This is a genomic window from Candidatus Pelagibacter sp., from assembly GCF_052049975.1.
Lineage (GTDB): Bacteria > Pseudomonadota > Alphaproteobacteria > Pelagibacterales > Pelagibacteraceae > Pelagibacter.
Map to the genome: position 1 here is coordinate 1 of NZ_JBNGYZ010000001.1, position 57671 is coordinate 57671.

Annotated in this window: 35 protein-coding genes (1 of these 35 running past the window's edge); 19 read left to right on the forward strand and 16 right to left on the reverse strand. The window is 29.9% G+C overall.

The genetic code is table 11. The annotated features are described in order from the left end of the window. The first annotated feature begins 42 nt into the window (after window positions 1-42). Complete coding sequence (locus tag ACTT9U_RS00005) at window positions 43-1569, forward strand: sulfatase-like hydrolase/transferase (RefSeq protein ID WP_440931146.1); 1527 nt, start codon at window positions 43-45, stop codon at window positions 1567-1569. Between the two features lie 11 nt (window positions 1570-1580). On the opposite strand, the gene ACTT9U_RS00010 is transcribed toward ACTT9U_RS00005, so the two are convergent. Next, window positions 1581-2273, reverse strand: coding sequence for a class I SAM-dependent methyltransferase (locus tag ACTT9U_RS00010; protein ID WP_440931147.1), 693 nt, complete (start codon window positions 2271-2273; stop codon window positions 1581-1583). 105 nt (window positions 2274-2378) lie between these two features. Between ACTT9U_RS00010 and ACTT9U_RS00015 the strand changes: the two genes are divergently transcribed. From ACTT9U_RS00015 to ACTT9U_RS00030, 4 genes are read left to right on the forward strand one after another with little or no spacing between them, the layout of a single operon-like run. Continuing rightward, window positions 2379-3263, forward strand: a complete 885-nt coding sequence (locus ACTT9U_RS00015; protein ID WP_440931148.1) for an AAA family ATPase — start codon at window positions 2379-2381, stop codon at window positions 3261-3263. Beyond that, window positions 3253-4164, forward strand: a complete 912-nt coding sequence (locus tag ACTT9U_RS00020; RefSeq protein WP_440931149.1) for a hypothetical protein — start codon at window positions 3253-3255, stop codon at window positions 4162-4164. Before ACTT9U_RS00015 ends, ACTT9U_RS00020 begins: the two co-directional genes overlap by 11 nt. Next, window positions 4157-6091: a transglutaminase-like domain-containing protein gene (locus ACTT9U_RS00025; RefSeq protein ID WP_440931150.1), complete on the forward strand. Its 1935-nt coding sequence runs from the start codon at window positions 4157-4159 to the stop codon at window positions 6089-6091. Before ACTT9U_RS00020 ends, ACTT9U_RS00025 begins: the two co-directional genes overlap by 8 nt. Beyond that, window positions 6072-7949 carry a hypothetical protein gene (locus ACTT9U_RS00030; RefSeq protein WP_440931151.1) on the forward strand — a complete coding sequence of 626 codons (1878 nt, stop codon included), beginning with the start codon at window positions 6072-6074 and terminating at the stop codon, window positions 7947-7949. The genes ACTT9U_RS00025 and ACTT9U_RS00030 overlap by 20 nt, the downstream gene beginning before the upstream one ends. A 37-nt stretch (window positions 7950-7986) precedes the next feature. Here the strand turns inward: ACTT9U_RS00030 and ACTT9U_RS00035 are convergent, their stop codons facing one another. Continuing rightward, complete coding sequence (locus ACTT9U_RS00035; RefSeq protein ID WP_440931152.1) at window positions 7987-8592, reverse strand: pilin; 606 nt, start codon at window positions 8590-8592, stop codon at window positions 7987-7989. A 175-nt stretch (window positions 8593-8767) separates the two neighbouring features. Between ACTT9U_RS00035 and ACTT9U_RS00040 the strand changes: the two genes are divergently transcribed. Together ACTT9U_RS00040 and ACTT9U_RS00045 are read left to right on the forward strand one after the other, a co-directional pair. Then, window positions 8768-10672: a tetratricopeptide repeat protein gene (locus ACTT9U_RS00040; RefSeq protein WP_440931153.1), complete on the forward strand. Its 1905-nt coding sequence runs from the start codon at window positions 8768-8770 to the stop codon at window positions 10670-10672. Beyond that, on the forward strand, window positions 10656-11360 hold the full coding sequence (locus ACTT9U_RS00045; protein WP_440931154.1) for a glycosyltransferase: 705 nt from the start codon (window positions 10656-10658) through the stop codon (window positions 11358-11360). Before ACTT9U_RS00040 ends, ACTT9U_RS00045 begins: the two co-directional genes overlap by 17 nt. On the opposite strand, the gene ACTT9U_RS00050 is transcribed toward ACTT9U_RS00045, so the two are convergent. Continuing rightward, complete coding sequence (locus tag ACTT9U_RS00050) at window positions 11349-12968, reverse strand: hypothetical protein (protein ID WP_440931155.1); 1620 nt, start codon at window positions 12966-12968, stop codon at window positions 11349-11351. The two genes, ACTT9U_RS00045 and ACTT9U_RS00050, sit on opposite strands and share 12 nt — an antisense overlap. Window positions 12969-13034: 66 nt before the next feature. Here ACTT9U_RS00050 and ACTT9U_RS00055 point away from each other — a divergent pair, with 66 nt between their 5' ends. Beyond that, on the forward strand, window positions 13035-13721 hold the full coding sequence (locus ACTT9U_RS00055) for a hypothetical protein (RefSeq protein ID WP_440931156.1): 687 nt from the start codon (window positions 13035-13037) through the stop codon (window positions 13719-13721). Here the strand turns inward: ACTT9U_RS00055 and ACTT9U_RS00060 are convergent. Beyond that, window positions 13718-14443: a zinc-ribbon domain-containing protein gene (locus ACTT9U_RS00060; RefSeq protein ID WP_440931157.1), complete on the reverse strand. Its 726-nt coding sequence runs from the start codon at window positions 14441-14443 to the stop codon at window positions 13718-13720. The two genes, ACTT9U_RS00055 and ACTT9U_RS00060, sit on opposite strands and share 4 nt — an antisense overlap. A 38-nt stretch (window positions 14444-14481) precedes the next feature. On the opposite strand from ACTT9U_RS00060, the gene ACTT9U_RS00065 reads away from it, so the two are divergent. Genes ACTT9U_RS00065 through ACTT9U_RS00075 form a run of 3 tightly spaced genes read left to right on the forward strand, consistent with a single transcriptional unit; the run spans window position 14482 to window position 17473 of the window. Further along, window positions 14482-14985: an STAS domain-containing protein gene (locus ACTT9U_RS00065; RefSeq protein WP_440931158.1), complete on the forward strand. Its 504-nt coding sequence runs from the start codon at window positions 14482-14484 to the stop codon at window positions 14983-14985. Further along, window positions 14986-15741 carry a prepilin peptidase gene (locus tag ACTT9U_RS00070; RefSeq protein ID WP_440931159.1) on the forward strand — a complete coding sequence of 252 codons (756 nt, stop codon included), beginning with the start codon at window positions 14986-14988 and terminating at the stop codon, window positions 15739-15741. 34 nt (window positions 15742-15775) lie between these two features. Next, a complete protein-coding gene (locus ACTT9U_RS00075) occupies window positions 15776-17473 on the forward strand; it encodes a tetratricopeptide repeat protein (RefSeq protein WP_440931160.1) in 1698 nt (565 codons plus the stop codon). Here ACTT9U_RS00075 and ACTT9U_RS00080 read toward each other — a convergent pair. Beyond that, the gene (locus ACTT9U_RS00080) at window positions 17470-18528 is read right to left on the reverse strand and encodes a putative zinc-binding metallopeptidase (RefSeq protein ID WP_440931161.1); all 1059 of its coding nucleotides are present in this window, start codon (window positions 18526-18528) and stop codon (window positions 17470-17472) included. The genes ACTT9U_RS00075 and ACTT9U_RS00080 overlap by 4 nt on opposite strands. Beyond that, window positions 18528-19166 carry a hypothetical protein gene (locus tag ACTT9U_RS00085; RefSeq protein ID WP_440931162.1) on the reverse strand — a complete coding sequence of 213 codons (639 nt, stop codon included), beginning with the start codon at window positions 19164-19166 and terminating at the stop codon, window positions 18528-18530. Before ACTT9U_RS00085 ends, ACTT9U_RS00080 begins: the two co-directional genes overlap by 1 nt. A gap of 51 nt (window positions 19167-19217) precedes the next feature. On the opposite strand from ACTT9U_RS00085, the gene ACTT9U_RS00090 reads away from it, so the two are divergent. Further along, window positions 19218-20054 (forward strand): AAA family ATPase, encoded by an 837-nt coding sequence (locus ACTT9U_RS00090; protein WP_440931163.1) that lies wholly within the window; start codon window positions 19218-19220, stop codon window positions 20052-20054. Here the strand turns inward: ACTT9U_RS00090 and ACTT9U_RS00095 are convergent. Continuing rightward, on the reverse strand, window positions 20051-29584 hold the full coding sequence (locus ACTT9U_RS00095; protein ID WP_440931164.1) for an autotransporter-associated beta strand repeat-containing protein: 9534 nt from the start codon (window positions 29582-29584) through the stop codon (window positions 20051-20053). The two genes, ACTT9U_RS00090 and ACTT9U_RS00095, sit on opposite strands and share 4 nt — an antisense overlap. 63 nt (window positions 29585-29647) lie before the next feature. On the opposite strand from ACTT9U_RS00095, the gene ACTT9U_RS00100 reads away from it, so the two are divergent. The 6 genes from ACTT9U_RS00100 to ACTT9U_RS00125 all read left to right on the forward strand — a co-directional run bounded on the left by ACTT9U_RS00100 (window position 29648) and on the right by ACTT9U_RS00125 (window position 38016). Next, on the forward strand, window positions 29648-30595 hold the full coding sequence (locus tag ACTT9U_RS00100) for a LysR family transcriptional regulator (RefSeq protein WP_440931165.1): 948 nt from the start codon (window positions 29648-29650) through the stop codon (window positions 30593-30595). A gap of 62 nt (window positions 30596-30657) precedes the next feature. After that, the gene (locus ACTT9U_RS00105) at window positions 30658-31221 is read left to right on the forward strand and encodes an invasion associated locus B family protein (RefSeq protein WP_440931166.1); all 564 of its coding nucleotides are present in this window, start codon (window positions 30658-30660) and stop codon (window positions 31219-31221) included. Between the two features lie 7 nt (window positions 31222-31228). Continuing rightward, entirely contained in the window at window positions 31229-33229 is a 2001-nt protein-coding gene (locus ACTT9U_RS00110) for a CHASE2 domain-containing protein (RefSeq protein WP_440931167.1), read from the forward strand. Beyond that, the gene (locus ACTT9U_RS00115; protein WP_440931168.1) at window positions 33229-34623 is read left to right on the forward strand and encodes a hypothetical protein; all 1395 of its coding nucleotides are present in this window, start codon (window positions 33229-33231) and stop codon (window positions 34621-34623) included. The genes ACTT9U_RS00110 and ACTT9U_RS00115 overlap by 1 nt, the downstream gene beginning before the upstream one ends. Before the next feature lie 26 nt (window positions 34624-34649). After that, on the forward strand, window positions 34650-37334 hold the full coding sequence (locus ACTT9U_RS00120) for a FecR domain-containing protein (RefSeq protein ID WP_440931169.1): 2685 nt from the start codon (window positions 34650-34652) through the stop codon (window positions 37332-37334). Then, window positions 37321-38016, forward strand: coding sequence for a hypothetical protein (locus tag ACTT9U_RS00125; protein WP_440931170.1), 696 nt, complete (start codon window positions 37321-37323; stop codon window positions 38014-38016). The genes ACTT9U_RS00120 and ACTT9U_RS00125 overlap by 14 nt, the downstream gene beginning before the upstream one ends. A gap of 16 nt (window positions 38017-38032) precedes the next feature. On the opposite strand, the gene ACTT9U_RS00130 is transcribed toward ACTT9U_RS00125, so the two are convergent. The 9 genes from ACTT9U_RS00130 to ACTT9U_RS00170 form a co-directional block, all read right to left on the reverse strand. Next, on the reverse strand, window positions 38033-43696 hold the full coding sequence (locus ACTT9U_RS00130) for a LamG-like jellyroll fold domain-containing protein (RefSeq protein WP_440931171.1): 5664 nt from the start codon (window positions 43694-43696) through the stop codon (window positions 38033-38035). Window positions 43697-43700: 4 nt separating this feature from the next. Beyond that, window positions 43701-47378, reverse strand: a complete 3678-nt coding sequence (locus ACTT9U_RS00135; RefSeq protein WP_440931172.1) for a PilW family protein — start codon at window positions 47376-47378, stop codon at window positions 43701-43703. A gap of 5 nt (window positions 47379-47383) precedes the next feature. Next, window positions 47384-48175 (reverse strand): type IV pilus modification PilV family protein, encoded by a 792-nt coding sequence (locus ACTT9U_RS00140; RefSeq protein ID WP_440931173.1) that lies wholly within the window; start codon window positions 48173-48175, stop codon window positions 47384-47386. After that, the gene (locus ACTT9U_RS00145; protein WP_440931174.1) at window positions 48175-48765 is read right to left on the reverse strand and encodes a pilus assembly FimT family protein; all 591 of its coding nucleotides are present in this window, start codon (window positions 48763-48765) and stop codon (window positions 48175-48177) included. The genes ACTT9U_RS00140 and ACTT9U_RS00145 overlap by 1 nt, the downstream gene beginning before the upstream one ends. An 81-nt stretch (window positions 48766-48846) precedes the next feature. Further along, window positions 48847-50136 (reverse strand): type II secretion system F family protein, encoded by a 1290-nt coding sequence (locus ACTT9U_RS00150; RefSeq protein ID WP_440931175.1) that lies wholly within the window; start codon window positions 50134-50136, stop codon window positions 48847-48849. 1 nt (window position 50137) lies between these two features. Continuing rightward, window positions 50138-51886: a GspE/PulE family protein gene (locus ACTT9U_RS00155; RefSeq protein WP_440931176.1), complete on the reverse strand. Its 1749-nt coding sequence runs from the start codon at window positions 51884-51886 to the stop codon at window positions 50138-50140. Between the two features lie 28 nt (window positions 51887-51914). After that, the gene (locus ACTT9U_RS00160) at window positions 51915-53561 is read right to left on the reverse strand and encodes a secretin N-terminal domain-containing protein (RefSeq protein ID WP_440931177.1); all 1647 of its coding nucleotides are present in this window, start codon (window positions 53559-53561) and stop codon (window positions 51915-51917) included. Further along, window positions 53561-54802: a LysM peptidoglycan-binding domain-containing protein gene (locus ACTT9U_RS00165; RefSeq protein WP_440931178.1), complete on the reverse strand. Its 1242-nt coding sequence runs from the start codon at window positions 54800-54802 to the stop codon at window positions 53561-53563. Before ACTT9U_RS00165 ends, ACTT9U_RS00160 begins: the two co-directional genes overlap by 1 nt. After that, window positions 54799-56571, reverse strand: a complete 1773-nt coding sequence (locus ACTT9U_RS00170; RefSeq protein WP_440931179.1) for a PilN domain-containing protein — start codon at window positions 56569-56571, stop codon at window positions 54799-54801. The genes ACTT9U_RS00165 and ACTT9U_RS00170 overlap by 4 nt, the downstream gene beginning before the upstream one ends. A gap of 137 nt (window positions 56572-56708) precedes the next feature. On the opposite strand from ACTT9U_RS00170, the gene ACTT9U_RS00175 reads away from it, so the two are divergent. Beyond that, window positions 56709-57671, forward strand: the 5' portion of a protein-coding gene (locus ACTT9U_RS00175) for a type IV pilus twitching motility protein PilT (RefSeq protein WP_440931180.1). Its footprint extends 30 nt past the window's final position; 963 of the gene's 993 nt are visible here — the first part of the coding sequence; the start codon lies at window positions 56709-56711; the stop codon falls past the right edge of the window.

Sequence of the window (57671 nt, forward strand, 5' to 3'; positions counted from 1 at the left end):
GTATATATCCTATAAGCCAAAACTTAAAAAAATATAAAATATATGATAAATAAAATTTATCAAATCTTATCTAACAAAAAAAAAAATTTAATTATCTCTTTCTTATTTTTTTTTATTTTTTTTTTTACTTTATGGATCAAAAAAACATTTGGAGATCAAACTTCTTATAGTGAATTAATTTACAACGTATATTCAATATTTATCGACTATCAAACACTACCTTTAAGCTATAAAATAAATTTTTTATTATACACACTTAACACATCTTTCTTTTTTGCATCTTTGCTCATTATTTTGATAGAGAAATATAAAATAATTTTTTTCTCTAAAAATAAATTTTTTCTTATAGTTCAATCTATACCTATGATTAAATTTTTATTGTTAAATTACAAAATATACATATTTTACAGTATATTATTTCTTATAATACAATTTAAATTTCATCATTATTTTTATTCAATTTTACAATATCAAGTTAATTCAAAGTTATATTTTGATGCAAAAAATATAAAATTTATCGAACCAACAGAAAAAAAAAATTTAATATTAATTTATTTTGAATCATTAGAATACGATGTTAATAATATTTTACCTAAAAATAAAAAAAATCCACTACAAGAATTAGAAAAATTATCCGGTAAAAATATTTTTAACTTTAAGCAATCTCCCGCAACATCAATTAGTATTGCTGGTATATTTGCTAGTCAATGCTCAACACCTTTGTATCCTTATATATCAAAAAGAATTAAGGAATTTAATCAAAAAAAATTAAGATGTTTAAGTGATGTTTTAAATGATTTTAATTATAAGCAATTTCATTTTATGACAGTAGACAAAACTTTTCACAGATCAAACTTGTTTTTAGAAAACCATCATTACAAAATATATGATAATCATAAAATAAGGCAGAGATTTCCAAATGCAAAAAATTCCTGGGGGGACGGTGTTTTTGACGATTTAATGTTTAATTTAGCAAAAGAAAAAATATTACAACTAAAAAAAAACAATGATCATTTCAATGTTGTAATTAAAACGACTGATACTCATCCACCATTTATTACATCTCCAACATGTAAAAATTCACTAAATAAAAAATTTGATAATGATAAAACTTATGAAATTTTAGAACAATTAAATGACTCATATATGAAAACAAGAGCATATAACGCTTATAAATGTACAAGTATTTTAATAAAAAATTTTCTTGATGATTTAAAAAAAGAGAGTGTTTTAAGTGATACAATTGTTTTAATCATGGGTGATCATTTAGCTCACAATAAATATGATATTATAAGCAACAACAATGAGGAAAGAAATTTATATTTTAAAATTAATACAAAAAATATTTTTACTAGAAACTTAATGAATCATTTTGATATTGCGCCTACTATTTTACATGAAATGGGATTTTTACCAGAAGATATAAATCAATACGGTTTTGGAATTTCGTTATTTAATTCAAATGAAAACTTTAATTATGATAAACATTTTAAATCAGTTATGAATATAAAAGTTATAACCGATTTTTATATAAAAAAATTATTTGAAAAGAAAAGCACTATACAATAATGTAAATTTTTTTATTTCTTAGTGATTATTAATATTAGTGACTTACCAAATAAATGAAAAATCAACTTATCAAGTTTTTTTGATATAGGTATCAAATAATTCCATATTTTTACTTTTAGATTAAAATTATTTTTATAATTTTTAGTAAAAAGTTTTGACATTAAAGATAACAAATATCCAATACAGTCGTAATATTTAAATTCATAGGATGAATAATTTAAATTTGTAAAAAGATTAAGTAATGTTTTTTTATTGTATCTTCTAAAATGACCCACATCTTTATCAAAATCAGAATACAAATGCTGAAATGCTGGAACATTTATTATTAATTTGCCACCTGATTTTAATGAATTGAAGATTTTAACTATCTCCTGATGATCATTTTGAATATGCTCTAAAACATCAAGATAAACTATCGTATCATACAAATTTTCTCTTAACGAAAAAAACTCATTTTTGATAATAAATTTTTTTTCATTAACATATTTTGATTTAAGTTTTTCAAATAATGGTTTTGATGGTTCAAATAATTCTATTTCATCTGCTTTATCTTTATAAATCCTTAAATTCTCACCATTTCCAGGTCCAACTTCAGCTACACGACCTTTTAGGTGGTGTATTAATAATTCATTTTGATAATTTCTAAAATTATAAGAATTATCAAAATGCTCTAATTCCCACCCTTCATACTCAATATTACTCATATTTAGGTGTTTTCTATATCATAACAAAACAATTCACAATTTTTATAATTTTGATATATCAGGCATTACTAAATGCATCACTCATTAATCAATTCAAATAAATAAATGTATAAAAATTTAATTCAAGCTATTCAAAAAAAGGTTATTGGAAATGATTTCAAAATAAAAATTTCTTTAGCAACTATATTAAGTGGTGGGCATATATTAATTGAGGATCTTCCAGGTACTGGCAAAACGACATTTGCAAAATCATTAACTTCTGCGATGAATTTAAAATTTAAGAGAATACAATTCACATCTGATTTACTTCCAAGTGATATAGTTGGTTACACTTATTTAAAAAATGATGAATTCATAATAAATAAAGGTCCAATATTCACTAATATTGTTCTTGCTGACGAGCTAAATAGAGCCAGTCCAAAAACACAAAGTGCTTTTTTAGAGTCTATGGAAGAAAAAACAGTTACAATAGATAAAGAAACTTTTGAATTGCCAAACCCATTTTCAGTCATTGCCACTCAAAACCCTTCTGATTTATCTGGAACTTCTTTATTACCAGAATCTCAGTTAGATAGATTCACTATTTCATTTTCTTTAGAAGAATTAGATAAAAATCAAAGAATTGAAATGTTAAAATCCAAAAATGAAAATATTCTCATTAAATCTGAATTTAAATTTGAAAATAGTATAGAACAAATAAGTAAGATTAATATTAATGATAACGTACTTGAATATCTAGATAATATTTCTGAATATATAAAGGACAATTATAATAATACTCATATTTCACCAAGATGCCTTAAACAAACAATTAATCTTGCTAAATCATTATGCTTAATTAATTCAAGTGAATATGTTACCTATCAAGAGATCAAAGATGTAGTGCCATATGTTTTAAGACACAGATTAAATATAGTTGAAAAAAATGAATTCTTTAATTTCATAAACAATGAAATATTAAATAAAGTTCCTCTTCCTGATGATAAATAATTTTTGGAAAAAAATTATTTTAAAAAAATCACTATCAAATAAAAATGTAATTAATAGAAAAAATTTATACATCTTTCCAAGTTTTAGGGGGTTTCAAATTGCAGCTCTTATTTTCTTTTGTTTTGCAGTTGCAATTTTTTATCAAAATAATTTTGCTTTACTCTTATCAATTATATTATTTTTTATATATTTTATTTCTATTTTGATTTCTTATCAAAACTTATTGAATTTAAAAATTTCAATAAATAACAAACTCTATCCTGCAAAAAAAATAATTGATCTTGATTATCAAATTGAGGAAAAGCAAAATAGAGAAAGGTTAAATATCAATATTGGAATTGATAAAAAAAGTATAAACAAAGATATACAAGATAAGACTTCTGTAAATTTAAAACATAAGTTTGAAAAAAGAGGAATTACTCAAACACCTATCTTAAATATAAATTCTAAATTTCCATTTGGTATAATAAATACTTTTACAAGTGTATCTTTTCATGAAAGTCTTACAATTTTTCCTGAACCAATTAAACCTTCTAATGAAGTTTTTGATGAATTATACCAACTTAACACTGATGAGGGTTTTGATTATGAATTTGATAAAATAGAAGAAATACGAGAAAATACAAACTTATCAAAAATTTCATGGAAACATTCATCTATTAGAAAAAAACTTTACGAAAAAAAATTTAAATTTTCTAATAATTTACAACATGTAACTATTGATCTACAAAAATTAAAATCAGATAACTTGGAAAAGAAGCTTTCATACGCAAGTTATTTAATTGAGTACTTTTATAAGTTAAAAAAGCCGTTTTTATTAAAAAATAAAGAATTTTTATCTCCTATTGCCTGTTCATTAGAGCACAGAAATAAACTCCTAACTTATTTAGCAAATGTCTAGAATTAATTTATTAAATTACAATTTTAATTCATTATTAATATTATTACTTAGCTATTTACTAATATTTACGGAAGTTGATTTGGTAAGTAATGTATTTTTTTTTCTTTTATTTTTATTTTCCGTTTTTCAAAAAAACTTTAAATATAGATATAAAAAAATCCCAAGTTCGATATTAGCAATAACATCTATTTACATTCTCTTTGTTTTAAGTGATCAAACACTATCAAAGGAATATTTTATAAATTTGATACTTGCCTTAATATTTCTTAAATATTCGGAAATAGAAAATAAAGATCATCATTATTTTTTTAGTTACAGTTGTGTGTTCTTAGCAATAAGTTCATTAGTTTATGGACAAGATTTGATAAGTTCTTTGTTATCATTTGCAATTGTAATTCTTTCAATAATTCATCTCTACTCTTTAAATCAAGTTAAAATTCTTAAATTGAATATCAAAAATCTTGCTAAATATTTTATTTTTGCATTGAGTATTTTTCCAATAATTGCTGTGGTTTATTTTATTTTTCCAAGAGCAGAACTGAATATAAAACTTTTTGAAACTAAAAAAAATCAATTAGGAATTCCTGAAAAAATAAGCTTAGGATCATTTCAAGATATTTCAGATAGTGATGAAAATGTTTTTATATTCACTGATGCAAATAAAAATATAAATCAAAAATATTATTTTAGAGTGAAAATATTTGATAATCTTAGTTCAAGCAAAGATTGGCTTAATACAGATTATAAAATATTACTTTCTATGTTCAAAGATAATTTTAAGATAAAACAAAATAATGATGAAAAAGAGGTTACTGCTAATCTTCTAATGTTTCCTCATGAAAAAAATTGGATACCAAAACTATCAGGATACTCTTTTGAAAACCAAGATCTTAATTTCAATTATATAAATGATACAATTAAGCTAAATAAAATTTTAAATAATAAAAAATCTTTTAAACTTTCTTCAGAAAAAAGAAAAATTTTATATGAAAACAAAATAATTAATTACTATACACTTTTGCCTAAAAACATATCTCCTAAATTAAAGTCTTGGGCAAATGAAAAATATTTAAATTCAACAAATGATAAAGATTATTTAGATAAAATTCTTAATGAATTTAAAGAAAATGATTTTTATTATAGCTTAACACCAGCTTCACTGGGAAATAATTATGAAAAGTTTTTCTTTGAAACTAAAACTGGTTATTGTGAATATTATGCTGGTACGTTTGCTATACTAGCGAGAATTGTTGGCATTCCATCAAGGATAGTAACTGGATACTATGGCGGGTCTTATAATGATCTTGGAGATTTTTATACCTTTAAACAACAAGATGCACATTCATGGGTAGAAGTATTTATTGAAGGTAAATGGATACATTATGATCCAACATTATCTGTTCCAATTAAGAACATATTAAATTCAAACAATGCAAATTTTGATAGCACTACATCTAGTTCTCAAACATCAACTAACACAAATGAAATAAAAATAAATAAATTTGGTTTATACTTTGATTACATAAATTACTTATGGACAAATAGCTTTTTACAATATGATGAAAAATCAAGACAAAATTTCATTAAAGAAAAATTATCTAAAATTGATATCTATAAAAAAATTTTACTAATTGTTTTGTTTATTATGATAATGTTCTATTTGTTTAAAGTAGCTAAATTTATTTATTCTAAAGATATTTTATATAAATTATTTTTTAATACTTTAAAAAATAGAAACAAAATTTCACTAAATTTGATGACTCATCAAGAAATTTATAAAAATTTAAATGAAGATGAAAAGCAGAAGTTCAGTCAACTATTTGATCTTTATGAAAAATTTAAATTTAGTAAAAGTTTTAAAGTCTCATATATGTATTTTTTCAAAACAAATCTGCAAATTTTAAAATATGCAATTTTTAACAGATAATAAAAAAATAATTACGAAAATTTCTTTTGTTTTACTGGCGTTGCTTATTTTCTTTTTACATCAGATTATTTTTTTATCTTATCTAAACATTGGATCGTTTCACTACGATTGGCAAAGCATTCTATCAAGATTAACTGTTGGTAAGATATGGTTTTTAAAAAATGGATTATCAATTCCTTGGTTTTCACCACATATTTGTTGTGGTGCACCCTATTATTCTAATCCACAATCAGAATTTTACTCTCCGATACAATTTATATTCTTATTCTTAAAACCACTCACAACTATAAAAATTACTTTTACTCTGTATTCATTGTGCGCCTTTGTAGGAACTTTACTATTATTGAGGAAAATATTTAAGCTTTCTTATTATTCATCACTAATTGGTGGTACTATTTTTTTGTTCAATAATTATTTTGTTTTTCACTATCTATCTGGTCATCATTCTTGGGGTTTATTTGCTTTGGTACCAATGTTTTTTTATGTATCGGCTTTATCATTGGATAAAATACAGAGGAAATATGAATTTCTTTTTTATGTTCTTGTTTCCTCTTTAATTTTTGCTCTGATGATGCATAGCGGTGGAACAAGAATTATATTGGAAATATTAATTTCTGTTTCTTTTATAACTTTAATTCATCTAATTTATAAGAAAAATTTAAAGATAATATATATTATCAGTACCAGTGTATTAATTGGTTTAATAGTATCTTCCTCTAAAATTTATGCTGCTTATTCGTTTGTTGAAAATATATCAAGAGACGTTGAACCAATTTTTTTTAATTCGATAATTAGTTTTTTTAATTTTTTTATTAAATCTTTTTTTTTATTTCCTGATAAAAATTTACCTGTTGATGTAGCAGATGTTATTGGGCGTCTTAATGTGATGGAATTAACTTTTAATGTTTCAATAATACCCATAATTATATTTATTATTTACCTTGTCAAAATCAGTAACACCAAAAAGAAAATTAAATTTGTAACAAATAAATTAAATTTTTCATTTTGGTTTATTTTAATTCTCAGCATTATAATCTTAATTCTTATTAATTTTCAAAATACCTTTTTAGGTTCATTAATTAGCAAAATTCCATTTTTAACAACAGATTGGATTACAATCAGGTTATTAGCTCCATTAATATTAATTTTTACTATAGGTTCAGCTATTCTTTTTGAAAGAATTTCTTTTAAAAGAATAAAACTTGTAACAATAGTTTTTACAGCAATTGTAATAAGTCAGAATCTCTTGTTTGATAGAAATGAATTATACAGAGTATTTTCTCAAAATTATTTTGGCGGACTACTAAATGCAAAAATCACAAAAGATAATATTGAAAAATTTAAGATTGATAAAGTTTTTTCGATTTTAGACAAAAACTCTAAATATATTGGACCTAATCCACATTTCTTTTTTTTAGATAATAAATCTATGCAATTTTGTTATTTCTCAATATTTGGTTACGATTTAGAAGCTTTAAAACCGATTGTAAAAAATCTAGTTTTTTCATACCGAAAAGATGAATATGTTCTAGATAATAACGCAAAATTATCTGAAACATGGAAAGGTAGAAAGGTTTATTTTTTTGAAGGTGATCCGTTACTAGAAGTAGGTAAAAATTTAAATTTTATTAATCCATCATGTTATTTAAACCCAGAAGATAACAATTGTGAGAAAGATTTTTTTTTCAAAATAAATGATAAACAAAAATTAGAAAATTTTCTAAACTATAAACCTTTTGCATTTAAGCAATTAAAAATTCAAATTTTATTTAACTATTTGAGTTTAATTTTTTTTATGATTTGTGTGGTTTATGTAATTATATACCTAGGTCTTAAAATAAAAAAAAACCCCTCTTAAAAATTTAAAAGGGGTTTTTTTAAAAAATTAAATTAAATTATTTTAATTGGAATACTTTACCTTTGTATTCATTTGTAGAACCAGCTGTTCCATCTGCAGTGAAATATTCTACTACAAACCAACCAGAAGTATCACCAGCAGCAATATTAGCTCCTGTTTGAGACGCATCTGGAATAGACGCTCCACCAGCTGAACTATCAGTTCCTGCTAAGAATTTAACGTTAATTTGACCTTTCTTAACATCAGCAGCTGCTGAGTTATATACAACTTGGTTTTTACCTGCTGCATCATATGGATTTTTAAATGCATTTCCATAACCGTTTGTAGCAAAATAACATGTTAGACCTTCTACAAAGTCACCCATTGTTTTACTGTAAACAGTGTATGGCGCTAAGTCAGCTGTTGCACATGATGTTCCAGCGCTAAGTGCACCAGATACAGTTTGAATATTGTTATTTAACAATGTTAATTCTGTTTCAATAAATCTCTTTACTGAACCAAAATTAGCTATTGCAACTCTGCTTTTTGCAGAATCTGTATAACTTTGATACCCCACGATTCCAACACCCGCTAGTACACCAATGATTGCTACAACAACCAAAAGCTCTACAAGTGAGAAACCTTTTTGAAGTGCTTTTTTCATAATTATGATCCTTTATTATTAAAATTATATATATATATAAGAGCTTATCTATCAATAATTTGGTTGATGTAAATGATTAATTTTAATCAATTTTAAAGAATTCCAGTATGTTTTGTGAACACTTTTATTGTGTTTTTTGTACCATTTTCTTAAATTAAGGCTATTTGATTTGATGATGAAATTAAACAAGACTCAATTAAAAATATTTGAATATTTGGCCTATATAATTTCGTTTGGCCTCTTTATTTTTCTATTTGGTAAAACTTTAGAATATGGAAGAACTTTTGATGACTTCATGTTGGTTGATAAATTTACTAAATCTCCTGGAGATGCAAAATTAATTTCAAGTTTCTTTTATGCAAAATTTCATTTTTATCCAATATATTTTCTCACACACGAATTAGATAATTTTTTAACATTCTTATTCAACTTTAATGGTATTGAAATTACAAATGCTAAAATTGCAAAATTCACAAACATCTTTTTGCATGTAACAAATTCTTTTTTTGTTTATTTGCTTTTAAAAAAAATTTTTAAAATAGAGAATGATTTTAAATTAAACATTTTAATCTATTTAAACTCATTAATTTTTTTATTTCATCCAATAGCTTCACAAGTAATATTTAATATCACGACCCGTAATGAAAGTTTGGCTTTATTTTTTGGATTATTAACTTTTATTTATAGTTTGAGCTATTTTGAAAATGAAAAAAAAATAAATTTTTTATTTATTTCTCTCTTATTTTTCTTTTCTTTGTGTTCAAAATTAATGGCAGTATTTTTTGTAGGCCTTATACCACTTTCTATTTTTTTAGTAAATTATTATAAATCAGAATTAAGAAAGAATTTAAATAAAAACATTAAAATATTTTTATTATTAATTTTAATTTTTTTAATCTATTATTATTTAAGAAATATATTTACTGTATCAAATAAAATCTATTTTATAAATGATCTAAGTGATTTTATATTTCATTTCTTTACATCATTTAAATTTTATTTAATTGGCTTGTTTTTTCCCTATGAGCATATCTATGTATATGCTGACAATTATGATTTAAAGTTATCAATATTTTTATCAATTATTTTTCTGATATTTACAATTTATTCTTTTTTTATTTTTTTAAAAAAAAAAGATCCATATTTACTAATTGGTATTCTTTGGGTTTATGCTAGTTTAGCATTACCAGTTTTGTTTGGTTTAATAGAAAAAGGATTTCCTTTAATTTCTAATTTAGCAGAGAGATATCAATATTCTTCAATTGTGGGATTTGTAATTATTTCAGCTTGGTTTATAAAAAAATTTAATGATAACTTTCAAAAAATACTTTTTGTAAGAGGGTCTCTGATAATAATTTTATTGTTATTTATATTTATTCTGAATGATAGAAGTAAAGTTTATGTTAGCAATACTGTATTCATGAACCAAATTGATGAAAATAGTCCTAGAAATGTTCATCGATATGCTTTTTCGACAGAAATGACTAATGCAATATTCGTTGATGACCCAAAAAAATATAAGTTCAACCTTTATCAATTTTATCAGGTTGATCCATCATTTGAGTTAGCGATTATGGAATTTCTGAAATATTATACTTTTGAAGAAAATGATAAAGGAATTGATTTTTTTGAAAAAGAACTTGATAAATACTATAAAGACAATCCACCAACAAGATTTAGACTGGCAATTTTTTATAATTTAAACAAAAAATATACTAAAGCAGAAACTGAAATTTTAAATATTTTTGAAAAATATGATGAAATTAAAAAAGAAATGAAAAGTGAAAATAAAACGGTAACATTTCTTGATCCAAGTATAGATGATTTGCATTTTGAATTAGGGAAAATATATTTTAATTTAGAAAGATATGAAGAAGCATTAGATAATTTTAAGGCTGCAAATATTGTAAACCCTTTACACGCAACAGCCTTATTTAATGCAGCATTAACCTTAAAAAAGTTAAGTTTACCTGATGATGCAGCAAAACTATTTGAAGAAGCAATAAATATTAACCCATTTTTAAGAGAAACTGCTAAAAACATTCTCGCTGAAGCGGAATATAATGAAAAACAAAATTAGCATAGTTATTCCAGCCTTAAATGAGGAAAAAAACATTAAACCACTTACTAAAAGAATAATTGAAAATCTAAGAAATATAAAATTTGAAATAATTTTTGTTGATGATAACTCAGTTGATCAAAGTAAAACTGTTTTATTAGCTCTTTCAAAAAAATATAAGTTTTTTAATCCCCTGTTAAGAAAAAAAGATAGAGATCTCACACAATCTTGTTTTGATGGAATTGAAAAATCGAAGTACCCAAATATATTAATCATGGATGCAGATTTGCAACATAATCCAAAGTACATACCATTAATGCTAAAGGTATTTAGCAATGATAGTGATGTTGTTGTTGGTGCAAGAAAGCTTACATCGGGAAAAAATAAGGGTTTATCAGAATTCAGACGTTTTGCGTCTGTAATTCTAATTTTCTTTTTTAAAATTTTTAATATCAAAACAACTGATCCGATGAGTGGTTTTTTTTTATTTAAAAAACAACTTTATAAAAAAAATAAGAAACATTATTTTGGAAAAGGATTTAAAATTTTAGCCGATATTTTAATTAACTCAAAAGATAAGTTAAAAACTAAAGATGTTTATATCGATTTTAATAGACGTTATGAAAGCGAAAGTAAAATGAGTTTTAAAATTTTAGTTATTCTAATTCAATTTTACTTAACAAGTTTGTTGAAAAAATTATTTATCTAACAATTTTTTGGCTATTTCATCTATTGCTAAATCATTATTCTTTATCCAATCTCTTGATTTTTTTGAAATTGAATTTTTAACATATTTTTTAGCATCAAATAAATTTGTAAATTTTTTTGTTGGCCTTTTAAATTCTCTATTTAAATCAGTCGAACCGATTTTATCTAGAACGCTTTTAATTTCATATTCAGATAATTGTTCTTTTAATAAATCAAACTGTTTATCCATTTCTTTTTGAATTTTAGGAAATACTTCTTTTTTTAGTTCCTCAGAAATTAATTCTGGGCTCATGTTATTTTGATTTGATTGAGCTGCTTTTGTCTCCATATTTTTTTGAAGTATAGAGTGGCTATTTTGAAGTTCCGAAGAATGATACATTTGTAACATTCTCATATTTTGCATATCCATAATTTTTGACATCTGATCAAATTTATCTTGCAGCTTTTCGGACTCTGTTTTATTTTTTTGTCTTTCTTCAATTTTGTTTATTAACTCTGGTTCTAAATTTTGAACTTTTTGATTTAAATCATTAATTTTTTCAGAAGCTTCGTTTTTATAAATGGTAATTTTATCTAATGTTTCATCTATTTTATTGTTTAGATTGTTTAATGAGTTTTCAATTTTTAAATTATAATCTTTTAAGTCACTAATTTTTTCCTCAAACTGTTTCTCTAAATTTAAGTTTTCCTCTAGTTTTTGAGGGCTATTAAATTGTGTTAAATTTTCATCTATTTTTGAGGAAATTGAATTTATATTAGTTTGTATATTGTCAAATTGATTATTAAGTTGACCAATTTGATCTTCTAAATTTGCAAAGTTTTTATTGGCCTCATCTTCGTATTTAGAAAATTCTTGATGATAAGTATCGTTAATATTATTTAGTTTGCTCTCTAAGTTTTCTTCAGATCTATTTAATGCCTCAGTTAATTTAATATCAAGCTCATCATTAAACTTTTCTGAAAAAAGATTTTTTTGATTTAATATCTCATCTAATTTTTCAGTTAATTCAGAGCTATTAAGATCTAAATCATTGATCTTATTATTTAAGAGTTCAAGTTGTTCATTTGAAAAAGATGGAACTTGAGAAATTTTGTCTTGTACATATTCTTCATTGAGAACTATTTCGTTCTCATCTTTCTTAGCTAAAGTCACCTTTTCGGCAACTTCATCAGTTAAATTGATAATATTTTCTACCTCTTCAATTAATTCTATAATTTTTTGATTTTTATTATTTGAAACCTCGTCTTTTAATTCAATGATATTTTCACTTATATTTAATAGATCATTGTTGGCTTCATCAATAGCGTTAATATTTTGATCTAATACCTCGTTATTTAAAAAAATAACTTTTTGTGCTTTGTTGTTAATACTTTTCTTAGGTGATGGCTTTGACGATATTTCTTCGTTGCTTATGGCTACAGTTTTGTCTGTGCCAGTCGAAGACATTCTTGTTTGTAAACTATCATTAAGATCAATTACTTGATCAGTGAATATTTCTTTTAACTTTTGAATATATATCTGTCTTGATAATTGAAGTTTTTTGTCTTTTAGTAATTCAAGCTTAATTTCATCTAGAGTTTTTTTGATGTAATTTGGGCTTTTTTTCATATAATAAATTTAAAGTACGAATCATTAACAGTTTATCAAACCTGCTAATGATAGTAAAAAATTATAATGTTTGGATCTAACAAAAATAAATCAAAAACCGTAGAAGACGAATCGATCAAAGATAAATCTAAATTTGTTGTTGTTGGATTTACAGTAATGGTATTTTCTTTTTTAGTTTTTGTAATCAGTGAAATTTACACATCTTTACAACTTTCCAACCAAAGTAATTTAATTAGTGGATCAACTAGTGTTCAGGAGGAGTCTGATACAATTGTACTGGAGATGGCCAAAGTTGGAAAAGAAGTTAATAGAGCAGAATACAATTATGCTAAAGAGATAATGAATTTTATGTCACCAACTGAATTTCAAAATTTTAAAAATTCAATATCAGGAATGGCTAATGAGTTTAATGTTCAAATTAATAGTTTAAATGAAGTTGATGGAGATCGTCTTGGTAAAGTATATGCGATAAATTATATAGAATATCAATTTTTAAGTACATTTGAAAACTTAACTTTTTTAAAGAACAAAATTGCTGAAACTAACTTTAAACTAAACATTATTGAAGAAACAATTATGAGAGAAAATCCAAACTCTAATAAAGTAATTGCAGAAGGAAAAATTGGTGTTTATGTTTTTCCTGGTAAAGAAAAATTACTCAAAGATAAAGCTAAAATCATTGAAAAGTTTCAAAAAGAAGAAGAAAAATTAGCTGAAAAAGCTAAAGCTAAAGCTGAAAAAGAAAATAATTAGTTAAAACCTAAAGGCACTCTTATATATTCATAAACTGGTACTAAAAAATCTAAGTAACTTTTCATGAATGGAAAGGCCATACCAATATCCTCCCTCATAGGTACAATAAACACTGAAAAAACTAAAGTTAAAAGAATTAGCAAATAAAATAATAGTCTAGTTCTTCTTGCAACATCTACTTTTTGATTTTCTTCTGAATATGCAACTTCCTTTTTTTTCTCAATTGCTTTGGCTGCATCACGCATGTGATCTTTTTTAAAAAGTTTTTGGAAAAAATTTAAATTTTTATCTCTTTCAATTTTCAAATTATCTAAATTTTTATCCATCTCCTCCTTAGACGGAAGGTCATCATCTTCGTCAGTAAAAATTTTAAAACCAGATGTTTTTTCGTTTATGTCTTTATCTGCTTCTTTAGCAATTTCATCTTCATCTATGGTTGATAATAATTCTTCATCGTCTTCTATTGGCGGTTCCTCTTTGGTATTAGAAACAGGATCCTCGTAATCAGTTTCATTTGGAAAATTGTCATTATTTGATTGCTCGATCTGTGTTTCTTGATTTTGGTAATCTAAGGTTTCGTCAGTAGCGGGTGAATTTCCTTGATCGGGATGATAATACCACACTTCTGAACACGAACCGCATCTTACTTTAGAGCCCTCTGCCGGCATGGCGTCATCTGCTAGCCTGAACTTCTTTTTTCCACAAATACAGTCGATAATCATATGTTGTAATTTAAAATTAATAATATAAAAAAGACCATATGTCTATCGAACAAAAAATCGACGGTACCGTAGGTAAATTATTCCTTTCTGATGAAATTGATTTAGATAAGTCACCTATGGTGAGAGAAAATATAAAGCAGCTTATTGATCAAGTAAAAACTATAGAAATACAGCTTTCAAAAGTGAAATATATTGACTCATCAGGGATAGCGGCACTGGTAGAAGGTATGCAACTATCTAAAAGTAATTCAAAAGAATTTTTCTTAACAGATGTTAGTAATGAGGTAATGAAAGTTATACAATTAGCTCACTTAGATAAATTTTTTAAAATCAAAAGTACAACTGGCCAGAACGCTCTTGAAGATAGCCCTGAACCAGAAACTGCACCTGAGCCTGAACCTCAAGCAAGTGAAAACGTAGACCTTGCACCTAGTGAAGAGCCTCAGCCTGAGCAAACTAACCAAGAAACTGAAGAAACACAGCCAAGCATTAGAAGAGATGATGATGGTGGTGAGGACGATAAAATAAAATTTAAAAGATAAGTGTTTTCCATACTCCTGTTTATTATTGGTGGGATTTTTGGAAGCTTTTATAATGTTTGTATTTACAGACTACCAAATGATCTAGATATTGTTTCAAAGAATTCTTTTTGCATAAATTGTAAATATAAAATTCCCTTTTATCTAAATATACCAATTGTTTCTTATATTTTGAATTTAGGTAAATGTAGAAATTGTAAAAATAAAATTAGTATTAGTTATTTGATTGTAGAGTTGTTTACTGCAGTTCTTTTCGTTTACTCTTATAAGTTATATGGATTAAGTTTTGAGTTTCTTGGTTATATAATTTTTTATTCTTCATTGATCATTATTTTTTTTACGGACTTTAAGTATTATGTAATATTAATTAATATTACAATTCCAATATCTGTAATTGGGTTATTATTATCTTTTTTTAATCTTAATCCTTTTGAGGCGAGTATTTACGAGTCTGTTATTGGTGGTGTGGTTGGATATCTAGTTATTTTTATAATTCGTTATTTATTTTTTAAAATTAGAAAAATTGAAGGAATGGGTCTTGGTGATGCAATGTTATTTTTAATGGTTGGTGCATGGCTTGGTATAAAATCAATTTATTTAATTTTAGCAAGCTCGGCACTTGTTGGTGCATTAGTTGGGATTTTAATTATTTACATCTATAAAAAAGATAAAAATTTTCAAATACCATACGGATGTTTTATTGTTATTGCTGCTGGCTTATATCCTAAGCTAGGTTCACTCTTTTATAATATGATCTAAAGATATATTATCTATTAAAGTGATTCGTTAAAAAATGAATAAATCTTTAGTAGCACAAAATATTAGAAAAAATTATCAATTATTAGATAACAGGCAGTATGGTCTTGCCGAACAAAATGCATTTAATCTTTTAAAACAAGATCCAAATAACCACGAGATTTATAATTTAATTGGTGACATTCACTATAAGCAAAATAATTTTGATAAATCTCTTTGGTATTATTTTTCATCACTGGATAGAAATTTTGACCCAAAAGCACTGAATAGATTAGGTACAAATATTTTTTTATTAAATAACATTCCAGTAGCGGAGAAGATTTTAACAAATTTATTGGCACATGATCCTGAATATATACCTGGATATTTAAGCTTAGGTTTAGTTTATGAGCAAAGTAAAAATTTAGAAAAAGCTATTGATTGTTATAAGGCAGCTATAAAAATAGATCCTAAAGAGATAAAAGCTTATTTAAGTCTTGCAACTTTGTATAAGCAAGAACAAAAATATGAAGAAGCTATCAAGGTTTACCAGCAAGGTTTGATAAATAACCCAAGTAACCATTTCATTTTAAGTAACTTGGGAAATTTGTTTTATCTTCAGCATAAATATGAAGATGCAATTATAAGCCATCAAAGAGCGGTTAAAGCTGAACCTCAATCACATATAGTTCATTTTAATTTTGCAAACACTCTATTAAATGCTGGGAAATATTCTGAAGCTATTGAAATGTTTAGAAAGACAATTCAAATAAATCCAAATTTTTACAGATCTAGGGTTAATCTTGGTACTACTCTATTATCTATGTCAAACTTTGATGAAGGATTTAAAGAGTACAACAATAGAATTTATGAAGATAAGAATTTTAAAAACATTCTTCATAAAAAAAATCAAATTTGGAACGGACAAAATATTGAAAACAAAAAAATATTAGTTGTTGCTGAAGATGGTTTGGGGAATACTTTGCAATTCTCAAGATATCTTGAAATACTAAGTCAACTTAACTGTAAAATAATCTTTAAATGCCAAGAAGAATTGCACCATTTATTTGAAGATATGCTTTATATTGAAGAGCTAATTGATCTTAATAATAATTATGAAGATTTTGAATACTGGGTGCCACTGCAAAATTTAGTTTATTTATTAACACCTGATTTAAGTAGTAATTGCCCATTTCCAGCAGCTCTAAAAATAAATGATAATAAATTATTAGAATGGGAAACCTTAATTGCTGTAAATGACAATGTGAAAATTGGACTGAATTGGCAAGGAAGTAATTTAAATCCAAGAGTGGCTAGTAACACTGTTACTTTGGATAGATTTAATAATATTGTTAAAAATCCAGATGCAACTTTCATAAGTCTTCAAAAAGGTGCTGCAGTTTCTGATATTGAAAAATTCAAACTTGAGGGAAATATTATCAATTATGATTTGTTAATGGATACAGGAACTAAAAAATTTTTAGACACAGCTGCTATTATTAAGTATTTAGATCTTGTGATTACAACAGACACTTCGATAGCACATTTAGCAGGTTCTCTTGGAACTCAAACTTGGTTATTGCTGCCTAAGGTATCTGATTGGAGATGGTTAAACTCTAAAGATGAAACAATTTGGTATGATAATGTTAGAATTTATAGACAAAAAGTCCAAGGTGATTGGTCAGAAGTATTTTCTAGAGTAGAAAAAGACTGTCTTGAATTAGTTAAAAACATTACAGAACTGCGAAAATCTTAATTTAACTTTTTCCAAAAATTTTTATCAATTTCTTTTGAAATACCCTTTAGTCGTTTAATCATAAGTTTCGATTTTTTGAGAAGTATTTCATCATTAGCTAGTGTTTTTTTGAATTTCTTATGTTGTGAAATCATAAAAGAAAATAATTCTGCTTTATCTTCTGCAGAATTATTTCTTGCATATTTAGAAATATAACCCTTAACAGTGTTATCAATAACGTTTCTGTCAATTAACAATTCGTCTGAATAATTTTGTTTATTTAATTTGTTCCATTCATCATCTAGGTATATTTTTGTTAATGCAGTATCAATCACATGATAAAATTCATGGTGAAAAACATGTTTGATAATTCCAACTTTTTCTTTTTTTTTGAAAGAATTAACCTCGCTGATATTAATATAAAAAACTCCAGGAGATTGATCAAAGTGTCCTGGTGCTACTCCAACAGGAACAACTCCATTATCACTAATCTTTTCACAAATCATAACGTATTTAAGTCCTGAATTTTTTAAAAAAGAAACTGGATATAATTCAATTTCTTTTCTTAAAACATTTAATTCATCTCTAAAATTTGAGGTACTTTTAGTACAAATAAAATTTTTCTTATTTTTAAAATCTTTAGTAGCAATCAGTATATCTATACCATTAGTTGAATATACTTTTTTCGAGGGAAAAAATTCATCTAAAACTTTCAGTGAGTTTTTTGATGAATAATATCTTGCGTATCTATTATATTTTGGATTTTTTTTTAACGATCTAAACCTGACAAGACAATCTACACCGCCATCTTTTTCACAATCTGCCAAAGCTGCCTTATCAATATTTGCTTGGGTGTCGGTACCTAACCTCGTATATATTTTTCCCCATACAGTCTCAACTACTGAGCCTTTAAATTTATTATTTAATTTTTTTTTCTTCTTTAAATCTTCAATATAAGATTTAATAAATTTAGTTCTATTGTCATAAAATTCTCTATTGTCTGAATTATGATTTTTTGAGCCATAGGCAAAATTTATATTCAAGCTAATTAGCAAAACAATGAAAATAAATTTCATTAAATGTTTTTATGAAATTTTATACTAAAACTTGAGGTAATATCTCTATATTGTTCTGTGTAACAAGAGGCAAATATTTCAAGACTATTCTGTTGTGGCGCATCTGTTAATACAAAGTTTAAAGAATTGTCATTCGGCTCTTTTTCTATGAAATCAAAATTATTGAAATAATCTTTCCACAAACTTATTTTTTCTTTACATTTATTTAGGTCACCTTGTTTTTTATCATTAAAAACAATTATTGAATAAACTTGATCTTGTGAATTGGTATAAAAATAATAATTATTAAAATGGTTTGATGTTTGAGAAGGCTCAACAACAAAACAGTTCCCGTTTTCAATATTTTTTTCACACTCTCCTATAATAAAAATGTCTTCTTCATTAATTTTGGCTAAGAAATATTGATCAAAAATTTGTTCTAATCTATTTTTTGGAAGGGTAATTTCAGTATTTTTTGGTTCTAATAGTTCATTTATACCTGAAACATCCATACCTTCTTTTTCTTCTTCGATTGGTTTGTCGTCAAATATTTCTTCAGTCTCTTTTATTTCTTTACCTGGTAGATCGCCTGACTCTCCTGAAAAGGCATTAAAATTTAATATGGAAAATAATAAAAATATTTGAATTATTAGTTTCATTTATTTAAAACGATATAATATTTATAATTAACTATAATTAGAAATAAATCAATGAATGAAGAGCTCCAAAAAAAGATACAAGAGATAAATAAGCTACCTGGTCTAAAAAGGGTAAAAGAAGAAGTTAAGAGTTTAGTGGCTTATTTAGAAAGCTCGAAAGAGAGAAAAGAACAAGGATTAGGTGATGGACCAGCTTTAACTCTGCACTTAATTTTTTCTGGAAATCCAGGCACAGGTAAAACTACAGTTGCTAGAATTTTAGCAGAAATATACAGAGACCTTGGTTTAATACAAGGTGGTAAACTTATAGAAGTTACAAGAAGTGATCTAGTTGTTGCTGAAAAAGGTAAAACAGCTGAAAGAGCAGCTGATAAATTTAATCAAGCAATAGACAATGTATTATTCATTGATGAAGCATATACTTTAGTTAATAAAAATGACCCAAATGATAATGGTCAAGAAGCAATTGATGAGCTTTTAAAATACATGGAAGACTATAGAGACAGACTAATCGTAGTTGTTGCTGGCTATGAAAAAAATATGCACGATTTTATTGCTGCTAATGCTGGATTGGCTTCAAGATTTAAAAGAAATATTATTTTTGAAAATTATAATGATTTAGAACTTTATCAAATATTTTATAAAATGTGCAGAGACAGTAATTATATGATTGCTAATGATGCTAGTTCACCGATAAAAGTCGCTTGTAAAAAAGTAATTGAAATAACTGGCAAAAGATATTCTAACGCAAGAGATGTAAGAAGGTTTTTTGAAAGTTGTATTCAATATCAATCTTTAAGATTAACAAAAAAAGAAAATAAAACTAAGTTGGATCTTATGATGATTAAAAAAGAAGATGTAGAAACAGCAATTAATAACTTCGCTTAAATTGCATTTCTAGATCTAAAATAACTTACAATATATCTTCTTGCAAATTCATAAGCTAAAATCACAAAAGCTATAAATGAAATAAATGGTAAATAATTTAAAAATCTTAAATAACCATAATATAATTCTTGTAACGCTGTAGTTTCATCCAATTGAATTTGGTGTAATCTTTCTGCTATTAAATGAACTTTTGGTTCTGATAATTTGTTACATTTATCTAAAATTTTATATAACTGTAATTTGTTATAATAATTCACTAATTTACCTAATTTTTTCTCTACTGCAGAACAATTAGCATTTAGATTTTTGTAAACATCATTTACGTTTAATTTTTTCTTAGCAATTAAACTATCACTCATACTTTGATAGACAGAGTTAACTTCTTCTTTTGTTGGATTATCCTTCAATACTATTTCAATATTTTTCTCCAACTCATCTAAAGATTTTTCACCTTCTTTGATTATGTCTTCTTCGTTTTTCTCTGGTACATCAATTACAACAATATCTTCTTCATCGTCTGATCTTTTAGCAATAACTGGTGGTATTCTTCCTTTTCCAAAATCACCAAATAATTTTCTGTATGTGAATGAAAAGATATTACTTTCCATATCGTCATGTTCATTTTGCATTAAGAATGCATTTGCCATTAAACTTGAATTATTATCACTATTTAAAAAATTATAACCTAGACCTATTGAATAATATGTCTCTTCATCTCTTGGCATATCTACATTAAATGATGATCCTGATGTATATCTTGCTTTAGATGTTGTTCCTTCTAGAAAATGATCTTTAGAAGCAAACATCGCTATGTTAAATTCATTAGTAATATTATCTTTTTTACTAACATCTTTACCTAAAGATAACCCAATTTCTGGTTTTACGATAAAGAGATTGTCATTTTCAATTGTTAAAGCAAGTTCACCCCCTTCTTCCTCTGTGTCACTTTTTATAACGTATGTAGAATTAAGTTTTCCAGATGGTGCTATATCTAAACCTGCAAAATTAAATTTTTTAATGTATTGCGCTTCTTGGTTAAACCCTACATCCCAGTAATCAGACAGATATTTATCATTTATTGATGCACCAGAGATAACTACATTTCTTTCACTCTCAGTTTTAGAAACATACATTCCCGAAATTAAATTTATACCATAATCTTTTTTATCTATTTGTCTAAATAATGATGCATGCATTGAGTATGTTTTTGACTCACCGTAACTATTTTTATAGTCTGTGTCTGTTCCTGTGAAACCATAAGAATAGCCTGTAAATTTTTCATCATCATTTTTGTATTGTTGGCCAATAAGAATACCTGTTGTCTCTGATTTATAACCTGTGTAGGCAGTTCCAATATTGTCTCTATTTGCAGTAGTTCCATATGTTCTAATAAATGTAGCAGAGTCGTCTGATCTAAAATTATTTAGTAATGATTTGTTTTTGTTGTTTTTTATGAACCCTAAAACAGATTGGTCTGAATAATCAAAGTATTCTCCATAATTTTCTTTTTTCCCAAAAAGACCTGCTTCTTGTAAAGAAGCCAATGTAAGTTCATCAGTTGTATTTGCAAAATTACTTACCAAAGAAGTACTCATATTAGTTGATGTAACGTTATTTAAAGCTCTATTAAAATGACCGTGATTGAGTGCGGGTTGAGCATAAGCAGTTGTAAAAACTGTACCTTTTAATTTCTCTAATTCTTTATTTACTGTAGCTGTATCTGTTCCACTATCTGTCAGATGGTTTTTTACACTTACAAATTTAGAGGCTGTATTTGTATCGAAAATTTCTGCTATGTCTTTAAAGCCAGAAATAGTCGTTTTACTTTTCACTGTATCAACGCTAGCCTCACCAAGTGTAAGAAATACTCTTCTTAAACTCGTGTCATAAGAAATTGATGTTGTAAAGCCAGAAATATTGCTGGAATTATTAACAGTAGTTGATGCAAATGTTCCTGACAATGTATTTCCTGATCCACTATTTCCATCAATTAAAGTATAAACTCCTGCCGAATAAGTTCCTGAAGCTGGTTCTAAAACTAATGAACCATCTAACGAAATATCTCCATTAACTATAATTAAATCAGAATTTGAAGGATCAAATTCCATTGTAGTTGTTGAAGAACTATCTAGAGTAAGATTTCCATCAATAGTCAATGTTCCAATACTATTTCCTGGTGCTAATGAACCGCCAGTTGATATAACATTTCCACCTAGTTTACCTCCACCACCTAGTGTTGCACCAGCAAGTGTTATATTGTTAGAGAAAATTGTTGTAGCAGAGTCTGCTGCTGTACCAGCATAAATTGTACCACTATTAAATGCTATTGGACCTGAGATATCATTATTGCCTCTAAAAGTCATTACACCTGAGCCTGAATATGTAAATCCTCCACTACCTCTCAATCTCCCTGTAAATGTTTTTGTTCCAGAGCCATTAATTGTTAAAACTTTAGAACTTGCAACATCTACATTACCAGCATCAGCTAAAGATGCTGCTGTAATACTTTCATCTAAATCAAATTCTGCACCACTTTCAATGATAAGATCAGTTGATGAATTAATACTTCCTCCTGAAGCTAACTGTAAAATTCCTTCTGTAACTCTTGTCTCACCAGTATAATTATGTGATCCTCTTAAAATTGACCTTACAGATCCCATCTTTTTAAACCCACCAGACCCTGCTAAGCCATAAATATCATTATTAGCAGTACCTGGATTAACTGTTAGCATTCTTCCGCTTGCAATTGTTGTTGTTGTTCCACTACTTGAAGTAAAATCTGCAACTGTAATATTTTCATTAACATTAAGTGAGCCTGAGCTTACAGTCATATCAGCACTTGAATTAACTGCTGAAGTTGAGTTTAAATTCATAGTACCACCGCTTAATGTAACTCCAGTAGTATTAGAAAGAGCACCAGTAACTGTTAAAGTTCCAGCTGATACTGTAGTAGCTCCAGAATAACTTCCTGTACCTGCAAAAGTTGTTGTGCCTGATGAAGTTTTAGATAACGCTCCAGCTCCACCTAGTGTTGCTGTTGAAGCAATTGTTCCTGAACTTACAGTGTGTTGGTTAGAAGCATTAATAGTACCTCCACTAATTGTACCTGAAGTTAAATTTACATTTGCAACAGTATCGGTGTTTGAATTTAAATTTAGAGTACCACTATTTTCTACAGTAAGATCTTCATCATCAGGTAAAAAATTAGATGCTGCCATTGTTACAGTAGTGCTAGCGCCAGAAATTCTTGTATTAATATTATCATTTGAACTATCTGTGGTATCGATAAATGCACCAAGTGTATGTGATGCTGCTATAACTATATCTCCTTGACCTTTTACTTTACCAGTATGATTAGAAATATCGTTTACAGTTAAAATATTATCACTTTGAATGTGAATTCCACCAGCTCCTGAAACTGTATTTATAGTATTGTCTTCAGCTACATAAAGTCTAGAGGCTGCTCCATTTAAAGTAATATTAGCTGTACTTACTAAAGCATCTTCAGATTCTAAATATAATCTTCCATCTCCAGAGACATTTATTGTTGTCGAGTCAATTGAAGATCCACTTTTTAATTTTAAATTTCCATTAGTTATTCTGGTTGTTCCGGTATAAGTGCTGTCACCTGTTAAATTGATACTACCTTCACCTGATTTTGTTAAAGATCCATCGTTACTTATCACACCAGAAAATGTTTGGGTTTTTCCAGATGCAACATTAAAAGTTTTTGTTCCACTGCTTCCTAAATCTACAGCTCCTGCAAAATTAGTATTTGCATTACTAGTTATAGAGATATTTCCAGAAGCTATTGTAGTATCTCCATTTAAAGTAATCGCTCCTGTGCTAGATGAACCTAATGTTGTATTTGATGAAACTATTATATCTTGTGAAAGAGCTCTACCACTTGCATTAGATCTTAAGCTTCCACCTGCTAAAGTTAAATTACCTGAGCCTAGTGCATTATTGTGACCTAATATGGTTGTACCTGAATTTAAAGTAGCTCCACCACTAAATGAACTATTGCCATTTAATGTTAATGCACCATTACCATTTTTTACAAAAGAACCTGATCCGGTAATTGTTCCACCAAATGTTTTATTGTTAGTATCTCCAGCTGTAAGTGTTTGAGAACTTGCAATATCAATCGTACCTGAACCTTCTATTGAAGCTACCGTATCGCTAGCATCAACATCATACGTACCACTTGAACCAATATTAACTGCAGAACTATCTGATAAAGTTCCTGTAACAGTTAATCGACCACCATTAATTGTTGTAATTCCACTATAAGTATTTGTTCCAGATATTGTTAAGGTTCCTGTGCCAGATTTATTCAAACCTCCTGATCCTTGAATAACACCTCCAAAACTTGTGCTACTACTTGATGAAGTTGTTAATGTTGTAGAGCTAGCAATATCGATTGTACCACCGCCAGCTATAGAGCCAACTTGATCAGTTGCATCTACATCATAAGTTGCTCCTGAGCTAACTGTTACATTAGTTGAATTATTTAAAGATCCAGTTACTCTTAATGTTCCTTCAGTAATTGAAGTGTTACCTGAATAAGTATTAGTTCCTGACAATATTGCAATACCGTTACCAGTTTTATTCAGCGCACTACTCCCACTTACAACGCCACTTAACGTTAATTGTGTTCCATCAACATCTAAATCAGAATCAGCAAGTAGTATAACTCCTCCAGCAAAAGAACTTGTTCCTGTTGAAGTTGCAATAGTACCAGAGTTTCTTAATGTTTCAGTTGTTGAGTAATTTACATTTTGAAAATCAATAGTTGCTCCAGATTGAACAATGGTAGTGTTAGTTGTATCTCCTAACGCATTATTAGCTGTAACAGCAATTGTTCCCGCAGCAACTGTTACTCCTCCAGAAAAAGTATTGTTACCTGATAATGTTAAAGTTCCTGTACCTTGTTTAGTTATTCCTCCAGTACCAGAACCTGTGCTTTGAATTACTCCAGAAAAAATTGTAGAAGAATTATCACCACCAACAGTTAATTGGGACTTGTGTTCAATGTCTAGTGTACCTGCTCCTGCAATTGATCCTATAGTTTCATCTCCACTAGTATCAAATGTTGCACCAGATGAAACTGTTACAGCTTGAGTATCATTTAATGAACCAGATAATACCACACTACCATCCGTAATTGCTAGAGTTCCAGAATGCGTGTTTGTTCCAGACAATATTAAATCACCATCCCCTGCTTTTGTTAAAGTTCCAGAACCAGTAATAATACCTTGTATAGTTGAAGTTGTTGATGATGCAGTGTTGATGGTTCCAGCGCCTGTCATCGTAACGCCTCTATTCGCACTAAAAGTAACCCCTGATGTAATAGCTAAACCACCACCATTAAATATTATGTTGTCAGCATCTGTGGATCCTGGTGGAGAACCCAAATTATTCTCTGCTGATATACTTAAGTTACCAGCTCTAATTGTTGTGTTTCCGCTATAAGAATTTGTACCACTTAATGTTAAAGTACCTGTTCCTGATTTAACAATAGAACTTGTTCCAGTGCTATCTGTTATAGCACCTGCATAAGTAGTGTTACTACTTTGATTGATTGTTAGTGTGGTATTTCTCAAATCTATTGAACCAGTAGAGGTACCAGTTAGAGATGCAATAGTATCACTAGAACTCATATTTAAAGTTCCTTGAACATCTAAATTTACTGTATCAGTAAAACTACCTTCACCTGAAATAAAATTGGCAGTGGCATATCTATCAATATCTAAAGTTCCAGTTCCAGTAACTTGATCTCTAAAATCATACTCTCTAGTATTTGAACCTTCTGCCTTCAAAGTAAAAGTATTACTTCCTAAAGCAACTGTAGTTGTAGTGTTTCCATCAGCACTACCAAAAAATATTTTTCCAGATACGCTGGATCCGTTTGGTCTCATTAAAACAGATGCATTAGAATTTAAAGTAACAGTTCCTGTAAGTGTTGCATTTGATCCTGAACTTGTTGTTAAAGTTGCTGCTGTTCCCCCATTCAAGTTATTGTTACCTGAACCTGCTAAATTGATATCCACTCCATAAGTTCTTCCACCTCCTGTGCCTGGATATAAATTTAAAGAACCACCACTTTGAACTGTAACAGATTTTCCTGATGCAAATGAATTACTATTTATTGATGCTACTCCAGTGTTTCCTACTGTTACATCAAAATTATAGGCATTTGATGTACCACTTAAAAATCTGAATTGACCTCCATTAATTGTTACATCTCCTGTAAGATCGTGGGTATTGGCAGCTCCTAATGCAAATATACCAGATCCAGTTTTTGTTAAATTATTATCTCCCTTAATATCTCCATTGTAATTAACTCTTCCACTCGAATTACTTACATTAATAATCGCGCTGTCATGAGTTATATCTATACCTCTGTCAGTATCTAAAGTGATTGTTCCAGAATTTGAAAATTGTAATGTTCCATTTCCAATTTGAATATTATCATCATCAAATGAACCAGGGTCTACACCAAAGCTAGCATCGGCTGGAACAACTAATGTACCACCAGTTATTGCAACACCTCCAACAATTTGATTTGATGATCCTAAAGTTAGCGTTCCATTTTGAACTGTTAATCCTTTAGCGCTTGTTGAACCAAAACCAGAAATACTTCCAAGTATTGTCTGTGATCCTGCTCCAGTTTTAAATAATTGACCATCCCCATAACCAGGACCAGCAACATTTGCATTGGTTGAAAGTGTTCTTCCTGTTGCAACGTTTAAAGTATAGTCTCTATCTTTTGTACCAACACTATCAAAAAAAACTTCAGGAGTAACACCGTCGCCAGCTACATCACCATCTATACCTCCAATAGTAATATTAGAGTCGTTTTTAAAATACACATTTGGAGTAGATGAAGGTGATTGGAAAACTAGTTCTGTTGTTGTTGGAACTGTTCCATTAATATTAAAAGTACCACCAGAAACAATTGTATTACCTGTATAAGTGTTTGTTCCGTATAAATCTAATTTTTGATTTCCAGATTTAATGATATCTGCAACACCAACAACAGAATTATTAACTGTAATATCATTAGCAGCTAAGAACGTTAGATTTCCTGTACCAGTAAATGCATTACCTGAGCTTGGAGAAAAAGTCATTGTACCACTTGTTGCTGAAACTGTTGCGCCACCATCAACTGTAATTGTACTTGAGTAAGTATTGCTGCCCCCAGTATTAATTAAAGCACCTGAGTTAGAAAGATCACCTGTTCCATTTCCAGAAATTGTAATTGCATTAGAGAGACTTTGCTTAACTCTCATTTCACCGCCTGAATTAATATCTATATCAGCACCACTATTAATTGACGAATAAGCACCTAAAATAAATTTACCACCACTATTAATAGTTATATCTGTGTTCGCTAAAGAAGCTGTCTCTGATGAAGTACCTTTAATTCTTAATGTTCCAGCATTAATAACTGTGGAACCCGTGTAAGTATTGGCCCCTTGTAATTGAAGTTCTCCAGCGCCAGTTTTTATTATTCCTGATGCAACTGTAGTTGGGTAAGTACTGCCAACCCCATCTTGGATATTAGCATTAATTGTTAAATCAACACTTGAGTCTGAGGTAGCATCAGCCACGTTAAATGTAACATCTCTACTTCCAGCAGCGTTGTTATGAGTTAATGAAATTGTGCCATCACCAGATGTACTATTAATAGTAGATGCACTAGATCCGCCAACAGTTACAGTACCGTCTAAACCTAAAGCTATTTCAGCGCCACTATAAGAATGTCCATCTGATATATTTATTGTTCCACCATTTAAAGTCGTATTACCTAAAATTGAAATATGTCCACTTTCGTTTGTAAATGTTCCATTTAAAACCATTGATGGTCTTGAGGTAGCGTTACTAACTCCAAAAATGTCATGAGTATCTGCAATCAAAGTACCATTAACAGTAACTGTTCCAGCAGTTATAGTATTTTGAGAACCTTCAATTTCTAATGTAGCATTAGAACCAATAGTTATATTTCCAGTCCCAATATTAATTTTGTCCTCAACCTCTACTTTACCTGAACCTGTAATAGTTAAGCTGTTATTTTCTGAGCCTTGGCTTGTAATTACTGTATCAGAATCTCCATCATACAATCTTAAAGTATCACCAGAAGCTACACCAATACTTGCATCTGCATTTAATTGAATTGTTGAATTATTAAACGCTGTATTATCTGATCCACCTTCAGAAAGATATAAAGCCCCAACATTTCCAACTCCTGTTCCTTCAATTGTAATTACTCTCGTATTAGATTGAAAATTTTTATCATCTAAATCTAAAGTAGCACCACTTAAAACATTTACTGTCTGAGAACTTGTGCCGGCTGTACTTGCAATTCTGAACGTACCAGCGTTAATATTAATTGTACCATTAAATGGATTTGAACCTGTAATAGTTAACCGGCCAGAACCTGATTTATTCCAAATACCAGAACCAGTCACGCTTCCAGTTAATGTTTGATTACTCGAAGAATTAAAAGTTAATGTTCCACTGTTTGAAATTGTACCTGCATAGGACGCACTTGCACCTAACGTTCCTGTTATCTCTAAAGTTCCTGCACTAATTGTTGTATTACCAGTATAAGTATTTGCACCTGCTAAAACTAAAGTACCAGCTCCAGATTTTGTAATACTTGCTGCAGGCTTGTTTGTTGGCCATCCCAATGTTCCACCTTGTCCATTAACCAAGGGTGCATTTACATTTAAAGTAGAATTTGAACCAATTGTAAAATTTCTATTAGCTGGAGTATCACTACCAGTACCAAGACCATAAGTTCCATTATTTGTTGCATTGAAATTTGCTGTAGCATTCATACCTAGAGTAATATCTCCATCCAAATTCATTCCAGCAATCGCTGTTCCTCCTGAAGAATGATTACCATTAGTGGTAATCGTTGCACCATTAACCAAAGTTACAGCACCAATGTGATTAAAACGATTTGAACCATTTGCTAGAGTCCCACCAGCTGTAAATGTAACTGTAGGTGAATTTGCCTGATGATTTCCAAAAATATCATGTCTATTTAAAGTCAGTGTTGAATTAGCATTTCTAATTTCAATTGCTGTTAAAGCTGCGGTAGTACCTGTAATTGTAATATCACCACCGTTAAGATTTAATGTTCCTGTAATTGAGTTAGTTCCAGCAAGAGTTAAGTTTGTAGTCCCAGTAACAGCAAGAGTTCCTCCTCCAGAAAAATTTCTGCTATAAGTTCTAGTTCCTAAATTACTTAAAGTATATGTTGCATTAATTGTATTGTTTGAACCAGAAGCACCAGTTAAAATCCATCCTGTAACATTATGGGTGGTATTGGTATTTACAGTAATAGCGTATGTAAAATTAGTATTAATAAGTGATAATACTAAACTTAAAAAGAAAACTTTTTTTAATTTTTGAAAATGAGTAATGCTAATTAAACAAGAACAATTATTAGTTAAAATCTTTACAGATTCTTTAATATTATTTTTAATTAGAGCATACTTCGAATCATAGTTTTTCAACCCTTGATTTAATAATAAAATTTGTATATATAAATTGTTTATATATAAAAAAATTCTATATTTATGATCAAAAACCTTGATTTTTTAAGCCCAAGATTTCTGCAATACTTTTCAACTGTAGTTGAAACAGGAAGTATCCTAGCAGCAAGTGAAGAGATCAATGTTTCCCAACCATCCATAACAAGAGTTATTCAAATTATAGAAAAAAATTTAAACACAAAATTATTTGTTAGAAATAAAAAAGGTGTCAAACTTACAGAAGATGGTCAGGAATTTTATTTAAATGTAAAAACAATTTTAAGTCATAGTGAAAAAGCAATAGCAAGCATTCAGTCAAATAAAGTTTCAATTCAAGATGAAAACATAGAATTTAAAATTGGCCTTGCAAATACATTGTCACAAACTCACAAAGAAAGAATTCTTTGGGTTCTAAAAAGAAATAATTTTGACAAAAGATTTAAAATTTCAGAAGAAGAAAGTTTTACTCTAAATGAAAAAATCTTAGAGAATGAAATCGATTATGCATTTACTTGTATTCCAATTTCAAAAAAAAATATTAACAAAATAAATTTATACAATGATAATTTTTGTGTAGCTTTTTACAAAGGTCATGAATTTCAAAATTTAAAAACAGTTGATATTGAAAAAGTTAGATCTACTCCAAATTATATTTTTAGAAATACTTGTGAATTTTTTTATTACGAACATATGAAGAGAACTAACAAAACTCCATCATATGACGAGATAAGAGATATTATTTCAAATAGAAAAAAAGCTGGTAAGGATAGAGATGTAATTTATACAAACAGTGATACTACAGCAGCTTCGTGTATTAGAGCTGGAATGGGTATTGCTGTCATTCCTGAAAGTGTAGCTATAGATCAAAAACTTCTTTATAGACCCATTTCAAAGCCCGCACTTTCAAGAGAAATATGTCTAATTCGAAATATTAAGAATAAAAAAGAGTTAGATGCTAAAAAATCAACATTAAGAAATGCTATTTGGCTTTAATTTTTGATCTTTAATTAAATTACCTTTTTACTTTAGAAAATAAAATATTATAAATAAAACTTATGATATTTAAAAAACTTCACTCAAAAATTTTTGTTTTAATTTTTTCAATGCTTATTACTCAAAATGTAATTGGTGAGGAAAGTAAGGATCAACCAAACTCTTTAACTAAACAATATAGAGATTGGGTTTATAGATGTGTAAACGTAAACAAAAAAAACCAGTGTGAAATTGTTCAAACATTAACAATTAATAATACCAATATTCAATTCTCATTTGCCTTTTCAAATTTTATAAATGAAAATAATGAACAAAAAGAAGTTTTTAATATCATTACTCCACTAGGTGTAAATTTAAAAAAGAAAGTAGAAGTAAAATTTCATGAAGGTACATCTGTCAATTTAAGATTTACAAAGTGTGAAGTATTTGGTTGTGTCATTACACTAACAAATGATAGTAAAGATGATGCAATAGTTAGTTTGTTTAATCAAATTAAATCATCAATGAACAAATCTGTTTTCTTTGAACTAAGTATAGACGCTTTCCAAAAAGATCCATTAGTTATCAAAAGTTCATTACAAGGATTTAACAATGCTTATAAGGAATTAAGTAAATCGAAAAGCTAATGTTCAGATGAACAATGTAAAAAAATATTCTGGCATTGTTTTACTAATTCTTTTAATTCTCGCAAAAATTCAAGACAGCAACTTTGTAATGAAAGTTGAAAATATTTCTTATGATATTTATCAAACACTATTCATGGAAAAAAGTAATTACGATGAAGTTGTTATCGTGGATATAGATGAAAAAAGTATTGGAGAAATTGGACAATTTCCATGGAGAAGAGATATTTTTGCAAAACTAATTGATAGATTAAATCAATATCAAGCATCTGTTATTGCTTTTGATATTTTCTTTAGTGAAGAAGATAAACAAAATCCAAAAAAAATTTTAGAGGAATTTAATATAGAAAATGATCAAGTGATTGATAGTGATCAATCTCTTTTAGAGAGTATCAATGGATCAAATGTAGTTCTTGCAGTTCTTGGAGATGTATCTGCTTATAACAAAGATAATCAATCAAAACCAAAAACAAATATTATTTCTCGTGGAATGGATGCTTCGGATTATGTTTATAGTTTTAAAAATAAGATTACTTCACTAGAAAAATTTAACGATGTAACAGCGGGAATAGGAACAATTTCATATCTTGATAGTCCAGATGCAGTTTTAAGATCAGTTCCGATTGTATTAAAAATTGATGGTGATATTTGGCCTGCCCTTAGCTTGGAAAGTTTAAGAGTTCTTCATGGACATAAAAGTATTTTAATTAATTCTGATGAAACGGGAATTAATTTAATTAAAACTAGAAAATATCAAATTGAGCCAGACCCTAATGCAATTGTTTACATAAACTATAAAGAGTTCAACAAAGAAAATTATATCCCAGCAGTTGATGTTTTAAACATGAGCGTTAATGCAAATAAGCTCAGAAATAAAATGGTTATTATAGGAAGTTCAGCACAAGGTTTATTTGATTTTGTAAAAATTCCAAATGGAGATGTAATTCCTGGAGTTCAAACACATGCTCATCTAATAGAAAATATTGTTAATAATGATTTTATAATTAAGAATTTATACACAACAATTGCCGAAAATCTTTTGCTAATTGTATCTTTGATACTTGTTTTAATTATTCCAAATAAAATTTTACCGAAATTCAGCATAGTTTTCTTTAGTGGATTGGTTTTAATTCTAATTGTATCAAGCATGATTGTTTATCAATTCAACTACTTTGTTGATGTATTATATATAATTGCAAGCTCCTCTTTATTGTTCTTAACCACTCTTTACTTTAGATACTTAAGAGAAAATGAAATTGCTCTTGAAAATGAAAAGAAACAAATTGTATTAAAACAAGAAAGAGAAATTGCAGGAGAGGTTCAGAAAAAATTATTCCCAGGTGATTTTTCAAATAAAGATATAATTTATGCAAAAAACGTTCCTGCTAAAGATGTGTCTGGGGACTACTATGATTACATTTCAATCAATGAAAATGAAGTTTATTTCACTCTAGCTGATGTATCTGGAAAAGGTGTAAAAGCTGGTATTTTGATGGCTAATGCAGCTGCTGTTTTCAGGTCAATGGCTAAACTTGAAAAATCAGTATCTAGTATTGCTCAATTTGTTAATAACCAAGTAGCTGATAATTCTTATCAAGGTATGTTTATTACTGCTGTAATAGGAAAATTAAATATAGAGAAAAAAGAAATTGAATATATAAACCTCGGACACGAACCGATAATGATCTTCGATAAAGAATATAAATTTGAATACTTAAAATCCACCTTGCCACCACTTGGTATTATGAGTATGGATGATGAAAATTTCTTTCAAACTAATAAAGTAAATATTCAAAACAAAAACTTAATGATTTACACCGATGGTGTTACTGAGGGATATTTAGAAAACGGTGAGGAACTTCAAGTAAAAGGACTTGAACAAGAGTTAATTAATAATAAATTTATTAAACCTACTGACATAATAGAGCATGTTAGTTCAATATTAACAAAAAGAAATGCACCATTAAGAGATGATGTGACTTGCATAGTTGTTTCAGGACATAATAGTTAATGAAAAAGCTAGTTTTATTTCTTTTTATCTTTTCTTTATCTACTCAAGTTAAAGCTGAAGTAACTTATCTAGAAATTTTAAAAAATCCAACTGACTTAAGGTTAAATCTTCAATATGCAAAAGAACAAGAAGCTTTAGGTGAATTTAAAAGTGTAATTGCAACGTTAGAAAGACTGACAGCTCTTTATCCTACTAACATTGATTTAAAACTATATTTATTATCAATTGCAGTAAAAACAGATAGTACTGAAAAAGTCTTAAGACTTATTGAAGAAATAAGGCAATCAGATGAAATCACTGAGGATGTTAAAACTAGAGTTGCTCAAGTATTTGATGATATCAATAAAAAAAGAATTGATGATGAAAAAACCATTGCACGTCAAAAAGCAAGGCAAGTTGTGGAAGAAGAGGAAAAGAAAAGATCTCAAGTTGCAAGCAAAGAAAGTAGCTGGACTTTTTATCAAGATATTGGATGGAAAGCTGCATTACACTCAAATATAGGAAATGTCTCTTCAACTAAAACACAACATTCAGCTGGAAGTGTAGTTGCTATGAGTGGTATTGAGGGAGATAACACTGAAACCATCAACACACTTACGGGTGCAATCTATCAATTAAGTGACACCTCGAATATTTCACTCTCCGTTGGCACGTCTTCTTCAGAACAAAATAGAGGAACAACAGATGAAAATGATACCAATACATTTTCTTCTAGTTACAGTAAATTTTTTGAAAGAAATTCTTTTAGTGCTTCCTACTCTTTCACTGATACGAACACTAGAAGAGCTGCGGATACATATGCTAACAATTTAAGTTTAAACAATACTTTTAGCTTAAATGAAAACCATAGATTTAATGGAGGTTTAACTTTAGGAACTAATAAAGGTAATCAAAATACAGCTAATGCAACTCGTAGAACTCAAAACACTTGGAAACAAAGTTATACAGCTGGTTACGACTTATTAATGGGTGAAGGCGCTCAACATAAGTTAAGTTTTAAATATACTTATACTGACACCCATGCAATTGCTAATCATAATGCTCTGGATGATCATACTTATTCAGTGTCTTATACTGAAAATATACCTTGGGGTAATATTACTTATACTTATTCTGAAACCGATAAAGATTATGATACTAGAGATAGCTTTGTAAGTTCGGATATTACAAGAAGAGAGGATTCTGCTACTCACACAGTTTCAATGAATGGAAGTTTGGGTCAAATAGTAAGATCTTTACCATCAATTAAATTGCCAGATTTTGCAATTAACCAATTAAACTCATTGTCATATAATATGTCTTGGTCAGAAACTGAGAATGAAGGATCTTTACTCCAGCATGATTATAATAAAGAAACATTTAATTTTGGTTTAACAAAAAGGATTTATTATTAATGAAAATCATTTATAAAAACGTGAAAATGAATATTTTATTAAAAATTACTGCACTTTTATTATTACTTTCAAACATTTCTTACTCTTCAGAAATTGGGATAATTGGATTTGTTATTGGTGATGCATTTAATCAAGATGGAAAAAAACTAAATGTAGGTGATCCTATTTACTTTGGGGATACCATAACAACTAATGAAGGTGGCAAATCGCAAATACTTTTCGTTGATCAAACTGTAATGACGGTTGGTTCTAATACTGAGCTTACTATTGATGAATTTGTTTATGATGCAGAAAATACTGATGGCAAATTATTGTCTACAATTAAATCTGGTAGTGTTAAAATTCTAACAGGTAAAATAAGTGAAAAAAATCCAGAAAATTTAGTTGTAGAAACGCCAGCAGGCACGATAGGAACAAGGGGTACAGAGTTTAAAGCAGCAGTTGATCCAGAAACATCAAAAAGTAAAATATTATTAATTGGACCAGGTCCAAAAAATTCATTGGGATTAAGACCGGGTGCTGTTGAGGTTTCTAATGCAGCTGGAACTGTTTTATTAGATAAGCCATATTTATTTACTGAAGTAAATCAAAATACAGCTCCAAGACAACCTGTTATTATCCCTCAAACAGAATTGAAAAAATTTCAAGAATTAGAGATAGAACCTGATGCACCCGTTACAGAAAATAATCAGCAAGATGAAGATTCACAGTTGGCACAAAATGAGGAAGAAATTAAAGAATTAATTAAAGCTGAAATATTTAATGAAGATGAAGATCTTGGAGATCTAGTTTTAGATACTTTAGTAACTGCACTTGCAAAAGATGATGGTGGTATAACTGCTCAACTTCTAGGAAAATCTTTTTTGAATAGTGGTAATGTAATTCCAAGAGCTCTTATTCCTGATGATGTTAAAGAACAACTACCTGAAGGAGTAGATATCAATTCACCAGAAGCTGATGCTTTTTTTGCAAACGAACTTCAAAATGAACTTGAAAAAGTAATGCTAGTTTCGGCCAGAATTGAAGATGTAGATTTTGTACCAACTGAATTTAATCAGTTTGATGCTGGTTTTAACAATATCAAAGTTCCAATACTTAATGAAGAAACTGGAGATGTTGTATTTTTAGAAATGGGTGATATTGACTTTAGGCCACAGTTAGCAGGATTATCAGGTGATAACTTTGACTTTGGAGAACCTGCATTGCCTGAACAAATTTTTTTAAAAGGTCAAGAAGCAATTGCGATTGATATAGAAAAAGGTCGTTTCTTTGAACAAGAAATAGATCCTCAAATGGAAGCTTTAAATCAAAGATTTGAAACTCTTAAAGCATCAGGTGCTTCAACACAAGAATTAGATGAAGTTGTTTTTGAAATGGATAGAGTGATGTTTGAAGCTAATGAAGCAGCTCAAGCTTTTGAGGTTGCTGCGTTCCAAAACCAATTTGGAAATGATTTTAAACTAGATGTTTTTTCAAACGAAGAATTTTTACAGACAAAAGAAAGTTTTATTTTTGACACTAATGAATATTCGCAAAATTGGAAAGAAGCAGATGATCAAGGATTAGTTCCTATATTCCAAATTGATGGTGGTGTAGATTTTGTTAATAAAGAAGAGGCTAATTTAGAATGGCAAAGAGTTGATAATCAATATGAGCAACAATTTGCAGAACAATTTCCTGATCTTTATCAAGCTGAAAAGAGAGCAGAAGAATTAGCGCAAAGAGCTGATCAGGAAGCTTCATTGTTATTCTCAAGAGTGGATCAAGCTATACAATCAGGAGCAAGTGAAGAAGAAATAAACAAATTATATAGTGAAGTTGATAAACAGTTAGATGAAATTTATACCGAAGTAGATAAAGCATATGAGGAGATAGCTTTAGCACAAGTTAAAACTGAAGTTATAGAAATTGGAGCAGAGGAAATTTTGTCTAGAGAAGCTCCAAAAGAAGAAATTAAAGTTGAAGATGCCAAGAAAGAAGAGCCTAAAGTTGAAGATGCCAAGAAAGAAGAGCCTAAAATTGAGGTAACAGAGGTAGAAACAAGAATAGAAGCTCCAAAAATTTCTTTTGATAGAGCATTGGAAGAATTTATAGTTTTAAAATATCCTATAGATCCAAGAGTTATACCAGAATATGAGAGAGAAATTAACACATTCTCAACAGGAACAACTTCATACGCGGACCTTAATACAAGATCAACTGGGACAGATACATACACTGGGACTACAACTAATTTAACAGTTGAGTCAGCAGGCTCAAATGCTGCAAGTGCTGTAGATGCTGTTGGTGATTTAGCTGGAACATTTACTCCTACTCACACAATTGACTTTAGTAATAGAACAATTAATCAGGGTATAACTGCAAAAGTTCAAATTGGTCAAGCAGGGTCAAGATCGTTTACTATTGATAAAGATGTAGATTACACTGGAGTATCTGGAAATGTAACACCAGCATCGTCTTTTTCTGTAAATAGTAGCGGAACTGTTACGGATGTAGCAAGTTCAGCAACAGGAGATATTTCAACAACTGTACCATCAAGTGGCTATACAGATGGAGCGTCAGCAAATTATTTTGTAACAGTTGAGTCAAATTTCCAAAATCAATCAGGTAGATCTTTTGCTGATACTGTTGATACAACTTTAACAGTTCAAACAGTCGATGGTTCTGATACTAATAAAGTCTCTGGAACAACTTCAAATGGCAGAGATTAATTCAAAAAAGATTATTTTTTTATTTTCTTTTTTATTTTTAATAAATAATCATGCATCTGCAAATATTTATCAAACAAGTTGCAAGACTGTAGAGAGAAAAAATGAAATTAAATCATTATCTTTTGTTTTTTCGTTTGAAAGAAAAAATATTGTGATCAATAAAATCAATAATGAAAAAGCTAAATATAAAATAAAAATTTCAAATATTACTGATAAAAATAATTTTTTATTTGATGCGGAAGATGAGTTTTTTAAATTAGAATTTAAACCAGGATTTTCTTACATTAAAAAGAATAATCCAAATCCACAATTTGAATTAATTAGCAATGATCTTACTGGTATAAATATAAACTGTTCTTCTCCAAAATTAATTAAAACAGAGGTAATAGCAGCTGAATTGCCAGAAAATGAAAAGATGAATGGAATTGATGAAGAACAAATTAAAGAAGTATTAAAACAACTTCAATCTGGTAAAAAAATTGATACTTCAAATTTAAATGAATTAATGAGCACTTTGGAAAAAAACAATGCTCAATCAAACATTGACCTTGGTCAATTACAAGGTTTACTCCAATCTCAAAGTTTTATGGGACAGTTAACTAAAGGAAATCTTTTTGACAAATTAACTTCTGAAGAATTTTTAAAAATGATTACTGAAGAATTTAAAAAGCTCACCAAATAAAATCCTTAAAAGAAGATTATCTGTTATTCCAAGATATTGGTGTTACGGTTACTGCATTTCTGCTACCTATTGCTTTTACAATTCCAATTTCTTCATTTAAACTTGCGTCACCATAAACAAGTCTGATTAAGATTTTTCTATTACCAGATGTAAAATCATCTGTTTGTAAATTTTGGTAATAAACTTTTGCTAATTCCTCTCTCCATTTTTCCATTGTAATAACTTCTCCTGAAGGTGGTGTTATTACCATTGCTGTAGGAGTTGAATTAGATGCAAAATTTGTTGTTTTGGCCCATCCCGATGTAAGAGATAAATCTCCTGACGTATTAACATCCACAGAGTCTTCGCCTGAAATATAGATACTATTATCAGTACCGTCTGTATAAAAAGATACTTCAGCTCGTACAGGTCCTAATACAACATTTATATCATTGCCATCTTCTTCAATATCTGCACCTGTAAAATCACCAACGCTACCACCAAACCTAACGATATAACCTTCAACAGTAGAATTTGCCATCCCATCTCTAGTTAAAATTCCTGTAGTTGTTCCTGAGTTTGTTTGTTGGAATGCTAAGAAATTGTTTGTATTGGCTGCTGGATGGTTGCTTATCCAGTTAGCAGCCTCGAAAGGTCCTACACGAACACTTTCTTCTTCGTCTCTTAAATCAGTTTCACCACAACTAGATTGATTAGCCAAATTAGCTTCAATTTCAAGTGCATTAGCTAAAGGTATGTCTAATCTTAATCTCCAGAATTCTTTATCTTTCCAAGGTCCAGATGTATATCTCCAAAAACCAGATCTATAAATACCACCTTGACATTCGTCAGTTCCATTTACCCAAGCATGTTTAGAGTTATCTACACCTAATTGCTCTATAGCATCTAGATCTGCAGCAGTTGTTACATTTGCAAGATAACCTTGGATACCACATAAATTTTGATAACTAGATTGAAAATCTGCTTGTCTGTAACTTAGTTCTTCATCTTTTAATTGGTAATAATGTTCTGCACCTGTTGGTTTTTCAACATCACCTAACTGAACATAGATTTCTCTTGTTCCTCCAGTAGAAGCATTATGTTCAAAATACATTGATCGAATAATATCTAGGTAGTTTTGACATGTAGCATCTCCTGTTAATGTTACTGTTGCTGTTTCATTATTAGTTGCTGAAATACCTAAGTTAGTTAATTCAGTAGTTCCGGCTACTAATTTATCTCCACTTTGTTCACCACTTTCAATTCTTACTACTGCTTTGGTAACTCTTCTATCAAAAAGTTTTATCACTCTTTTAGTGGCAATTCTAATTATTGGATCTTCATCATTTTCCATACCACCGTACTCTAAAATTAATCCTCGAATAGAATAGTTGAAATTATCTGAATAACTTGCACTCCAGTTGTGAAGATCATTCCATTTAAGTTCTTGATCATCTGGAAAATGAGTACCTAGTAAATGAATACCATGTTCTGTTTCAGCAACATTGTTAGGTTCCCATGTGCCATTCCAGTTTCTATATGGCATATTATCAACGAAGACTTCACCTATTTGTTGACCAGCTGGATTTGCTCTTGTCCATGTACCATTGTTTGCAGATGGAGTTTGATCAGACGCTCGTGTAGGAGCAAAGGCTAAACCTCTACCGTCCCAAAGCATACCTTCTGGGCCAGTCATCCATCTCCAAACTGGACATTCACTATCAGTAACTGAGTCATCAACATTGCTAAAAGCGGCATTAAAGAATAGTTTTGTTCTAGTGCCAGTTTGAGGTACAGGATTGTTGTTAGAAAGAGCAATTTTTGGATCTTTGTAAAACAATTCTAAACCTGACTGAGACTGAGGGTTGTTATTCGCATTAGTTATGTTGCTACTTTTTCTATAAAATTCATTCTGAACTCCCTCTAAAAGCCACAGTTGAGCAGAGTCATCTGTATAAGCGGTTAAGCTACTTGTATTAATATTTTCCCTTGTATCTAAATCAACTAAGCTAAAAGTGTCTGAGGTGGCATCTCTTACTCTATAAAAACCAGAGTTAAGCTGCATACCATCAAGTCTAATTTGATTACCAGAACTTATATCAGCGATTTTAATTATATCGTCATTAGTTAAATTATGATTACCATCAGTCGTGAATACAGCAGGATTAGCTTGGGTTATATCTTCAATTGTAATTGGTGTTTTTCCTGCACTAGTATATTTTTCAACAATATTTCTTAAATAATTTACAGAAGAGCCATAATCTTCTCCACCTCTATACATCGGGATGTTTGCAAAATCTCTTAATGCTCTAAAGTCTGCAGTTGCTTCTGCTCTACTTGATCTTTGTCTGAAACCTCCACATTTATTTAATTCTGCAACTGTACTTGAGTTACTTGAAAGACCTAATCCTCCCATCCATCCATTACCAACAGCTTTCTCAGTAATAATGTCGTCTTCTGACTCACTGGTTATTGTTGCTAAATATCCACTCTTACCAAAATAATTTAATTGTCTCGATAGAGAAAATGCTTCATTCATTCTTCTATTTTTATTGTTATATAAATCTTGGTTTGCATTAGCAGTTCCAGTTGGTCTGGCAGGAAACTCATAAAACTCATAGAAATGATTATAACCATCTCTATGTTCTTCTACATGGAGAGGCCCTAATGAAAAAAGGATTGTTCTTTCACCAAGAGATGGGGTTGACTCGTCTGTGTCATCAGAATCTGTGCCATCTGTTCCATCTCCACCTTCAGCTGCAAAAGGATTTACATCTGAGTCTGCATCAACTTCTTTTGAGTTAAAATACTTGATAGACTCAAATGCTTGTTCCCAAACTGTCAGATCTGCACACGGTGCATCAGACTCATCGCCCTCATACATTGTCCAAACCTGGGGATTAAATATTGTTGGAGTTTCTTGTAAATTTAAACTTAATCCACCAGTTATTGTTGCACCTGATGTATTTTTCCAAACTCTATTATTAAACCATACAAATGTATTAGCATTATAATTTGTTGTTGAGCTCCAATCAGCTGGTTTACCGGAATGAACTAATGTTAAAACACCAGTATCAGCATTCCAACCTGGGTAATCAACACTTTGATCACCTTCCCCTGTAATTGCTGATGGATAATCTTCAGCTGATGTGTCTAATTTTAAAAAATCTTCTCTTTCAAAATCGTCTAGAGTATCTCCATCATTATTCAAATCTTTGGGTGGAACATAAGTGTCTTTTTCAATTGTAGCTCTTGCAACACAAAAATTATGATCACTAAAATCTACTTCCTGAACACCCGCTATAGTATCATCTGTATCGCCATCTTGGTTTATATCATGATCAAGTTTGAAATGATCAAAACCACCGTACTCAACTACATAACCAGTGATACAATCTAGGCCACTATCTGTACAGCCAGGCACTCTTCTTAAATCATTCCATTTACCATTAGTTCTTCCTGTTCTATTAATCTCCATATCAGCATAAGGTTCACCTGAGCTATTTGGTTCATTATTTTGCCAATTAACATATGATACTGACATTCCCATTAGAGGGCCAGACTCTGATTGCATGTTAGTTGCATTACTTGTTGGATTTCTCCAATCAGAATTTGATAACCATAAAAAGTGTTGTTTTGATTTAGTATTTAATCTTGTTCCGTAGTAATTAGCTCTTGTTTCTCCTGCAGCAACATGAAACGGAGTAACACCCGTACAACCTGTCTCAGTACTACTGTCACACATAACAGCATCTTTAATAAATTCATTTTCAGCAGCACTTTCTATTGACACTAAATATCCTCTCATCCCTCCGCAGGTTGATTGTTCTGCTCTTCTTTTTGCTTCCCACCAATCAATAGAGTCACCATTATAACCAAGGTCTCCACTGTCTCCTGAGGTTACATTGGGAGCTGTTGAAAAATATTTGTAATAGTGCCCATAACTATTATCGCCTGATGTGGTTGTAAATTGAACTCCATCACACCCACTTCCTAAAACTTCTGACCAGTCTTCCTCGACAAAATCATCACCTGCGGATTTACCAGCATCTTTTTCTAAATAATAAAGTTTACCTTGATATTCTGCACAGTCTCCCTCATCATAAGCGGTGGCAGCACTAAAGTCAGTAAAACTATTGGAGTTATCACATTGTTCAAGTGCTCTTTTAAAAACATAGAAATTTGTGTTTGTATTTCCTGATGTTTGAATTTTAATATCTCCTGCTGTTCCATCTTGTCCAATGTAAGTATTCAATGGGACTTTTAATGGTGTACCTTCTTGACCAGATAATGAATTCAGATCCTCTTCTGTTAAAGCAATTAAACCGTCACCGACATCTCCTTTTTGGACAGGTGCTGAAACTACTAATTCTAGAGGTATAATTTGATCATCTGGACCTTCTCCACATGATAAAATTTTATAATAAACTATATCCTCTCCTGGAGGTACATTAATAGAGGGTGGATCGTCGTCATCTGATGTTACAGGATATTTAACAAGTTCTGTTTTCCAAAGAGTTCCTTTGTTACCAATACCATAAATGGTTGCATCATTTCTTTTATCTGCACTTCTAGATGTATTAAAATCTTTAGCTATATTACCTGAACCTTCATTAAATTTATAATACGAAACTAATCCTGGTTCAGATCCTGAAAGTCTTCTTCTATTATTATCTGCTATATCATCTTCTGATCTTGAGATATTCCAAATTCTCATTTCAGCTACATTACCTAACCAAGGCACACTCTGAATTTTAACATCTCCTGTCAAATAGCTGTTAGGAGAAAATCCATGCAAACCCTCACCTATTGCTAATGGCCAAAGATCTCCTTCAGGGAGTATTTCTGGTGGATTGGTATAACCAGATTTAGCTCTTGCACCAATATTTGCATTGAAAGTTCCCTCTAATTCACCATTTTGATAAATTTTAACATTACCACTATCAGTAACACCAGGTGTACCACCATCCCACACCCAAGCTATGTGAACCCATTCACCTTTAACAGGTTCTCCAACATCTCCTTGATCATCCAATACCACTTCACCTAATCTTGGTGACCAACTATCGTTTTGAACTTTAAAAACTAAATCCCATTCTCTTCCCCACTCAAATGCATGCATGTTGTAAGTTGATGTTTCTGTTTGCATATTTTTAATCCACATTTCAATTGTGAATTGATCAGTAGGAAAATCATTAAATTTTTCAACTAACGCAAAAGATCTATCATCATAAGTAGTATCTTTTTCTGACCCACCGGTAGATCCTTCTTCAGAAAAATAAATTGATCTAACAACATCTGCGTGTCTCATCACAAAAACTTCGTAAGACATATTTTCAAACTTTGCTTCATCATCTCCAAGATCACCTTGAATTCTTTGTGCGTAATAAACATCTTCATCTGTATTTGTATAACCGTGTCTATTGAGACATTGATTATCAGAATCAGCAATATTAAGTTCATTTTGAATATCTACTAAAGTAAAACTGTTTGAATTTAATTGTTCAGTAATCCATCTTTGACCTTCTTGTAGACCGGTTTCAGCTGCAAGATTAACTTGTTGCATTACTGAATTTCTAGAAACACTTTTTAAATCTGTATCGTAATAAAAAAACATCGAACCTGTCATCAAAGATAGTGCAGCAACGACAGCTATGACAAAAACTAAAGCAAATCCTTTTTGTTTTTTTTGATATTTCATTATTTTATGAGTCGCTCCATAATTGTTGTCTATTTATATAGCTATGTGAAGTTTTACATCTGTTTGATAGCATTCCTATCACCACATCTTCTCCATCTACTTGCACAGTTTGTTCAGAAATCTTGATAGATGGCTGAACACCTCTTTCAGGAAAATCAAAAGTTATTATAGCTTCATCTAAGCCACTTGTTAATGGAACTGTTTGTCTTCTAAAAACTTTTTCTCCTTCTTTGCCTTGAATATATCCTTCAATAGTCATAGCAGCTTTTGTTTTATAAACTTTTACATTTTCCATAGCTGTTTCTGAGCAATCTACTCTATTAACTTGTACTTCTTCTGTAGTTGAAAATTGATTACCTCTTAAGTCTGTGGCAATAATTCTTACAGAAAAATATTTTTTATTTTCTGGTAGATTTGACCATCTAATATCTGAGTCATCATTCAAAACTAAATAAAACTTTTCATCTTTTTGATCTAATCGAAATCTAGTACCATGATCTACATCTTTGTCTGCATCATCATTTGGTACTTCGCCTAAATTAAATCTTACAAAGTCATTTGTATCTGTATCTTGAGAGTCTGATACAAAAATTTCACCAATTACTAGTTCTTTATTATCATCTTCTGCAAAATCAAAATCATCATTATCTGTGATGGTTGTTCCATCTTCTTCTTTAAAAGAAACTCCTGTTGGTGCGTTATTTCCTATATTAAAGCCTATGTAAACTTTTTTAATATCCGAAATTCTGCTGTTTGATGTATCTTGCGTTTGCACTGCATAATAAAATGAGTCTTGATGGGCTTGAGTTGATGTTGACCAACCATCCGGCAAAGTATGATATTTGAATGATCCATCAGCAAATACATGAATTTTTCCACCTGCAGTCGTTTGAACTGTAGCTCTAGCGCCATTATAACTATCTTTTTCTTCTGTATCATACATCTCACCAATATTAGGGAGTTCAGAATTATTTGCCCATTCAGCAGTTGTTGCTTTCCAATTTCCACTTAATCTACAATTCATTGTTCTTGATGCACCATCTACAGTTTGAGATTTTACTGTTCCACTTTCAGCTAGATCACCATCGACACTTCCTATCTGAGAGCAGCTATTTGAAGAGCCATCATGTTCAACTAATAATTCCAAATGTTCTCCTTGAGGATCATATGACTTACTAAAAAGACCATAAATACGATTTGTAGTAAAATAATCTTTATCCATGTAATAATATAAATTTTGTGCCTTAGGCATTGGCTTATTAGTTGCTGTTTTTGATGGAATATATCTTGGCAGTCTAGCAATTTGAATATTTGAATATCTATTATCTGGTTGAGAGAAAGATGCTATAGCAACCGAACCTCTTTGAAATCTTTTAAAACCTTCAGTTTTCAAATCATCAGATACATCTGCGCCACTTGGTAAAGTTATATCAGTTGCTGAAGAATTTTCAGTAAATGGAAAACTTGAATTCGTGTGATCATGTAGATCACCACTACTATCAAATCTTAAATCAAAAGCTGTAAATTTTTGACTTGTGCTATTCGCTACATGAGGTTTGTTTTCAACATTAGCTCTAAATTTATTTGGGTGATAAGTAAGAGTTACAGTATTTTTAATTCCAGTTTTTCTTCCATGTCTCCAACAACCCCAACTAGAGTGTGTTGAGCCTGGATTGTAACTGATTTGAGAAAAAGATTTTGTCTTACCGCTGCAAGATCTGTTTCCAGTTTCTGCAGGTCTTGTATTGTCCCATCTTCTAAACAATCTGTTATATCCTTGCTCATTATAATTTGAAATTGCTCCAGCATTTGGAGTTGACCACCCCATTAACGGACTCATATTAGCATGAGATAAGTATGATCCCTCGTTGTAACCACAATTTCTTGTGTGATCAAATTCGTAGCCTTTAAAGTGATGAAGAATTATTGCAGATCCATTACCTTGTGCTGCCCACCAAGACCATAAATACATATCATAGGTCAAGTCTGCTGGTTCTCCCCACCATTCATTTTTTTCATCATCTGAAAGACCATTCCATTCTGCTATATCTGTACTTGAAAGTGAGTCTCTTAAATCATCAGAGTCAAATCCATCTGTACCATTTAAACTTTCATAATCAATTCCAGCACAAGCTCTTATTTTTCCATCAGGCCATTTCTTTTGAACTACACTTGGTCTTTGATATCCAACAGCAAAACCTAACATATCATCATCAAGACCAACACTCATTGTTGGATTACAATCAGGATATCCACCAGAACACACCATCCCCTTTAATACAAATGAGTCATATTCATCCGTAGAAACTAAAAAAGCAGGTGATGCTAAATTTTGTTGAATGTAAAATGATCTTCCATCGTCTGTAAGATCATAATTTGGACCACCCCATTGACTTGCTGCGCCCTTACTCTCATAGTTTTGATCACCATAAGTAAATCCTTTTGGTTCCCAAGTATGTAAATTTATATCTGAAAATTGTGGAGCGTTATACTTCATAACTCTTATTTTATAATCCTTATAAGCTTCATTTTGGTCTTCCCAACCTTGACTTTGACAATTTGTATTTAAATCTGCTTTTAACCTAATATTGAAATCTTGATATCCATCTGAATTAAAGGAATAAGGTGTGTCAGTATTATTTAATGTTCCTGATATAGTTAATGAACCATTCCATTCTCCAGCATCACCTTGATTATTACTATTAGCATCATCATAGCCAGAACTAGCAGTTAAGCCAGGAGGTAAAGTGGTTTCACTATCTACCGTATCTAATTTCAATCTCATTTCAGAATGACTCACTCCTGGTAAACCAGTTATTTGAGGTGGTTTTTCACTTTCAAACCTTATTTCTTCATGAGTTCTGTCAATGCTTGATGTTCCAACTTTTTCACCTTGATGAAGAACAATAATATCATCATCTGTTACAAAGCTTGCTAATTGAATATCTCTTTTTATATCATTAGCACATGTAACTTGAAGGCTGCCTGTAAACTCTAAAACTGCTGTTCTATTTTCATGAAGATCTTCTTCGTCAAAAGCATAATAAGTTTTACCACCAAAGTTTAAATTTCTCATATATGCAGATGCAGTATAAGTTTCAGCAACTTTTTCATCTTTAGATTTTAAAGTAACTTCAAAATCAATATGTTTACTTCTTAGCCTGATGCCTAGAGTATCAAAAAATTGCGCAACTGGTTCCCAGTCTTGAAACTCAGTAGTGTTTGAATCTGTTGGGTCACAATTGTTTGTATTCCATACTTTTTTCTTAAGAATTGTTTTCTTGGTTATTGGTGAATAAGGAATTTGTAATTCATACTTAATCAATTTTCTTTGAATATTTCCGTCAACATCTTCGGTATCAAAACAGAAAGAAACTGACTCGCCATACTCTGTATCATCTGTGACTTCTGTTCCATCATCATTAAGAACTTTAACTGGTATTTGAACATCTCCTTTATCACTATCTGGATGTTTATAGCCTGCCATCTTTGCATCAAGTTGAAGAACATGAAGCGCAAATCTAGCTTCTTGCTTCATATTATTATGATTGATTTGTCTTACAAAAGTGCCTTGGAAATTACTATAAATCGTGTAAGTGGCTCCCATTACGATAGTCGAAATAACAACTGCAACTAAAGCTTCTACTAGAGAAAAACCTTTTTGAAATAAAACTTTGTTCATATTTATTATGTTCCTGCAAGGAACATTCTTCTAAACCTTTCTTCAATACCACCTTGCTCAATTGTAATTGTCACTCTTAATATTCTTTCTGTCTCTGTCACAGTCGTTCCATTTCTTATTACAGAAATATCTCTATCTACTTCTTCTACTTCAATTAATCTTTGATCTCCTTCTCTTGCTGGACCTAAATGTTTTTTTAAAAGTCCTCCCCAATTAACTAAATCTGTTTCCACTTTATCATTTGTCATATCATTTAGATAATCACTGTCTTCGAATTTAGTTAGATCAAGATCATTGTAAGGTTGTAGGCTTCCTTCTGCATTTGAAATAAATGTAATTGGAGCATTCTCGACTGCATCTGACGCTAAGTTTAAATTAGGAGTTCCTTCAGGAACATCAGATCTTTCTAAAGAAAAAGTAGTAATGTTGTTTGCATCAAAAGGTGTTGAGTCTGTAACTTCATACTCTCCACCAACACCTTCGATAATAATTCTATCACCATCTCCTGGTAGTTGAGCTAAACCTCTTACTTCAAGTTGACTCTCTCCTCCATCAGTATCTTCATTCACTCTTGGGCTACCAAATTGAGCAGCAACAGGATTATAAACTGCTGCAAGTTCTTCAAAAATTAACTCAACAGCATATGCTGCTTTATCAAACTTTCTTAGGTTTGAAAAATCTCTCTCCTGAGTGGATTGTAACGTCATAAAAACTGTTACTGCCAAACCTAAAACAGCACAAGCAGTCATTCCCTCTACTAAAGATACACCTTTTTGAAACTTCTGTTTTAAATTCATTACATTCTTGTCCCATTATTAAAGAAGCCAGATTGATAAGTATGCAAATAATCTTTTTTTCCTCCAGCATTATCTGACGCTTGAATTTCTAATTTTAAACTTTCAGGAGCAGATCCATCAGGCAAAAAACAAATAAAGTTTTCAGCTACAGCCTCATGCACACAACTACCATCAACTGCTGTACATCTTTTTATTGTCATATGTTCAAGAGTTTTTGTAAATTCGCTTCGAATGTCACCTTTATTACCAGTGCTACCAAATCTTTTGCATTTTGGATCGTTTAATGAAGTTGGAGATGTTGTGGCTTTATGATACTCAACATTAAATCTATTCAAACCAGTTGCTTGCCAAATTTCCAATTCAGCTGTGTTATTTGTATCATCATTTACTATTCTTATTGTGTGTGCAGTTCCTTCTTCTAAAGATAATTGCCTAACATAATTTATTTGACCTCTTAAAGTAGCTAGATCAGCTTCATAATTTTCTTGATCACCAAAGTTATCTATAGCGGGAAAACCTACGGCACCAATTACAGCTATCACACCAATAGTTGCCATCAGCTCGATAACACTAAAACCATTTTTTTTCATACAAAAATTTTATAGTAAGTTTTCTTTAAATATTTGATTAACATATATTAAAATTTTTTAATTAAAAAAAAAATCTTTTTTTTATCCAACTGCTTGACCAATACTGAAGATTGGCATGTATAAAGCTATCATTAAAACACCAATAATTGCACCAATCAAGACAATCATTAACGGTTCAATAATAGATGATAAGGCTGCAACAACGCCATCAAATTCTTCCTCATAATATGTTGCTATTGACTGAAACATTTCCTCCATATTACCAGTTCTCTCACCTACAGCAGTTAATTGGGCAAGTGCTGGAGGAAAAATATGTTCTTCTTTTTGAAGTAAAGCAGATAAAGTTTGACCAGTTACTATCTGTCTTCCAATTCTTTCAAGTGCATAAATAAAGACAAGATTAGTTGTAACTGATTTTGATATTTTAATTGTATCAATAATGCTTACACCAGCTCTTGTTAGGTTTGCCATAATCATACACATTCTTGAAACAGTAGCTTTTACAATTAAGTCTCCAAATAATGGGAATTTTAAAAATCTCTTATGCATAACATGTCTAAAACCTTCAATATTTTTATACATAAAGTTATAAAGTACTCTGATAATTATAATTGTTCCCACAATCTTCATTATATTTCCTGGATCAGCAATAAATCTACTGGCATTTACGATAACTAATGTTGCTGCTGGAAGTTTTACTCCCATTGCACCATACATTTTTTCAAAAACTGGAACTACCTTCCATAACATGAAAATTGTAATAGTTGTTGCAACAGTCAAAAGCATTACAGGATAAAATAAAGCACTTTTAATTCCTGACCTGATCTTGGCATTTTTTTCAAGCAACTCTACAAGTTTAATTAAAAATTCGTCTAATTTACCACTGGCTTCCCCAGCTGAAATCATATTTAAATAAATGTTGTCAAAAATTGTTGGATGTTTAGCAAAAGCATCTGTCAAATTCATACCACCATTAAGATCTTTAACTATAGAGTGAGCTGTCATTTTCATTTTCATGTGTACAGTTTGATCTCTAATCATCATGATCGACTCTAATATAGGTAGACCAGCTTTAATCATGGTAGAAACTTTTTTTGTAAATTGTAACAACTCTTTGGGAGGAACTTTAGCCCAAGGTCCAAAATTTAAATAAATATTTCCTTTAGCAATAATTATGGGTGCATTACTTAATGGGATGTCATCTAATGATGGTGGTCCCTTTGCTTCTGACTTACCGTTTCCTTTTTTTATAGATGTAACTATGATTTTTTTTTTTCTTAGTTCTATGGCTGCAGCCTTTGGATTAGAAGCTGATATTTGACCAGTTATTTTTTTTCCAGCCTGGACACCTGCGTATTGAAATGTTGCCATATTAAACTACTAAAATTCTTGAATATTCAGCTACTGATAATATACCGTTTTTTATAAAATTTCTTCCAATTACTTGCATTGTTTTAAAACCATCTTTAACAGCAACTTCCAACATTTCATCTCCTCTGGCATCTCTTAAAATTGCAGCTTCAAGATTTGGAGTTTTCTTTAATACTTCATAAATACCTTGTCTACCTTTATAGCCAGTATTGTTGCATTCAGTGCATCCAGCTCCTTTTTTTGCGGTAAAAGTTGAAAGCTCTTCTTCTTTAAATCCATATTGCAAAAGCGTTTCCTTAGTTGCTTTATCGTCATCAACTAAACATTCAGAACAATTTTTTCTTGCTAATCTCTGAGCAACAATCAAACTTAAAGCTGATGCTACCATGAAACTTGGAACTCCCATGTTTACTAATCTAACAACTGTTGAAACAGCATCATTTGTGTGAAGAGTGCTTAATAACAAGTGACCTGTTAACGCTGCTTTGATTGCAATATCTACAGTTGATTTATCTCTTATTTCCCCAACTAGAATTACTTCGGGGTCTTGTCTTAAAAAAGATTTTAAGATCGCTTCAAATGTTAAGCCAATTTCATTGTTAGCTTGAATTTGACCTACACCTTTAAGATAAAATTCTACAGGATCTTCGGCTGTCATGATATTAGTGCCAGGATTATTTATTTTTTTAATACAGCCATATAATGTTGTACTCTTTCCACTTCCTGTTGGGCCAGTAACCAATACCATTCCTTGAGGAGCAGTTATAGCAGCAACTAAATTATCGTAATCTTCTTTATCTAAGCCAATTTGTTCTAAACCTAAATCTGGTCCAGCCGCAAGTAAACGCATTACTACTCTCTCACCTTCTTTAGCTGGTATCACTGAAAATCTTACATCTATATCAACATCGTCCTCATTTTTTGGTTTTGGATTTTTAAATTGAAGCTTTCCATCTTGGGGTAATCTTTTCTCAGAAATATCACATCCAGACATAATCTTTAATCTTGTTATTATTGCATTGTAATTTTCCATTAAGAATTGTTTGAATTGAAGTTGCTCTTGTAAAACACCATCTTTCCTAAATCTGACCTGAGCCTCCCCACGTCTAAAAACTTCTATGTGAATATCACTCGTTCCACTTAAAAAAGACTCAATTAATAATTTATCTACAAAATCTACAACAGCATTCTCGCCACCAGAATTAAACGCATTAGGTACTTTAATATTTGGGTTTGCTTTTCCAATAGTTTTCTTTTGTTCTAAAGGATTTGGAGATTTTGCTTCTTGCGTAGCTTCAATAACACTTTTAAATTTAAGAGCTTGGTCTAAATTAGATGGTTTGGCAACATAGAGTTCAACATTACAGCCAGTCATACTTTTTATTTTTCCTGCTAATGTTGATTTTGTTGGGTCAAATAAAGCTATCTTTAATATCCTTCCATTTAATTCATAAGGAAGCATTTCATTTTCCATAATGAATTCTTTGGGTAATTTTTTAACTGCATCTTTTTTAATACTTTGCTCTGTTAAGACTACTTTTCTTAAAGCATAAGTTCTTGAGATTGCAGAAACAATATCGTCTTCATTTACATGACTGTCATTAAGTAAATATTCTAATACGCCTAGTGGAGCTTTTCCATTACTCTCATATTTGGTTTTTGCAGCATTAAAATTTGCTTCAGATAATTTACCTGATGTTTTAAGCAAATTAGAAATTTTAATACTAATCTCAGGATTAATTGATGGCATATGTGTAAATTATATTTAATTATATAACTTATACAAGATTTGCACTGATAAATATTAACAATTGTGTCTTGTTATCTTCTTTAGTTTCACTTCTAAAAAATGTCCCTAATATAGGAATTTTTGAGAAGAAAGGAACTCGATTATTATTGTCATTTTTGGAATTTTTATAAACACCTCCAAGAACTGCAACTTCTCCAGATGCTACTCTTACAATTGAAGTTAACGATTCTGTATTTGTAGCAGTTGTGTTTGTTACACCAGTTGGAACAGTTCCAGGTGAGCTGTTAGAAATATTTAAGTTCAATTCAATTTGATTGTCGTTAATTATATTAGGCGTCACGCTCATTGATAAGTTTTGATTAATTGTAACAGTTGTACTTGCTGTTGACCCTGCACCATCTATTTCTTTTAACAGCTGGTTACCTTGAGCTAAGGTTGTTGTTTGTCCATCTAATGCAAACAATTTAGGATTAGAAATTGTTTCAGAATTTTTTTGATCAATGGACATTGATATAAGTGCCTTTAATCTTGTAATACCAATATTACCCATTATTACTGCACTTCCTGAAAGTTCTGCATTTGTAAATGTGGTTGTTGCAGGTAAATCTCTTGACTCTAAAAACGCTGCAGCGTTTTGAGTATTAAAAGTAGTTGTTACACCTGTTCCAGGAGAAGTATCAACACCAGTAAACTCAATTCCATTTTGTCCATTCGCTAGAGCACTTGAATTAAATAGCTGCAAGTTATTATTAAACTTTTCATTAAAGTTATCAGTAGCATTGATCAAATACGCTTCAATTAAAACTTGCTTTCTTTCGATGTCAACTTTTCCGATAATTTCTTCAACTAAATTTAGATCTTCAGGCGATCCTCTTACAAGTAATTGATTATTAGAAACATCATCTGTTATTTCAATTGTGGTATCATCTCCTAATAAACTTTGTATCGGCTCAATTACATCTGCAGATGTTTGATTAAATACTCTAAAAATTTCAGCTAATATTAATTGTTCTTGCTCACCATCAGTATTTAAAGCTGTTGCTCCACTTCCCAATGTTATTGAATTTTTATTAACCTCCAAAGTACGATCAATTTTCTCTTTCTCTAACTCTACATAGACATCTTTAGTATGCACTCTTAATAATCCTGAGCTTTCATCTTCAATCATGATAAGGTTATTTATATCAAGAATTGCATATACGGCTGAACCCCACTTGATGTTTTCAAAATCTATTGTGATGTTTCCACCTACTTCGTCTCCAACAATAATATTTCTTTGGATGAGACTAGCAAATAGTTTCAGAGCTGATTTAATATCCATATCATTAAGTTTTAAAGAAACTTCTGTTGTGTTTAACTTTTTAACAAAACTATTATGATCCACTATTTCTAAAGGACTTTTTTTACCTTCTACACTGTCAGATAATGAAACTCTTCTAACTAAAGTTTTGGTTTCTCTAGTTTTTTCTTTTATTTTTTTTGTTTTTTCAGAAAACTCTTCTGATGTTTCTTTAAAATTTCCCGCTGTGGCTTCTACATCAAAAGCATCAATATCTTGTACCGCTCCACCATCTTCTTGCTCGTAAGCCATATCAGGTTTACCTGATTTACACCCTGAAAAGAGCAAAATCATTAAACTTAATAATATAAAATTAAATTTTAATGTTTTATTCATCAATTAAATAAATCTTCCACGTTAGTTACTGTTTCACCATCATTATTTGCAGATTGATCATTATTAGTTTCCGTATTTCCATCATTATTTCCTGGATCATTTTCAGTTCCTGGATCGTTTATATCAGTATTAACTGAATCTATGTCATTTGATGGAAGTGAAGCAATTGCTTGTCCTACCACTGGTGTGTTAATTAAAAATTCAAATTCGATATTTTCTTCCAAAACAATCATCATATTTTGTTGAATAGAAACAATAACCCCATCTTTATTACCAATTCTATCACCTTCTCTTACCATATATTGACCACTGTTGATTTCAATTATTGCTAAATTTTGTCTATCAATTTTAAAATCATTAACACTTTTTTTGTTTAAATTTTCATAGCTAATATTTTGATTAGCATAAATTGGAATTTTAATTAATTGATTTTCATTTATTATAAGAGTGTCTTGTTCGAAGTTGTTAAAGCTTGCTAACTCTGAAACTTCTCTTTCATATCTTCCAGCAATTTCTGCTAAAGTCTCATTTTCATTAGTTACATGTATAAAAAATGGTAGATGTAGTTTTTCACCTATCAATAAAATATCTTCATCATTAATGTCATTATAAGAGGCTAGTTGAACCGGATCTATTTTATATCTATCTGCAATTGTATCCAAACTCTGACCTTCTTTTACAATATGAAATCTATTAGGTATTACCAGCTTATCTCCATTAACAAGTTCTCTTGATCCAGGATAAATAGCATTTGCTAATTCAATTTCCCTTAAAGAAAAACCATATCTGAATGCAATTTTTTCGATAGTTTCCCCCTCTTTTATAGTGTGTGTAGTAGGAATTCTTGCTCTATCAAACTTTTTAACTTTTGCTCTCTTAAATGTGTGAGATGACTCTTTGCTTAATGCAGTGCCTTTTAAAGTATAATCTTTAAGAGAATAAGCCAACATTGGATCTATATTCAATACTGTTACTATCTCTACTTCCTCAGTTTCTTGTTCTGGCTCTACCTCAGCTACTTCTATAACTTCCTCTGGTTCATCACTAAATAAGTCCTCTGAAGCTATTTCCTCTGTTGGTTCTTCTGTAACAATATCTTCCTCTGGCTCTATCACTTCAGCTTCTTCAATAACCTCAGGTTCACGTGTAATTCCAATTTCGTTAGTAAACGGGCCAGCAATAGCTTTTAGATTCATCATAACTGAAAGTAAAAGTAAAGTTATTAAGATTTTAAAATTCATTTCTTTTTCTTTCCTGATTTTAATAGTTTAGCTACTGTCGCTTCGTTATCAAATTTTTCATCGTCAAATGGCTTTAGCGAAAGCATTGAGTTAAATTTTTTACTTATTGTCTCATTGGGTAATTCATCTTCCTTAGGATCTTTTTGTCCTTTAACTTTATATAAATTAATTCTGTCTTTAAGAGTAAACTCTACCATCGCTTCAATTTTACTGTCATTAACAACTTCATTATCAGAAAAATTATTCATCATGTTAACTACAGATTGATCATTTTTTGCTACACCAGCAACAAGAATATTTGTTTTTTCCTGAACACTAAAGCTTGTTAATCTAATATCCTCAGGAACGATTTTGTTTAAGCTAGAGTATAATTTTGCTGTTGTCTTTAAGTTAGATCCAAATGATTTTGCAGTTTTAACTTCACCATTAATTTTTTGAATCTTTGCATTATATCCTTCGAGTAAACTTTTTTTTCCATCAAGATCTTCTTTTAAAGATGCTGCTGCATTTATTTTAGATGAGTTATTAAATATTTTTAAAATTTTAAATGGAATAACATGACCAACAAATCCTAAAACAAAAATAAATGAAATCATTAAACAAAAGTTGCCAAGTACTTTTGATCTTCTATTAATTTTTATTTGCTCAAAATTTGATAACAAATTAATTGATAGAATTTCATCTAATTGAAGATTAAATGAATTCAATTTTCTAGAAGCTATTCCTATAGCTTCAGATGCTAAAGATTTATTGCTTAAAGAGTCTATATATTTTTTTGCTCCATCTGAAAATTCTAAAGAGTCTTCAGGATTGTAGTGTTTAACAATAACTTCACCAAGTTGGCGTTCTATACCTTTAGATAAGTTTTTAATTTTTGATTTGTCAGTTACTACTGAAACAATACTTATTGGATCAAATTCATATTTTGTTTCATACTCAACTAATGACTGTTTGATTTGTGATCCTAATCTTTCAAAAATTTCATCCCAAAATTCTGTCTCAACACTTTCTACTTCCTCAACAGTATCAAGCAAAACTTGATCAGCCTCAATAATATTTATTTCTGAATACTGAAACCCTTTTTGAGAACAAATTGTTATGCTTTTTTCTTCCTTTGTATAATTAAAAATAACATTAGGAGTTTCAAAACCTTCTTTGCCAAGAATAAGACCTTGCGAATTCATATGTGCAAACGGAGCAAGATCAATAACCACTGGGTTATATCCTGCTAGTCTAAAAATATTTGAATATGCCTCAACAAATTTTGTTTCCATAGTAACTAGCACTACATCCATCACACCAAGCTCTTCGTTAGTGCTAACAATTGAATAACTTGTTTCGTATTCTTGTAAATCCTCAGGTGTTTCGTCGAACTGATCCCAAAAACCACCTAAAGATGTAGCCTCTGACAAACTCTCTTCATCCATTATTGGGATTTGTAAATTGTATATTTGAGCTTTTGATGTGTCTAAAGAAATAGCAACATCTCTGGTTTTAGTTTTAATTGAGTCTAACGAATTTTTTACTTGGTCACTTAAATAAGTAGTTGCAGATAAAAAATCTTGATCATCACCAATGCCTGCTATTTGCTGGTTTGAAAAATTGTCTACTTTCCAAACATTTTTTTTTAAAGATATCTCTGCAGCTTGAATATATTTGTCTCTAAAAACTACACCAATAACTTTTTCTTTTTTTGCGTGAGAATTCCCGATAATTTTTATTATTGGTGCAAAAGCTTTTGCTATTGGAGGACCAAGTTTATCAATCATATTTTTTTATAAAAACCTTATAGAATCACAATAATAAATACCGAATCGGTACACAAGCATTAGTTGTGTTACTTTATATATATAGCAATACTAAAAAAAACTTGAAAAATATTAACTTTTAGAGCATCTAAGCAATAATGAGTCTTCAAGATAAATTAAAAACTTACCCCAAAGAGTATGATTTATCAGATATTCACATTCGATCGAATCAACCATTTGCAATTAGAGAAAATGGAGAAATAAAAGTTTTTAGCAATGATGTAATATCAAGACAAGACATTGAGTCTTTTTGGAAACAATCTTTAGATAAGGCGCAGTATGATTATTTAATTACTAACGGTGATTTAGACTTTGCAGTTGTTGTTGATGGACAAAGATTTAGAGCGAACGGTTATTACTCATCATATGGCCCAAGTATGGTTTTAAGAAAAATCATTAGTGAAATTCCAAACATTGAAAAGCTAGGTTTACCACCAGCTGCGCATGAATCTATAACACATAAAACAGGTTTAGTTCTTGTTACAGGCCAAACTGGTTCAGGAAAATCTACTTCTCTTGCTGCAATGATTGATCAAATTAATTCTCATAGAGCAGAGAATATAATTACTATTGAAGATCCTATTGAATTTGTTCACCCTGCAAAAAAAAGTATTATCTCACAAAGGGAAGTTGGAAAAGATACAGGAAGTTTTGCTAAAGCTTTAAAATCTGCATTAAGACAAGACCCTGATGTGATCTTAGTCGGTGAGATGCGAGACCTTGAAACTATTTCATTAGCTTTAACAGCTGCAGAAACTGGTCACTTAGTGTTTGGAACTCTTCATGCAAGTAGTGCATCATCAACAATCACAAGAATACTTGATGTGTTTCCACCTGCACAAAAAGAACAAGCCCAAACGATGTTAGCAGGGTCTATTAGATTGGTAATGTCGCAACAACTTTTGAAAAGAAAAGGTGGAGGAAGAATTGGTTGTCATGAGGTAATGACTGGAACTCCTGCTATAAGAAATTTAATTAGAGAAGGTAAAACAGAACAAATTCAATCAACTCTCCAAACATCAGCTAAAGATGGGATGTTCACGATGGAAAAATGTTTAGAG

Excerpts from the sequence above, each read along its gene's own strand:
- ACTT9U_RS00005 (WP_440931146.1), top strand. The coding sequence starts at position 43 with ATGATAAATAAAATTTATCAAATCTTATCTAACAAAAAAAAAAATTTA.
- ACTT9U_RS00010 (WP_440931147.1), bottom strand. The coding sequence starts at position 2,273 with ATGAGTAATATTGAGTATGAAGGGTGGGAATTAGAGCATTTTGATAAT.
- ACTT9U_RS00015 (WP_440931148.1), top strand. The coding sequence starts at position 2,379 with ATGTATAAAAATTTAATTCAAGCTATTCAAAAAAAGGTTATTGGAAAT.
- ACTT9U_RS00020 (WP_440931149.1), top strand. The coding sequence starts at position 3,253 with ATGATAAATAATTTTTGGAAAAAAATTATTTTAAAAAAATCACTATCA.
- ACTT9U_RS00025 (WP_440931150.1), top strand. The coding sequence starts at position 4,157 with ATGTCTAGAATTAATTTATTAAATTACAATTTTAATTCATTATTAATA.
- ACTT9U_RS00030 (WP_440931151.1), top strand. The coding sequence starts at position 6,072 with ATGCAATTTTTAACAGATAATAAAAAAATAATTACGAAAATTTCTTTT.
- ACTT9U_RS00035 (WP_440931152.1), bottom strand. The coding sequence starts at position 8,592 with ATGAAAAAAGCACTTCAAAAAGGTTTCTCACTTGTAGAGCTTTTGGTT.
- ACTT9U_RS00040 (WP_440931153.1), top strand. The coding sequence starts at position 8,768 with ATGAAATTAAACAAGACTCAATTAAAAATATTTGAATATTTGGCCTAT.
- ACTT9U_RS00045 (WP_440931154.1), top strand. The coding sequence starts at position 10,656 with ATGAAAAACAAAATTAGCATAGTTATTCCAGCCTTAAATGAGGAAAAA.
- ACTT9U_RS00050 (WP_440931155.1), bottom strand. The coding sequence starts at position 12,968 with ATGAAAAAAAGCCCAAATTACATCAAAAAAACTCTAGATGAAATTAAG.
- ACTT9U_RS00055 (WP_440931156.1), top strand. The coding sequence starts at position 13,035 with ATGTTTGGATCTAACAAAAATAAATCAAAAACCGTAGAAGACGAATCG.
- ACTT9U_RS00060 (WP_440931157.1), bottom strand. The coding sequence starts at position 14,443 with ATGATTATCGACTGTATTTGTGGAAAAAAGAAGTTCAGGCTAGCAGAT.
- ACTT9U_RS00065 (WP_440931158.1), top strand. The coding sequence starts at position 14,482 with ATGTCTATCGAACAAAAAATCGACGGTACCGTAGGTAAATTATTCCTT.
- ACTT9U_RS00075 (WP_440931160.1), top strand. The coding sequence starts at position 15,776 with ATGAATAAATCTTTAGTAGCACAAAATATTAGAAAAAATTATCAATTA.
- ACTT9U_RS00080 (WP_440931161.1), bottom strand. The coding sequence starts at position 18,528 with ATGAAATTTATTTTCATTGTTTTGCTAATTAGCTTGAATATAAATTTT.
- ACTT9U_RS00085 (WP_440931162.1), bottom strand. The coding sequence starts at position 19,166 with ATGAAACTAATAATTCAAATATTTTTATTATTTTCCATATTAAATTTT.
- ACTT9U_RS00090 (WP_440931163.1), top strand. The coding sequence starts at position 19,218 with ATGAATGAAGAGCTCCAAAAAAAGATACAAGAGATAAATAAGCTACCT.
- ACTT9U_RS00100 (WP_440931165.1), top strand. The coding sequence starts at position 29,648 with ATGATCAAAAACCTTGATTTTTTAAGCCCAAGATTTCTGCAATACTTT.
- ACTT9U_RS00105 (WP_440931166.1), top strand. The coding sequence starts at position 30,658 with ATGATATTTAAAAAACTTCACTCAAAAATTTTTGTTTTAATTTTTTCA.
- ACTT9U_RS00110 (WP_440931167.1), top strand. The coding sequence starts at position 31,229 with ATGAACAATGTAAAAAAATATTCTGGCATTGTTTTACTAATTCTTTTA.
- ACTT9U_RS00115 (WP_440931168.1), top strand. The coding sequence starts at position 33,229 with ATGAAAAAGCTAGTTTTATTTCTTTTTATCTTTTCTTTATCTACTCAA.
- ACTT9U_RS00120 (WP_440931169.1), top strand. The coding sequence starts at position 34,650 with ATGAATATTTTATTAAAAATTACTGCACTTTTATTATTACTTTCAAAC.
- ACTT9U_RS00125 (WP_440931170.1), top strand. The coding sequence starts at position 37,321 with ATGGCAGAGATTAATTCAAAAAAGATTATTTTTTTATTTTCTTTTTTA.
- ACTT9U_RS00130 (WP_440931171.1), bottom strand. The coding sequence starts at position 43,696 with ATGAAATATCAAAAAAAACAAAAAGGATTTGCTTTAGTTTTTGTCATA.
- ACTT9U_RS00135 (WP_440931172.1), bottom strand. The coding sequence starts at position 47,378 with ATGAACAAAGTTTTATTTCAAAAAGGTTTTTCTCTAGTAGAAGCTTTA.
- ACTT9U_RS00140 (WP_440931173.1), bottom strand. The coding sequence starts at position 48,175 with ATGAATTTAAAACAGAAGTTTCAAAAAGGTGTATCTTTAGTAGAGGGA.
- ACTT9U_RS00145 (WP_440931174.1), bottom strand. The coding sequence starts at position 48,765 with ATGAAAAAAAATGGTTTTAGTGTTATCGAGCTGATGGCAACTATTGGT.
- ACTT9U_RS00150 (WP_440931175.1), bottom strand. The coding sequence starts at position 50,136 with ATGGCAACATTTCAATACGCAGGTGTCCAGGCTGGAAAAAAAATAACT.
- ACTT9U_RS00155 (WP_440931176.1), bottom strand. The coding sequence starts at position 51,886 with ATGCCATCAATTAATCCTGAGATTAGTATTAAAATTTCTAATTTGCTT.
- ACTT9U_RS00160 (WP_440931177.1), bottom strand. The coding sequence starts at position 53,561 with ATGAATAAAACATTAAAATTTAATTTTATATTATTAAGTTTAATGATT.
- ACTT9U_RS00165 (WP_440931178.1), bottom strand. The coding sequence starts at position 54,802 with ATGAATTTTAAAATCTTAATAACTTTACTTTTACTTTCAGTTATGATG.
- ACTT9U_RS00170 (WP_440931179.1), bottom strand. The coding sequence starts at position 56,571 with ATGATTGATAAACTTGGTCCTCCAATAGCAAAAGCTTTTGCACCAATA.